Below are 56,174 nucleotides of genomic sequence, written 5' to 3'. Positions count from 1 at the left end.
AGGGGCCTGCGAGGCCCCTTTCGTTTGTGCCGGACGCAGTACGAAGTGGGACAGCCTCCGGGCGTTCTGTCCGTCGTCGGCAGCAGGCAATCATTCTTTAATGCGCGAAGCCGCCTGTATTCAGCGGCGGTTTCAGCCACGGTGCCATTCTCTGGATCGTCAGTTGGTTCCCACGACGAACTGTCCTATCGATGCCGGTAGTGACCGAGGGTCGCAGTCGTAGAATCGATCTGGCCGAGGTTAGGGTTGAGCGATTGAACCCGCCTCGTTCGCGTTGCAGCACATCGTCTGCCGAGTGATTCCAAGCGGCAGACGGGTGCGCCAGACGTGCGCTGAAAGGTCTGTTCCCTGGGAGGGGGCGTATCGGAAGAGCACACTTTTTTGACTTCAGTGACCTGCACCAGGAAACAAGAATGAACGTCCGCGAACTCCTGCAATCCAAGAAAGAAGCTGTCATCACCATCGATGCCGAAGACACGATCGGTGCCGCCGCCCACAAGATGAGCGCGAACAGGATCGCTGCGCTGGTGGTGATGAAGGACGATGCCCCGGTCGGCATCATTTCCGAGAAGGACATCGTGCGCACCCTGGCCGACGACGGCCCGCAGGCCGGCCGCCGGGTGATTTCCAGCCTGCCGTCCACCGGTCTGGAGGGCATTGCGCCGGACGCCACGCTGAAACAGGCCATGTCATTGATGACGTACTCGCGGCGCCGTCACCTGATGGTCACTGAAGGCACCCGCCTGGTCGGCATCCTCAGCCTGGGCGATATCGTGAAGAACCTGCTGGGCGAGCTGGAACTGGAAAAGGCCGTGCTGCAGGACATCTACATGGCCGCCCACTGAGGGCCGCAGCGCTGGAAGCAGAGAAGCCGGGCATTGCCCGGCTTCTTCATTCACGGCGCCGGTGATATCAGAAAGTGACCTTCACCGAATCGGCGCTGTAGTTCGCCGGCCCGTGATAGACCACTTCGATGTTGTTGCCATCGGGGTCGAGCACGAAGGCGCCGTAGTAGCCCGGGTGGTAGGGGCGTTCGCCTGGCGCGCCATTGTCGGTACCGCCGGCGGCGATCGCGGCAGTGTGGAAGGCATCAACAGTTGCGCTGTCGCGCGCCTGGAAGGCGAGATGGTGGCGGCCGGTCAACTGGCCGGCGGCGGCACGGCTGCTGGCGCTGGAAATGAACAGCTCGTCGGCCCAGAAGAAGTCTGGCCCTTCGCCGCCCAGTGGGATGCCGATCGTATCGAACACTGCCTGGTAGAAGCGGCGGCTGGCGGCCAGGTCACGCACCACCAGCTGGATGTGGTCGATCAGGCGGCCACGGTGCAGTTCCATCGTTTCCATACGAACCTCACAGAAAAAGGGGACGGAGGGGATTAAGTCGCTTCCAGCACAATAGTGCCAGAAACGGCTTAATCCCCTTCGTCCCCTTTTCGGGGTCAGACGTTGGCGATGATCTCGACCCAGTAGCCGTCCGGGTCCTTGATGAAGGCCAGGTTCTTCATGCGGCCGTCGGTCAGGCGCTTCTGGAAGGTTACCCCGAGGTCCTCGAAGCGCTGGCAGGCCGCCTCGATGTCCGGCACCGACACGCAGATGTGGCCGAAGCCGCGCGGGTCGCTGTTGCCGTCGTGGTAGACCGCGCCGTCCTGGCTCTCGGTGCCGTGGTTGTGGGTCAGTTCCAGCACGCCCGGCAGGCCGGCCATCCACAGGCGGCGCTGGCTGTCATCTTCCGGAACCGCCACGCCAGCTGGGACGTAGGCCAGGAAGTACAGGCTGAACTGGGCTTCGGGAAAGTCGCGCTTGTCGATCAGCTGGTAGCCGAGCACGCGGGTGTAGAAGTCCAGCGAGGCGGTGATGTCCTTCACCCGCAGCATGGTGTGGTTGAACACGAAGCCGGTGGTTTCGGCCGGGGCCTGGGCGGCGACGCCGGGGACATCGCGCAGGGCGGGAATGGTCATGGGGGAGGTCCTTCAGACAGGGCCGTTGCCGGCCGGATGGGGGCATTCTACCGGCCAGCACCTGACGGTACCGCGACGTACAATGGCCGGATCGCACCGTTCCGTCCTGACAACGATTGCCCGCCATGTCGCAGCGTGAATGGGTGGCCGCCGCCATCCGCAAGATTGAAGCCGATTTCAACCGCTCCGCCGATACCCACCTGATCCCGCTGGCGCTGCCCGGGTTCGAGGGCATCGATGTGTACCTGAAGGATGAGTCGAGCCATCCCACCGGCAGCCTCAAGCACCGGCTGGCGCGCTCGCTGTTCCTGTATGCGCTGGCCAATGGCTGGCTGCGCGAAGGGCGACCGGTGATCGAAGCGTCCAGCGGCTCGACGGCGGTGTCCGAAGCCTATTTCGCGCGCCTGCTGGGCCTGCCGTTCATTGCAGTGATCCCGGCCACCACCTCGCCTGAAAAGATCGCCGCGATCGAGTTCCAGGGCGGCCGCTGCCACCTGGTCGAACGTGCCTGCGACCTCAACTGTGATTCGGAAAAGCTGGCCCGTGAAACCGGTGGCCACTTCATGGACCAGTTCACCTACGCTGAGCGCGCGACCGACTGGCGTGCCAACAACAACATCGCCGAGTCCATCTTCAAGCAGATGGCCGAAGAGCCCAGCCCGGTTCCGGAATGGATCGTGTGCAGCCCCGGCACCGGCGGTACCGCCGCCACCCTGGGCCGCTATGTCAGCTACCGCCGCCACGATACCCGCATCCTGTGCGCGGACCCGGAAGTGTCGGTGTTCTTCGACGGCTACCGGGCCGCTGTGGCCGGTGGACAGGACTGGCGCGACCTGACCTGCAGTGGTGGTTCGCGCGTGGAGGGCATCGGCCGGCCACGGGTGGAGCCGAGCTTCATCCCGACCAGCGTCGATGCGATGGTCAAGGTACCCGACGCGCTGAGCCTGGCCGCGATGCGCCATGTCAGCCGCCAGCTCGGCCGCCGCGTCGGTGGCTCCACCGGCACCAACTTCATCGGCGTGCTGCAGGCCGCGCAATGGATGCGCGAGGCGGGCCACCAGGGCAGCATCGTCAGCATCCTGTGCGACAGCGGCGAACGCTACGCGCAGAGCTATTACGACCCGGCGTGGTACCTGCGCCAGGGCATCGATGTCGACGGCGCCGATGCACAGCTGGCCGCGGCGGTGGCCGGGCAGGGGTTGCCCGAGCTGCCGTGGTGCAGCCTGGAAGCGCTGTAGCATGGACGACGCTCTCGCCGGGCCATGCCGGCGATGCCAGGGGGGCACCGCAGAGGCGTGCGTCGATTGGTAGAGTCGACTGTTAGTCGACTGCTCTACGTTCAGGTCGCGAAAATCCCGCGCTGCGCGCGAAAGTCGACTCTACCCGGTCGCCGGGGCGTCTCAATATCCCGCCGCGGTGAAGGCGTCGAGCACCGCGTCGCGCAGTGCATCGGGCAACGCCTCGATGTCCATCGCACGGTCATCCAGGTGCAGGGTGGGATCCAGGATGCTGGCGCGGCCCTGGGCCAATGCCTGCAACCACAGCAACACGCAGATCACGAACTCGCGCTCATGGCCCAGCTGCAGCTGGCTGGCGCCGCGCTCGACTACTTCGAACGGGTACCACTCCTGGCTTTCATTGAACGTGCCGCCCTGCTGCAGCACCGCCTGCAACTGCTGCAGGTGGCGCGGGGCGTCGTCGCCGGCATCGCACAGCGCGGCGATCCAGGCCAGTTCGGCCGCGCTGGCAGACAGTGCCAGCGACCGCGCCGGTGAGGCGGATGCAACTGCAGCCAGACCTTCCATGTGGGGCCTCGTTCGGTACGTGCCGCTGCGGACTCCCCCGCACCCAGAGCTTCGGGGGGCGCGCGTAAGGCCGATGTGAATACCGTGCCCCCTTGTCAGCGATGCCTGGCAGCGCCATATCTACCGGGCTGCCCGCCTGCCGGGCCCGTACTCTGGAGACCTGCCGTGACCGTTGCCAACCCCCTGCTCGATTTTTCCGGCCTGCCGCGCTTCGAGGCGATCCGCCCCGAGCACGTGGCGCCGGCGCTGGATGTGCTGCTGGCCGAGGCCGAAGCCGCCGTCAGCGCAGCCGAGCAGGTGCAGCCGGTCACCTGGCAGACCTTCGTGACCCCGCTGGACGATGCCACCGAGCGCCTGTGGCGCGCCTGGGGCCTGGTCGGCCACCTGCAGGGCGTGGTCAACACCCCGGAGCTGCGCGAGGCCTACAACAGCAACCTGCCGCGGGTGACCCGCTTCGCCAGTGTGCTGGGGCAGAACCTGGCGCTTTACCGCCAGTACCAGGCGCTGGCCGCCAGCCCGGAGGCGGCGCATTTCGATGAAGCCCAGCGCAAGGTGCTGGACAACACCCTGCGCGACTTCCGCCTGGGCGGCGCCGAGCTGGCGCCCGAGGCGCAGCAGCGTTTTGCTGCGATCAAGGAAGAACTGTCGGCGCTGTCGGCGAAGTTCTCGCAGAACGTGCTCGACGCTACCGATGCCTGGTCGCTGATCATCGAAGACGAAGCGCGGCTGAAGGGCCTGCCGGAAGACGTGAAGGCCGCCGCGCATGCCGCAGCACAGAAGGACGGCAAGGCCGGCTGGAAACTGACCCTGCAGATGCCGTGCTACCTGCCGGTGCAGACCTGGGGCGAGGACCGCGACCTTCGCGAGATCCTGTACCGCGCCAGCGCCCAGCGTGCGTCCGAATTCGGCGATGACGCACTGGACAACAGCGGCAACATCGACCGCATCCTTGCCCTGCGCGCCGAACTGGCTGCGTTGCTCGGCTTCGATTCGTACGGCCATTACTCGGTGGCGACCAAGATGGCGCAGGACCCGGCCGAAGTGCTCGGTTTCCTGCGTGACCTGGCCGCGCGCGCCAAGCCGTTCGCCGCCAGGGACCGCGCCGAGCTGGAGCAGTTCGCGCGCGAACAGCTCGGCATCGACAGCCTGCAGGCCTGGGACCTGGCCTTCGCCGCCGACCGCCTGAAGCAGGCGCGTTACAGCTATTCCGAGCAGGAGGTGAAGCAGTATTTCACCGAGCCGAAGGTACTGGGCGGCCTGTTCTCGGTGATCGAGCAGCTGTACGGCCTGCGCGTGCAGGAGGACAGCGCGCCGGTGTGGCACGAGGATGTGCGCTTCTTCCGGTTGGTCGATGCGCAGGGTGCGCTGGTTGGCCAGTTCTACCTGGACCTGTACGCCCGCGAGGGCAAGCGCGGCGGGGCGTGGATGGATGATTGCCGCAACCGTCGCGTGCGCACCGACGGCAGCGTGCAGACGCCGCTGGTCTACCTGGTGTGCAACTTCGGCCGCGGTGCCAACGGCAAGCCGGCCACCTTCAGCCACAACGAAGTGACCACGCTGTTCCATGAGATGGGCCACGGCCTGCACCAGCTGCTGACCCGCATCGGCGAACTGGGCGTCGCCGGCATCAACGGCGTGGAATGGGATGCGGTGGAGCTGCCCAGCCAGTTCATGGAGAACTTCTGCTGGGAATGGGATCACTTGCAGGCGATGACCGCGCACGTGGACAGCGGCGAGCCGCTGCCGCGCGCGCTGTACGAGCGCATGCTGGCCGCGCGCAACTTCCACAGCGGCATGGCCACCGTCCGCCAGCTGGAGTTCGGCCTGTTCGACATGCTGCTGCACAGCCAGTTCGAACCAGCGCAGGACAGCGTGCTGGCACTGTTGGACCGCGTGCGCGCGGAAGTGGCGGTGAACCACCCGCCGGCCTGGAACCGCTTCCCGCACCAGTTCAGCCACATCTTTGCGGGCGGTTACGCCGCGGGTTACTACAGCTACAAGTGGGCCGAGGTACTCAGCGCCGACGCCTATGCCGCTTTCGAGGAAGCGCCGCAGGCACTGGCTGAAACCGGTGCACGCTTCCGTGATGAGATCCTGTCGCGCGGTGGCAGCCGCCCGGCGGCGGACAACTTCAAGGCCTTCCGCGGCCGTGCTCCGCAGATCGATGCGCTGCTGCGCCACTCGGGCATGGCGTAAGACGTCGGGTAGGTGCCAACCCCGGTTGGCACTTCACCGCCATCCACGCATGGCGTGGATCTACCGGAATGCCGGCCAGCGGCCGGCACTACCGGTGGCGGGTCATTCGGTGTAGATCATCTTCCGGGTCATGCCGCCGTCGACGATGAAATCCTGGCCGGTACTGAAACCGGACAGTGATGACAGCAGGTATACGGCCAACGCACCGATGTCCTCCGGCTGGCCGACGCGGCCGACCGGGTGTTGCGCATGGTCGGTGGCCGAATACTCCGGTGCGTGTCGCCGTGAGGGTGCCTGCCACTCGCAGGTGCCGATCCAGCCGGGACTGATGCTGTTCACCCGCACCGCCGGGCCGCTGCTGATCGCCAGCGCATGGGTGAAGCCCACCAGCCCGCCCTTGGCTGCGGCATAGGCTTCGCTGTGTGCTTCGGATTGCCAGGCGCGGGTCGAGGCGATGTTGATGATCGCACCGGCGGCGCTGGCGGTCAGCGCCGGCAACGCATGCTTGCTGCACAGGAACGCGCCGTGCAGCGAAGACAGCCGGCGCTGCCACTCGTCCCAGTCCATGTCCTGCAGCAGCGTGCCGTGCGGGCTGGCAATTCCCGCGTTGTTGACCAGCCCGTCGATGCGGCCGAAACGCTGCAGGGCCACGGCGATGAAGGCGCGCACGCTGGCTTCGTCGGTGATATCCAGGCGCTGGAACACGGCATCCTCACCACGCTGCCATTCCGCCAGGCACGCCTCGCCGGCCTCCATGTCGAGGTCGCCGATCAGCACGCGGCCACCGGCGCCGAGCACGGCCTGCGCGATGCCACGGCCGATGCCGTTGGCACCGCCGGTGACCAGCACCACCTTGCCCGACAGCGGCGCGGCCGGCCAAGCGGCAATCGGCGGTACCGTGCTCACGACAGGTCTTCGCCACGCAGGCGGCGATGCCAGCCGTCCACGCCGATGCGGTCCAGGGTCTGGATGTTGCGCTCGACGATCACATCCGGATCCGGATAGACGTCCACCGCGCGCGCCACGCTGTCTTCGCGCAGCAGGTGCAGGGTGGGGAAGGGCGCGCGGTTGGTGTAGTTGCTGGCGTCGTCGGCAGCCACGCCCTCGAACTGGTAATCCGGATGGAAGCTGGCCACCTGCAGGATGCCCTGCAGGTCCAGCGCCTCGATCGCCGCGTCGGCGTTGTCGAGGAAGTCGTTGTAGTCGAGGAAATCGGTCAGCACCTGCGGATGCACGATCAGCGTGGTATCGATCTGCTCGGCCGGCGTATCACGCAGCAGGACCAGTTCCTCGGCCAGCTGCTCAACCAGGGCTTCCGTCGTGGTCGCATCGCTGAGCACGATGCGGACCTGGTCCTTCACGTAGACCGCCTTGGCGAACGGGCACAGGTTCAGGCCGATGACGATGCGTTCCAGCCACAGGCGGGTGGCGGCGATCGGGTCCTCGGTGGGCAGTTGGGCGTCGGTCATGGCGGGCACGTCGGCTGGCGGGGCGGACATTGTAGGCTCGTCGCTTGCAACGCGCCGTCGTACCGCAGGTGCCGGCGCCGGGCCATGCCCGGCGGCCAGATCAATCGCGGAAATTGTTGAACTGCAGCGGCAACTCGAACTTGCCGGCCTTGAGCACGGCGATGGCGTCCTGCAGGTCGTCGCGCTTCTTGCCCTGCACGCGCAGCTTGTCGCCATTGATCTGGCTTTCAACCTTCAGCTTGGCTTCCTTCAGCGCAGCGGCGATCTTCTTGGCGATCTTCTGCTCGATGCCCTGCTTGACGGTGATCTTCTGCCGGGCCTGGGCCAGGTTGGTCTCGATGTCGCCGAACTCCAGGCTGAGCACATCGATGCCGCGCGCGGCCAGGCGTGCACGCAGGATGTCGTTCATCTGCTTGAGCTGGAATTCGGTCGGCGCGAACTGGTTGATCACATCGCCATCGCGTTCGAACTTGGCATCCACGCCCTTGAAATCGAAGCGGGTGGCCAGTTCGCGGTTGGCCTGGTCGATGGCGTTGGTCAGTTCGTGGGTGTCGACTTCGGACACGACGTCGAAGGAAGGCATGGGCGATGCTCCGCAGGATTCAGTGGCAGCCATTCTATCGCGAGGGCCCCATGCCCGCCGTTTGTAGAACCGAGCCCACGCTCGGCTGCTTTTTGAAGAGCGGCCGAGCTCTACAGAATGCGACGACCGGGCGATAATGGGCCATGAACGTGCAACGCTCCCCCTCTCGCGCGGTGGCCTGGATGGTCGCTGCGGTCGCCTGCTTCTCGCTGATGGATGCTGGCATGAAGCAGCTGTCGGCCAGCTACCCCACCCTGGAAGTAACCTTCCTGCGCGGCGCGGCCTCGTTGCCGTTCGTGCTGGTCTGGGTGCTGGCCAGCGCCGGGCCGCGTTCGCTGGTGCCGCGCCGCTGGGGGCTGCACCTGCTGCGTGGTGCGCTGGGCATGGCGATGATCGGCTGCTTCGTGTTCGCCCTGCGCGACCTGCCGTTGTCCACTGCCTACACCATCTATTTCGTGGCCCCGCTGCTGATCGCCGCATTGTCGGTGCCGCTGCTGGGCGAGCGGGTCGGGCCACGGCGCTGGGTCGCCATCGGGATTGGCCTGGTCGGCGTGCTGGTGGTGCTGCGGCCGGGCGTCGATGGCTTCATCTCGGTGCCGGGGCTGATGGTGCTGGCCGCGGCCACCGCCTATGCCATTGCGGCGATCACGGTCAGCCTGCTGACCCGCACCGATACCTCGCAGTCGATGGTGGTCTGGTTCCTGGTGATCATGGCCATCGGTGCCGGCCTGCTGGCCCTACCCGGCTGGGTGCCGCTGCAGCTGGCACATGCGCCGCTGATCGGTGGCATGGGCCTGGCCGGGGCGCTGGGCCAGATCGCCCTGACCAGGGCCTTCCAGCTGGGCGAGGCCTCGATGATCGCGCCGTTGGAGTACAGCGGGCTGGTCTGGGTGATCGGTTGGGACCTGGCCTTCTGGGGCCAGCTGCCCGATGGCTATACCTGGGTGGGCGCGGCGATCATCGTGGCTTCGGGGCTTTACCTGCTGCACCGCGAGCGGGTCAACCGGCAGGAACCACCGAAGCCGCTGGATCATCCCTGAACCGGTTTGGCCGGGAAGCGGGGTCAGAGCCCCTGCGGGGATCCGACCCCCTGCGGGGATCCGACCCCGGAACCCGCGCCGGAGCAGGTACGTTAGAACCAAAAGGAATAACATTCTGGCCCATGGCGCGGGCGCGCGACCGCCTGCGCTGGTAGGCTGCACGCCCCCTTCCGTCACCCAGCCGGTGAGCCACGCCCGTGATCGAGTTCCAGCGCCTGCACAAATCCTATGCCGTTGCCGGCCGCGAGATCAGCGCGCTGCAACCGTTGGACCTGACCATCGAGGCCGGTGAGGTTTTCGGCATCATCGGCCATTCCGGCGCCGGCAAGTCGACCCTGATCCGCATGATCAACCGCCTGGAAGAACCCAGCGGTGGCCGGCTGCTGATCGGTGGTGAGGATGTCACCGCGCTGGACGCGGACGGCCTGCGCGCGCTGCGTCGGCGCATCGGCATGATCTTCCAGCACTTCAACCTGCTGTCGTCGCGCACGGTGGCGGGCAATGTCGCCTTCCCGCTGGAACTGGCCGGCACGCCGAAGACGGAAATCGACGCGCGCGTGGCCGAGCTGCTGCAGACCGTGGGCCTGGAAGCGCATGCGCAGAAGTATCCGGCGCAGCTGTCCGGTGGCCAGAAGCAGCGCGTCGGTATCGCCCGCGCGCTGGCGACCCGTCCACAGATCCTGCTGTGCGACGAGGCCACCAGTGCGCTCGATCCGCAGACCACCGCTTCGGTGCTGTCGCTGCTGTCAAAGATCAATCGCGAGCTCGGCCTGACCATTGTGCTGATCACCCACGAGATGGACGTGATCCGCCGTGTCTGCGACCGCGTTGCGGTGCTCGATGCCGGCCAGATGGTCGAAACCGGTCCGGTCACCCGGGTGTTCCTGCACCCGCAGCATCCGACCACCCGCCGTTTCGTCAGTGAGTCGGAGCATGTGGACGAGGGGGCGCTGCACCGTGATTTCGATGCCGTTGGCGGCCGTATCGTGCGCCTGACCTTCCTCGGTGGCGACACCTACGAACCCCTGCTCGGCAGTGTCGCGCGGCAGACCGGGGTCGACTACAACATCCTGTCCGGCCGCATCGACCGGATCAAGGACACCCCGTATGGCCAGCTGGTGGTCGCCCTGGTGGGCGGCGACCAGTCCGCCGCGCAGGCCGCGTTCGTGGCCGCCGGCGTGCATGTTGAGGAACTGCGTCGATGATCATCGCTACTGCCGGAGGCTTCTTCCGCCACCTGGATGCGGGCAAGTGGGCCGACATCGGCCAGGCCACCATCGACACCCTGCTGATGCTGCTCGGTTCGCTGCCGCTGACCCTGGCCATCGGCCTGCCGCTGGGTGTGCTGCTGTACCTGTTCGGCGCACCGCAGATGAAGCGCCGGCCGTTCGCCTATGGCGTGCTGGCGCTGGTGGTGAACCTGCTGCGTTCAGTGCCTTTCATCATTCTGATGATCGTGCTGATTCCGGTCACCCTGTTCCTGATGGGGACGTCGCTGGGCGTGCGTGGTGCGATCGTGCCGCTGGTTATTGGTGCCGCACCGTTCTATGCGCGCCTGGTCGAGACCGCGTTGCGCGAGGTTGACCGCGGCGTGATCGAAGCTACCCAGGCAATGGGCGCCACTACCTGGCAGCTGGTTACCCGCGTGTTGCTGCCGGAAGCGCGCCCGGGCCTGATCGCCGGCGCGACGGTGACCACCGTCGCGCTGATCGGTTTCACCGCGATGGGCGGCGCCATCGGTTCCGGCGGCCTGGGCGATCTGGCGTTCCGCGACGGCTACCAGCGTTCGCACACCGACGTGGCCCTGGTCACCGTGGTCCTGCTGCTGGTCCTGGTGCAGCTGCTGCAGATGCTCGGCGACCGCCTGGTCGCGCATTACAGCCGCAAGTAACCGCTACGCCTGCTGGTAGCCGGCCAGCGGCCGGCTCTACCCCATTGCCTGGAAACGGTAGTGCCGGCCGCTGGCCGGCAATTCCACGTGCGGTCAACGCGCGTTCGGTACTTCGTAGCCCAGCTTGCCGACCTGTTCCGGATGCTGCGGCACGCGCTTGAGCTTGTCGGTGTTCACGCCGTACTCGTCGCGCAGGCGCTCGGCCAGCTCCTTGTACAGCGCTTTGTCCATGTCCGGCGTGCGCGAGAAGATCCAGGCCATCTCACGGCCCGGGTAGCCGATCAGTGCCCACGAATAATCCGGGGCGACGTCCAGCACCCGGGAGTGGGTCGGCACCACGCGGTAGAACCAGGTGCGCCAGCCGTGGTTGCCGCTGTCCGGGTCGACGCTGGCGCGTGCACGGATCTCCTGCAGGGGTTCGCCGAAGCCGTCGCGGTAGCGGTAGGTGATGCCGACCTTGTGCTCGTCGCGCAACTCGTACTCGTTGACGCTGGCGACGTGCCCGCGTTCGATGAAGTTCGGCACGCGGCCGATCACGTACCAGGTGCCCATGAAGCGCTTGAGGTCGATCGGGGCATCCGGATCGGCGCGCGGGACGCTGGCACGGGGTGATGGCGGCTCACCGACCGCCATGGCGGGGCCCGCCAGGGACAGGGCCAGCAACACGGCGCAGAGCGGGCGGATCGAAGTCATGCGGGAGCGGGCTCAGGAGGGCTTTGCCTGAGCATGGTCGACTGAGCGTGCGCGATCCGTCAATGGTGTCGCAATCTGTGAGAAGGGGCTTGCCCAAGCTGTGTTGCATTGTCTACCGGAGAAGGCCCATGAACACACGTTCCGTCCGTCGCCCTGCAACTGAACGCATCATCGAACGCGCCGACCCGCGCCTGCTGCGTGGCGTGCGGCAACTGGCGCTGGCCGGACTGGCGCTGGTACTGGTCTGGCCAGCGGCACGTGGCAGCAGCGCGTGGTTGGGCTGGCTGCCGATGTGGCTGATCGGCATGCCGCTCGCGGCCTGGTGGGCGCTGCTGCGCTTCCCGCTGCCGCGCCTGTCGGGGCTGCCGAAGGTGCGGCGTACCGGTGGACAGGCGCGTCGCCGGCGCGGCCCGGCGGCCACGGCCTGACCTTCGACACGGGGGAGGCCGCGGCATTCCGTGCTAGCGTTCCACGGCTTATGACTGCCTGGAGCTGCAATGTCACGACTCGCTTCCGCCTGCCTGTTGGCCGGCATGATGACCGCTGCCTCGGTGGGGACCGCCGTGGCCGCTGAGGATACAGACCGCTACGCCTGGCTGGAGGACGTCACCGGCGACAAGCCGCTGTCCTGGGTCAAGGAACAGAATGCCAAGTCCGAGGCGCGCCTGGCGCAGACCCCGGCCTTCAAGCAGATGGAGACCCGCATCCGCGAGGTGCTCGACTCCGATGCCAAGATTCCGGGCGTGCAGAAGATCGGCGACTACTACTACAACTTCTGGAAGGACCAGCAGCACGAGCGCGGCCTGTGGCGGCGCACCACCCTGGCCGAGTACCGCAAGGAGTCGCCGCAGTGGGAGACCGTGCTGGACCTGGATGCACTGAACAAGGCCGAGGGTGAGAACTGGGTCTGGCACGGTGCCGATTGCCTGCGCCCGGATTACAGCCGTTGCCTGATCGCGCTGTCGCGCGGCGGCGCCGACGCCGACGTCACCCGCGAGTTCGACCTGGCCAACAAGACCTGGATCAAGGACGGCTTCTTCCGCCCGGAGTCGAAGGGGGGCCTCAACTGGGTCGATCGCGACACCGTGTTCGTCTACACCGACTTCGGTGCCGGCACGATGACCACGTCCGGCTATCCGCGCGTGGCCAAGCTGTGGAAGCGCGGCACGCCGATGGCCTCGGCCACGACGGTGTACGAAGGCAAGCCGGAAGACATGTACATCGCGGCGATGCACGATGACACCCCGGGCTTCGAGCGCAACCTGGTCAGCCGCACGCTGGCGTTCTACAACAACGAGCTCTACCTGCGTGGCGACGACGGCACGCTGACCAAGATCGACGCGCCGAACTCGGCCGAGAAGGGCCTGCACAAGCAGTGGCTGACCCTGGAGCTGCGCGATCCGTGGACCGTGGGCGGCAAGACCTATGCGTCCGGTTCGCTGCTGGCGACGAAGCTGGACGACTTCCTGGCCGGCAAGCGCGACTTCGAGGTGCTGTTCACCCCGACCGCGACCACCTCGCTGGCCAGCGCCACCTGGACCAGGAGCCACCTGGTGCTGAACGTGCTGGACGACGTCAAGAACCGCCTGTCGGCGCTGACCCCGGGCGCCAACGGCTGGCAGACCAGCCGCTTCGTCGGCGCACCTGCCTTCGGCACGCTGGGCGTGGCTGCAGTGGACAGCAATGACAGCGACGCGGTGTGGCTGACCGCCACCGACTACCTGACCCCGACCACGCTGGCGCTGGCCGAGATCGGCCAGGCCCCGGAAACACTGAAGACCATGCCGGCCTTCTTCGACGCCAAGGGCAAGGTGATCGAGCAGCACTTCGCCACCAGCAAGGACGGCACCCGCGTGCCGTACTTCGTGGTGCACGACAGGGCGATGAAGCTCGATGGCTCCAATCCGACGCTGCTGTACGGCTACGGTGGCTTCGAGATCTCGCTGACCCCGAGCTATTCCGGTGGCATGGGGCGCGCCTGGCTGGAGAAGGGCGGCGTGTACGTGGTGGCCAACATCCGTGGTGGCGGCGAGTACGGCCCGCGCTGGCACCAGGCGGCGCTGAAGCAGAACCGCCACAAGGCCTACGAAGACATGGCCGCGGTGGCGCGGGACCTGGTCAAGCGCAAGATCACCAGCGCCAAGCACCTGGGCGTGCAGGGCGGCAGCAACGGTGGCCTGCTGACCGGCAACATGCTGACCCAGTACCCGGAGCTGTTCGGTGCGGTGGTGGTGCAGGTGCCGTTGCTGGACATGAAGCGCTACAGCCACCTGTTGGCGGGTGCCTCGTGGATGGCCGAGTACGGCAACCCGGATACCAGTGACTGGGAGTTCATCAAGACCTTCTCGCCGTACCACCTGTTCAACGCGAAGAAGAACTACCCGCCGGTGCTGTTCACCACCTCGACCCGCGACGACCGCGTGCACCCGGGCCATGCCCGCAAGATGGCGGCGAAGATGATCGACGCCGGCAAGGACGTGACCTACTACGAGAACATCGAAGGGGGTCACGGCGGCGCCGCCAACAACGCGCAGGCCGCGCACATGTCGGCACTGGCCTACAGCTTCCTGTGGGAGCGGTTGGGCGGCAAGTAAGCAGAACGGAAAACGCCGCCCCAGGGCGGCGTTTTTCCTTATCCGGTAGGGCCAGCGGCCGGCACTACCGTCAACGTGATCCCTGCCAACGCTTCAATCCGCGCGCAATCCGCGCCACCGCCTCCTGCAATCGCGGTACCTCCTGGGTATAGGCCAGGCGCACGTGCTGGTTGGCACGATGGAAGCCGAAATCCAGGCCCGGGGTGAACGCCACGTGCTCGGTTTCCAGGAAATGCGCGCAGAATGCCTGCGCGTCGTCGGTGAATGCACTGACGTCGGCGTACAGGTAGAACGCGCCCTGTGGCTCGACTTCGATACGGAAGCCCAGCTCACGCAGTGCCGGCAGCAGGAAGTCGCGACGCTGGCGGAACGCGTCGCGGCGCTGCTCGAAGATCGCCATGGATTCCTCGCTGAAGCAGGCGAGCGCGGCGTGCTGGGCGATGCTCGAGGCGCTGATGTACAGGTTCTGCGCCAGCTTCTCCAGATCCGGTACTGCGGACGGCGGCGCCACCAGCCAGCCCAGCCGCCAGCCGGTCATGCCAAAGTACTTGGAAAAGCTGTTCAGCACGAAAGCGCTGTCATCCACCTGCAGCACGCTGGGGGCATCCAGGCCATAAGTCAGGCCATGGTAGATCTCGTCCACCACCAGGTGGCCGCCGCGCGCATGCAGTGACGTCGACAACGCCGCCAGCTCGCCTGCGGACAGCACGGTGCCGGTGGGGTTGGCCGGTGAGGCAACCAGCGCACCGACGCTGTCGGCATTCCAGTGCCGTTCGACCAGTGATGGCGTCAGCTGGTAGGCGGTCCCCGGCCCGACCGGGACCAGTTGTGCGCCGCCTTCCACCAGGCGCAGGAAGTGGCGGTTGCAGGGATAGCCGGGGTCGGCCAGCAGCCAATGGCGGCCGGGATCGACCAGCAGGCTGCTGGCCAGCAGCAGTGCACCGGAACCGCCCGGGGTGACCAGGATGCGTTCGGGATCGATGTCCAGACCGTAGTGGCTGCGATAGAAGCCGCTGATCGCCTGCCGCAGCGCTGGCAGGCCGCGTGCGGCGGTGTAGCGGGTGTGGCCGGCGGCCAGCGCGGCCTGGCCGGCACGGACGACGGGCTCGGCGGTGGTGAAATCCGGTTCGCCGATTTCCAGGTGGATCACATCGTGGCCGGCCTGTTCCAGCGCCTGCGCGCGCGCCAGCAGGGACATCACGTGGAACGGGGCGATTTCATGGCTGCGCCGGCTGAAGCCCGGCGTGTGGGGCAGGGTACTCATGCCCGCATGGTACGCCGGTCGGCATGACCCATGACGATCCGCAGGGTTGCCGCATTGCAGGGATTGGGGTCAGATCCCTTTTCGGGAAAAGGGATCTGACCCCGCCGAAGACCATTGCATTGACGCGCCTGGAGCCTTACTTCATGAAATCCACCCTTTGCCTGTTGCTTGCCAGCCTGATGACCACGACTGCTACCGCTGCCACTCCGCCCGTTCCGCCGGATGCCGCCCGGCACCCGCATGTGGTCAAGGCGCCGTTTGGCGCGACCCGCAACGATGACTATTACTGGCTGCGCGACGACAAGCGCGAGAACAAGGACATGCTGGCCTACCTGCAGGCCGAGAACGCTTACGCCGACCAGTTGCTGGCGCCGCTGAAGCCGCTGGAAGACACCCTGTACAAGGAGATCGTCGGCCGCATCAAGCAGGACGATTCCAGCGTTCCGGCGCGTGAGCGCGGCTACTGGTACTACAGCCGCTTCGAGACCGGCCAGGACTACCCGATCCACGCCCGCCGCAAGGGCAGCATGGAGGCCGCCGAGGAAATCCTGCTCGACGTCAACGCGATGGCCGCCGGCAAGGGCTACTTCAACGTCGGCGCGATGGAAGTGAGCCAGGACAACCAGCTGCTGGCATGGGCCGAGGATGACGTCGGCCGCCGCCAGTACACCCTCCGTTTCAAGGACCTGCGGACCGGCCAGGTGCTGCCCGACGTCATCACCGGCAGCTCCGGCGACCTGGTCTGGGCCGATGACAACCGCACCGTGCTGTACGTCGAGAACGATCCGGAAACGCTGCTGACCGTGCGCGTGAAGAAGCACGTGCTGGGCACCCCGGCCAGCGCCGACACCGTCGTCTACGAAGAGAAGGACGACAGCTTCTACATGGGCATCGGCCGCACCCGTGACGATCGCTTCATCACCATCGGCGTGCACAGCACCGTGTCCTCCGAAGAGCGCTACGCGCCGGCCAGCGACCCCACCACCTTCGCCGTGCTGGCGCCGCGCCAGCGTGACGTCGAGTACGACGCCGACCACTACGATGGCCGCTGGGTGATCCGCACCAACGATGGCGCGAAGAACTTCAAGCTGGTCACCGCACCGACCGACGCCACCTCGCGCGCGCAGTGGAAGGACTGGATCGCGCACGACGAGGCGGTGTTCATCGAAGGCTTCGAGCTGTTCGAGGGTTATACCGCCATCGCCGAACGCTCCGAGGGCCTGGAGCGCATCCGCCTGCTGTTCAAGGACGGCCGCAGCGACTACGTGAAGGCCGATGAACCGGCCTACTCGATGGGCCTGGGTGACAACACCGAAGCCGAGACGCCGTGGCTGCGCTACGTGTACACCTCGATGACCACGCCGACCACGGTATTCGAGCTGAACACCGCCACCGGTGAGCGTCGCCAGCTGAAGGTGCAGCCGGTGATCGGCTATGACGCATCGAAGTATGAAACCGACCGCGTCTGGATCACCGCGCGCGATGGCGTGAAGGTGCCGGTGTCGCTGGTCTACCGCAAGGGCTACCAGAAGGATGGAAAGGGCGCACTGTTCCAGTACGCCTATGGCAGCTACGGGATGTCGATGGACCCGTACTTCAACCAGACCGCGGTGAGCCTGCTCGACCGCGGCGTGGTGTATGCCATTGCCCATATCCGCGGTGGCCAGGAAATGGGCCGCGACTGGTACGAGAACGGCAAGCTGCTGCACAAGCAGAACACCTTCAACGACTTCATCGACGTCACCCGCGGCCTGGTCGCACAGGGCTGGGCGGCGAAGGATCGCGTCGCTGCGTCCGGCGGCAGCGCCGGTGGCCTGCTGATGGGCGCGGTGGCCAACCAGGCGCCGCAGGATTACCGGGTGATGGTGGCGCAGGTCCCGTTCGTCGACGTGGTCACCACCATGCTCGACCCGACCATTCCGCTGACCACCAACGAATACGATGAGTGGGGCAACCCGGAGCAGAAGCCGTATTACGACTACATGCTGTCCTACTCGCCCTACGACAATGTGAAGCAGCAGGCGTACCCGGCGCTGTTCGTGGGTACCGGCCTGTGGGATTCGCAGGTGCAGTACTGGGAGCCGGCCAAGTGGGTGGCCAAGCTGCGTGATCACAACACCGGCCCCTACCCGATCCTGTTCCGCACCAACATGGAAGCCGGCCATGGCGGCAAGTCGGGGCGCTTCCAGCGCTACCGCGAGCTGTCCGAGTCGTACGCGTTCGTGCTGCAGCAGCTGGGCATCGCCCAGCCGTAACGGCGAAGGGGTGCCGGGCGTTGCCGGGCACCCCGAACCGTTATCCTTGCGGCCATGAGCCTGCCCGAGCCCTCCGCATCCCGCGATACCGCCACGCCACCGCGCGTGGTGCGTTTCCGCTGGGCGTGGTGGCTGCTGGCCTATGTCAGCCTGGGCACCGGCATCGTCGGCATCTTCGTGCCGGGCCTTCCGACCACCGTATTCATCCTGATCTCGGCGTGGGCTGCGTCACGTGGGTCCGAACGCCTGCACACCTGGCTGCTGCAGCACCCGCGCTTCGGCCCGGCCATCGCCAACTGGCAGGCACACGGGGCGGTCAGCCGCCATGGCAAGTGGATGGCCACGATCACCATGGCGGTGTGTGCCGCCATCATGCTGTGGTGCGTGCCGATCGCCTGGGTGAAGTGGTTCTCGATCGGCAGCATGACCGTGGTCGCAATCTGGCTGTGGACGCGGCCGTTGCCGCCACCGCCCACAGATTGAGCGCCGGCGGTAGTGCCGGCCGCTGGCCGGCAACCCGATTCCCTGCACCAACCGCTCAGCCGCCAATGGCTATACTCGGGGCATGAAGATCCCCCATCGAAACGCCATCCTGATTCCGCTGGCAGCGGCCTCGCTGCTGCTCCTCGCCGCCTGCGGCAACAAGGGCCCGCTGGTACTGCCGCAGAAGCCGGTGCCGGTGGAGGAAACCGTCGAACCCGCTGCCGAGCCCGCCACCGAGGCGACCCCGGCGGAGGCCCAGGGCGCCGTTGCCCCCACCACGACCGTCGACCCGGCTGCAACGACCACTCAGCCGGCACCCGCGCCAGCGAAGAAGGCGGGCGTCGGGAATGAGTAAGGCCGGTTCCAGGGCCTTGCGCTTCAGCAAGATGCATGGCGCGGGCAATGACTTCGTAGTGATCGACCTGCGTGACGGTACTGCGCCGCCCACGCCTGAACTGGCCGCGCGCCTGGCCGACCGCCACACCGGCGTCGGCTGCGATCAGATCCTGACCATCGAGGCGCCACGTGCGGAAGGCTCGGTGGCCTCGTACCGCATCTGGAACGCCGACGGTTCCAATTCCGAGCAGTGCGGCAATGGCGCGCGCTGCATCGCGGCCTGGCTGGTGCGCGAGGGCAGCGCGCAGGGCGATGCATTCGTCATCGACAGCCCGCTGGCCAGCCATGAGGTGAAGGTGCTGGGTGAAGGGCAGTTTGCGGTGACGATGGGCGTGCCTGCCTTCGAGCCGGCCAACGTGCCGCTGATGGGCTTCGCCCACCCGCGCGAGGAATACCTGCTGCCGCTGCAGGGCGAGAGCGTCCGCTTTGCTGCGGTGTCGATGGGCAACCCGCATGCGGTGATCGAAGTGGGCTTGATCGATGCCGCTCCGGTTGAACGCGTGGGTTCGCTGCTGCAGCAGCACGCGTCGTTCCCGCGCTCGGTGAACGTGGGCTTCGCCCAGGTGATGAGCCCGGCCCACGCCCGCCTGCGCGTGTTCGAGCGCGGTGTCGGCGAGACCCTGGCCTGCGGCAGTGGCGCCTGCGCCGCCGCCGTGACCCTGATGCAGCGCGGCCGCCTGCAGCGCGATGCGCGCATCAGCCTGCCCGGAGGTGACCTGCGCATCCAGTGGCCGGGCGATGGCCAGCCGGTGGTGATGGCGGGCCCGACCGCATTCGTCTTCGAAGGGGAGTGGATGGCATGACCGAAACCGTCGACAAGCTCGGGGCCCATGAAGTCGCTGCCTGGTTGCGGCGACATCCCGGCTTCCTCAAGCAGTTTCCGGACCTGGCCCTGACCCTGGTGGTGCCGCGCGATGACGGCCCGACCGCATCGCTGGCCAGCTACCAGCTGGAAGTGCTGCGCGAGAAGAACCGCGAGCTGGCACGACGGTTGGCCGATCTGGGCGCCACCGCCCAGGTCAATGAACGCCTTGCGGTGCGCACGCACCAGCTGACCCTGGCACTGATGAAGCAGGACAACGCGGCCGATACCCTGCGCGCGATGGCCGCATCGCTGCAGGAAGACTTCGCCGGCGACCTGGTGCGGCTGGTGGTGCATGCGCCGGTGGCCGGGCTGGAACAGGCCGACTGGCTGCAGGTGATTGCTGCCGATGATCCGCAACTGGGCCCGTTCCGCGATTGCCTGAACGACGGCGAGCCGATCTGCGGCCGCCTGCAGCCGGAAAAGAATGCCGTCCTGTACGGCGTGCGCAGCGAGGAAGTGCAGACCACCGCGCTGCTGCCGTTGCCGGGCGTCGGCCTGATCGCAGTCGGCAGCCACGACCCGAACCGCTTCTACCCGGGCATGGGCACGCTGTTCCTGCGCATGATGGGCGACGCCCTGGCCACTGGCCTGAAGCGCTTCCACGACTAAGCAGGACCGGACGACGATGAGCGCGGTACAGGCCTTCCTGCAGCATCTGCAGGTGGAGCGGCGGATGTCGGCGCATACGCTTGACGCCTACCGCCGCGACCTGGACGCGCTAGCGGTCTGGGCCGAACCGCGTGGCGTAGCGGTGGAGGCGCTCGATGCCGATGCGTTGCGCCAGTTCGTCGCCGACGAGCATCGCCGCGGCCTGTCGGCCAAGAGCCTGCAACGCCGCCTGTCGGCCTGCCGCAGCTTCTATGCCTGGCTGCTCAAGCACGCGCACATCGAGGTCAGTCCGGCAGCGACGCTGAAGGCACCGCGCGCGCCACGCCGGTTGCCACAGGTCCTCGACGCCGATGAGGCGGTGCAGCTGGTCGAGCTGGAGCCGGAAGGTGAGCTCGGCCGCCGTGACCGCGCGCTGCTGGAACTGTTCTATTCCTCCGGCCTGCGTCTGAGCGAAGTCTGTGCGCTGACCTGGCGCGACCTGGATTTCGACAGCGGGCTGGTCAACGTGCTGGGCAAGGGCAACCGCCAGCGCCGCGTGCCGTTCGGGCGGCCGGCACGCGAAGCGCTGCAGGCGTGGCGCGCGGAAAGTGGCGGTGGTCCGGCATCGCCGGTGTTCCCCGGTCGCAACGGGCCAATCAGCCAGCGTGCGGTGCAGATCCGCATCCGCCAGCTGGCGCAGCGCCAGGGCCTGTTCAAGCAGGTGCACCCGCACATGCTGCGGCACAGTTTCGCCAGCCACATCCTGGAATCGTCCGGCGACCTGCGTGGTGTGCAGGAGCTGCTGGGCCATGCCGACATCGCCACCACGCAGATCTATACCCACCTCGATTTCCAGCACCTGGCCAAGGTCTATGACGCCGCGCATCCGCGCGCGAAGCGTCGACGCAGCACCGAGGGCAGCGGAGAAAGCTGAACGTTGGCCCTGCGTCAGCCGGTCGCGGGTGGCTTGAAGGGCGCAGCGCAGTCCCCACCTCTGGTTCTGTCACCCCGGAGGCATCATGGACCCCAGTCAGAACCCCAACGTTTTCCACGCCACCACCATCGTCTGCGTCCGTCGCGGCGAGCACGTGGCCATTGCCGGCGACGGCCAGGTCACGCTGGGCCACACCGTGATGAAGGGCAACGCGCGCAAGGTGCGCCGCCTTGGCCGCGACGGCCAGGTGCTGGCCGGCTTCGCCGGTGCCGCTGCCGATGCCTTCACCCTGTTCGAGCTGTTCGAGGCCAAGCTGGAAAAGCACGGCCAGCTGCAGCGCGCCGCGGTCGAGCTGGCCAAGGATTGGCGCACCGAGCGCCGCCTGGGCAAGCTCGAAGCCCTGCTGGCAGTGGCTGACAAGGAAACCTCGCTGATCATCAGCGGCACCGGTGATGTGATCGAGCCGGAGGACGGCATCATCGCCATCGGCTCCGGTGGTTCGTACGCCCTTTCGGCTGCGCGGGCGCTGATGGCGCACACCGAGCTGGATGCACGCACCATCGCCAGTGAAGCGATCGGCATTGCCGGCGACATCTGCATCTACACCAACCGCAACGTGGTGGTCGAGGAGCTGTGAGGGTCGTGCCGGCTGCTGGCCGGCAACCTCATGTCCCCCGCACGCGTGCCTGGTTGCCGGCCAGCGGCCGGCACTACCGACAATGAATCCGTGAGCACAACCATGTCGAAGATCGAAGTTTCCTCCGCCACCATGACCCCGCGCGAGATCGTGCAGGAACTGGACAGGCACATCGTGGGCCAGCACGACGCCAAGCGCGCGGTGGCCATCGCCCTGCGCAACCGCTGGCGTCGCATGCAGCTGCCGGCGGAGCTGCGCAATGAAGTGATGCCGAAGAACATCCTGATGATCGGCCCGACCGGTGTCGGCAAGACCGAGATCGCGCGCCGCCTGGCCACGCTGGCCAACGCACCGTTCGTGAAGGTCGAAGCCACCCGCTTCACCGAAGTGGGCTACGTCGGCAAGGACGTCGAGCAGATCATCCGTGACCTGGCCGACACCGCGGTCAAGCTCTATCGCGAACAGGCCAAGGTGCGCGTGCGTACCCAGGCCGAAGAACGCGCCGAAGACCGCATCCTCGATGCGCTGCTGCCGCGTCGTAGCGGCGGCATCGGTTTCGATCCTGAAGTCGCCCGCAACGAACCGTCGGCGCAGGACAACGAGACCCGCATCAAGTTCCGCAAGATGCTGCGCAACGGTGAGCTGGACGAGCGTGAGATCGAGCTCGACCTGGCGGCCAATGTCAGCATGGACATCATGACCCCGCCGGGCATGGAGGAAATGGGCCAGCAGCTGAAGTCGATGTTCGCCAACCTCGGCGGCGGCGCGAAGGCGCACAAGCGCACGCTGACCATCAAGGCCGCGCGCCCGCTGCTGATCGAGGAAGAAGCGGGCAAGCTGGTCAACGAGGATGACATCCGTACCGCCGCAATCGAGGCGTGCGAGCAGCACGGCATCGTCTTCATCGATGAGATCGACAAGGTCGCCAAGCGTGGTGACAACGTGGGCGGTGGCGACGTGTCCCGCGAAGGCGTGCAACGCGACCTGCTGCCGCTGGTGGAAGGCTCCAATGTGTCCACCAAGTACGGCACGATCAAGACGGACCACATCCTGTTCATCGCGTCGGGCGCGTTCCACCTGGCCAAGCCCAGCGACCTGATTCCGGAGCTGCAGGGCCGTTTCCCGATCCGCGTGGAACTGGGTGCGCTGAGCAAGAATGACTTCGTGCGCATCCTGACCGAGCCGAAGGCCGCGCTGACCAAGCAGTACGAAGCGCTGCTGGCCACTGAAGGTGTCAAGGTCAGCTTCACCGCCGATGCCATCGACCGCCTGGCCGAAATCGCCTTCCAGGTGAACGAGCGCCAGGAGAACATCGGTGCCCGACGCCTGCATACAGTGCTGGAACGCCTGCTGGATTCGCTCAGCTACGAGGCACCGGACCGCGATGGCGAAACCCTGGCCATCGACAGCGCCTACGTCGATGCACACCTGGGTGAGCTGGTGCAGGACCCGGACCTGAGCCGCTACATCCTGTAACGCCCGATCCGGTCGGATCCCTCGCCACGGCGAGGGCCCTGACGCCATCCGCTGCAACAGAAAAGGCCGCCGAAAGGCGGCCTTTTGCGTTGGCGGTCAGCGCGATTGCCGCGTGCGGTAGGCCTGCAGTACCTGATCGATCACCGCACTGGTGCGGGCGGCGCTGATGCCGTCCGAGGGCGAGTGCCCGTTGCCGCGCAGTTCATCCACGAGAGAGGCAATCAACGGTTGCTGGATCGACGACGGGTTGGGAATGTCGAAGGCCTGCACACCGGCTCCGGTCTCCAGCACCACCGGAACATCCTCGAAGGTCGCAAAGCGCAGCTGGCCGCGGTCGCCGGTGATCTCGATCTCATCCTGGCGGCGGAACGCGCAGAAGCTCCATTGCGCGATGCCGTGCGCGCCCGCTCCAGTGCGGAAGCACATCGAAACGCTGTCCTCGGCGGCATAAGCGCCGGTCAACGAACTGGCCAGGCCGCGCACATCGCTCAGCGGCCCCAGTAGATGATCGAGCAGGTCCAGGGTGTGCGAGCCCAGATCGACGAACAGCCCGCCGCCGGAGATTGCGGGATTGGTCCGCCAGAAGTCCGGCGATGCGGCGTTCACCGAATGCGGCCGATGCAGGGTGGCGCGAACGCTGCGCGGTGTACCGATCGCGCCGCTGTCCAGCAGCTGCTTCACCTGCGCGAATCGGGGCAGGGCGCGGCGGTAGTAGGCGACGAACACGGGCACGCCACGGCGTGCACTGGCTTCCAGGATGCGCTCGCATTCGGCGAGGTCCAGGGCCATGGGTTTCTCGATATAGACCGGCTTGCCCGCCGCAATCGCCTGCAATGCGTACTGCATGTGCGTGGAGGGCGGTGTTGCAACGTACACCGCGTTCACGTCCGGATCGCCGATCAGCGCGTCGGCATCCGTGTACCAGCGTGGCACCGCGTGGCGCCGCGCATAGTCTTCGGCCAATGCGGCATTGCGGCGCATGACCGCCGCCACCCGTGAGCCGGGTGTGCTGGCCAGGGCGGGGCCGCTCTTCTTCTCGGTGACGCTGCCGCAGCCGATGAAGCCCCACACCACGTTGTCCAGGATCATGGGTCTGTCCTCACAGTGGGGCTGCGGTGGCGGCAGTGAACCCGCTCATGCCTCGGGCAGCGGCTCGGGCACGGTGCCGGGAACGAACACGCCGTCCTTTACGTAGGCGGCCAGGGTCATGTCCAGTGCGAGCATGCCATCGCGCTTGAGGTCCATCAGTTCCGGTTCGACCATCGCACCGTGCAGTACGCCCAGCACGGTGGCGTGCAGCATGCGTGCGGCGATCTTCGGGTCTGCACCCTCGCGCAGCTGGCCCAGGTCCTTTGCCCGGCGCAGGGCACGTTCCATCCGGTCCAGTCCATCGCGGAAACCGGCCTGCTGCAGTTCGGTCAGCACCCGGGTATCAGCCGACGCATCGCTGCGCAGCATGATCTCCATGGTCTTGCGCAAGCGCTCGTCCTCGGACAGTTCGATGAACGAGTGGATCATCACCGCGCGCAGGTCGTGCACCGGCGTGTTGCGCTGGTCGGTCGAGGTGCGCTCCAGCTCCTGCATGAAAGGCAGATGCACGCGCTCGACGATCGCGGCCAGCACCTCGCTCTTGTTCTTGAAGTGCCAGTAGACCGCACCGCGGGTATAGCCGGCGCGGGCACCGATCATCTCCAGCGTGGTACGGGCCACGCCGTGTTCATGGAAGCAGGCTTCGGCGGCGTCAAGGATGCCTTCCCGGGTTGCCTGGGTGTCCTCTTTGGTCTTGCGGGCCATGGATGGGTACGAGTGCGGGTGAAACGTGGCTGAATTGTACCGGTTTACAAACAAACAATCATGTATGTATATTTCGCTCCCATCATTCCCGTCGTGTGCGTGGCAGGCCGGTCCGGTTACCACTCCCCGCTGGTGAGCGTTGCCTGCTGGCGCTTTCGGCCTGTATCAGCGCGATTTGAGATTCCTTCCCCTAAGAGCCTTTCCGTCATGTTGCTGAGCCGAATCCGACCCTTTGCACTGTCGCTGGCGATCGCCGCGACCGTGGCTGCCTGCGGCGGCCAACCCCAGGCCCCCGAGCAGGGCCCGGGTGACGTCACTGTGGTCACGCTGAAGTCCGAGACCGTGGGCCTGACCCGCGAACTGCCGGGCCGTACCAACGCCTACCTGGTCGCCGAAGTGCGCCCGCAGGTCAATGGCATCGTTGCCAAGCGCCTGTTCACCGAAGGTGGCATGGTCAAGGCCGGCGAGCCGCTGTACCAGATCGAGGACGCCAGCTACCGCGCCCAGGCCAACAGTGCCCGCGCCCAGCTGGCCCGCGCCGAGGCCACCGCCAACGCCGCCCGGCTGAGCGCCAAGCGCATCACCGAGCTGGCCAAGGTCGATGCGGTCAGCCAGCAGGACCTGGAAAATGCCGTGGCCGCGCAGAAGCAGGCCGAGGCGGATGTCGGTGCCGCGAAGGCATCGCTGGACGCAGCCAACGTCACCCTGGGCTACGCCCGCATCACCGCGCCGATCAGCGGCCGCATCGGCAAGTCCAGCGTCACCCAGGGTGCGCTGGTCAGTGCCGGCCAGGCCAATGCACTGGCTACCGTGCAGCAGCTGGACCCGATCTATGTCGACCTGACCCAGTCTTCGGCCGAGCTGCTGCAGCTGCGCCGCGAACTGGCCGCCGGCCGCCTGCAGGACAACCAGACCCTGCCGGTCAGCATCCTGATGGAAGACGGCAGCACCTTCGAGCACAAGGGTACGCTGGAGTTCTCCGAAGTCAGCGTCGATCCGACCACCGGCAGCTTCGGCCTGCGCGTGAAGGTGGACAACCCGGACGGCCTGCTGATGCCGGGCATGTACGTGCGTGCGGTGATCGGCGGCGGCGTGCGCAGTGATGCAGTGCTGGTGCCGATGCAGGGCATCGCCCGCGATCCGAAGGGCGACACCACGGCGATGGTGGTCGGCAAGGACAACAAGGTCGAAGTGCGCCCGGTCAAGGTCAGTCGCACGGTCGGCGACAAGTGGCTGGTCGAGGACGGCCTGAAGGCCGGTGACAAGGTCATCGTCGAAGGCCTGCAGAAGATCGGCCCCGGCATGCCGGTCAAGGCCACCGAAAAGGGCGACGCACCGGCCAAGCCGGCCGCCGCCGCCCAGCCTGCCGCCCCGGCCGGCGACGCGAAGTAAGCGGAGAACCCCATGGCACGCTTTTTCATCGATCGACCCATCTTCGCGTGGGTGATCGCCATCATCATCATGCTCGCCGGCGGCCTGGCCCTGTTCAAGCTGCCGGTCTCGATGTACCCCAACGTCGCACCGCCGGCGGTGGAAATCAGCGCCACTTACCCGGGTGCATCGGCCAAGGTGGTCGAAGACTCGGTGACGCAGATCATCGAGCAGAACATGAAGGGCCTTGATGGCCTGATCTACTTCTCCTCCAACAGCTCGTCCAACGGCCAAGCCACCATCACCCTGACCTTCGAGAGCGGCACCAACCCGGACATCGCCCAGGTGCAGGTGCAGAACAAGCTGCAGCTGGCCATGCCGCTGCTGCCGCAGGAAGTGCAGCGGCAGGGCATCAACGTGGCCAAGTCCAGCTCGGGCTTCCTGAACGTCATCGCGTTCGTGTCCGAGAACGGCAGCATGGACGCCAACGACATCGCCGACTACGTCGGTTCCAATGTCGTCGACCGCCTCAGCCGCGTGCCGGGCGTGGGCAACATCCAGGTATTCGGTGGCAAGTACGCCATGCGCATCTGGCTGGACCCGAACAAGCTGCATACCTATGGCCTGTCCGTCGCGGAAGTGACTGCGGCGATCAAGGCGCAGAATGCCCAGGTGGCGATCGGCCAGCTCGGCGGTGCGCCGTCGGTGAAGGGCCAGCAGCTCAACGCCACCATCAACGCGCAGTCGCGCCTGCAGACCCCGGAACAGTTCCGCAACATCATCGTGCGCGGCGCGCAGGACGGTGCCGAGCTGCGCCTGGGTGATGTCGCCCGCGTCGAACTGGGTGCCGAGTCCTACGACTTCGTCACCCGCTACAACGGCCAGCCGGCCAGCGGCCTGGCGGTCACACTGGCCACCGGCGCCAATGCGCTGGATACCGCTGCCGGCGTGGATGCTGCGCTGGACGACATGAAGAGCTTCTTCCCGGCCGGATTGAAGGCCGAGATCCCGTACGACACCACCCCCTTCGTGCGCGTGTCGATCAAGGGCGTGGTGCAGACCCTGCTCGAAGCGATCGTGCTGGTGTTCGTGGTGATGTACCTGTTCCTGCAGAACTTCCGCGCCACCCTGATCCCGACCATCGCCGTGCCGGTGGTGCTGCTGGGTACCTTCGGCGTGCTGGCGATGCTGGGCTTTTCGGTGAACATGCTGACCATGTTCGCGATGGTGCTGGCGATCGGCCTGCTGGTGGACGACGCCATCGTGGTGGTGGAGAACGTCGAGCGCATCATGTCCGAGGAAGGACTGTCGCCGCTTGAAGCGACCCGCAAGTCGATGGGCCAGATCACCGGTGCGCTGGTGGGTATCGGCCTGGTGCTGTCGGCGGTGTTCGTGCCGATGGCCTTCATGAGCGGATCCACCGGCGTGATCTACCGGCAGTTCTCGGCCACGATTGTCTCTGCAATGGCGTTGTCGGTACTGGTGGCGATCGTGCTGACCCCGGCACTGTGCGCGACCATGCTCAAGCCGTTGAAGAAGGGCGAGCATCATGTTGCCCACCGCGGCCTGGCCGGTCGCTTCTTCAACGGTTTCAACCGTGGCTTCGACCGCACCAGTGAAAGTTACCAGCGTGGTGTGCGCGGCATCATCCATCGTCCGTGGCGCTTCATGGGCATCGTGGCGGCACTGTTCGTGCTGATGGGCGTGCTGTTCGTGCGCCTGCCCAGCTCGTTCCTGCCCAACGAAGACCAGGGCGTGCTGATGGCGCTGGTGCAGGCCCCGGTCGGCGCCACCCAGGAGCGCACGCTGGAATCGATCGCGGCATTGGAGAACCACTTCCTGCAGAACGAGAAGGATGCGGTGGATTCGGTGTTCTCCGTGCAGGGCTTCAGCTTCGCCGGCATGGGCCAGAACGCCGGCATGGCGTTCGTCAAGCTGAAGGACTGGAGCGAGCGTGACGCCAACAATGGCGTGATGCCGATCACCGGTCGTGCGATGGCAGCCCTGGGACAGATCAAGGATGCATTCATCTTCGCCTTCCCGCCGCCGGCCATTCCGGAACTGGGTACCGCCTCGGGCTACACCTTCTTCCTCAAGGACAACAGTGGCCAGGGCCACGAGGCACTGGTGGCCGCGCGCAACCAGCTGCTCGGCCTGGCCGCCGGCAGCAAGAAGCTGGCCAACGTGCGCCCGAACGGCCAGGAAGACACGCCGCAGTTCCGCATCGACATCGACGCGGCCAAGGCGACCTCGCTGGGGCTGTCGATCGACCAGATCAACGGCACGCTGGCCGCTGCCTGGGGCAGCTCGTACATCGACGATTTCGTCGATCGTGGCCGCGTCAAGCGCGTGTTCGTGCAGGCCGACCAGCCGTTCCGCATGATCCCGGAGGACTTCGACCTCTGGTCCGTGAAGAACGACAAGGGCGAGATGGTGCCGTTCAGCGCGTTCGCCACCAAGCACTGGGATTACGGTTCGCCGCGCCTGGAGCGCTACAACGGTGTGTCGGCGATGGAAATCCAGGGCGAACCGGCCCCGGGTGTTGCCTCCGGCGATGCCATGGCCGAGATCGAGCAACTGGCCAAGCAGCTGCCCGCGGGCTTCGGCATCGAGTGGACGGCGATGTCCTACCAGGAACGCCAGGCGGGCTCGCAGACGCCGTTGCTGTACACGCTGTCGCTGATGATCGTGTTCCTGTGCCTGGCCGCGATGTACGAAAGCTGGAGCGTGCCGACGGCGGTGCTGCTGGCGGCCCCGCTGGGTATCCTCGGCGCAGTGCTGGCCAATACCTTCAAGGGCCTGGAGCGCGACATCTATTTCCAGGTGGCGATGCTGACCACGGTAGGCCTGACCAGCAAGAACGCGATCCTGATCGTCGAGTTCGCCAAGGAAAACCTGGAGAAGGGCGCGGGCCTGATCGAGGCGATCATGCATGCGGTGCGCGACCGCCTGCGCCCGATCGTGATGACCTCGCTGGCCTTCGGCATGGGCGTGGTACCGCTGGCGATCTCCACCGGTGCCGGCTCCGGCGCCAAGCAGGCGATCGGCACCGGCGTGCTCGGCGGCATGATCGTCGGCACCGTGCTCGGCGTGTTCTTCGTACCGCTGTTCTTCGTAGTGGTGCAGCGCGTGTTCAAGCGCAAATCCACGACGTGATCGAAACGGTAGTGCCGGCCGCTGGCCGGCACTACCTCCTGCCATCCGGCAGTACCGATGGAAGTCATTCCCATGAAAAGTGCATCCCTGTTCCTTTCCATTGCCGCCGCGCTCGCGCTGCCCGGCTGCTCCACTCTGGTGCCGAAGAACACCGCCGTCGCTCCGGCAATTCCGGCGCAGTGGCCGGCCGAGGCTGTACAGGGCCAGGCGGCCGATGTCGCCGCCGTAGGCTGGCGCGACTTCTTCACCGATGCGCGCCTGCAGCAGGTGATCGAGCAGTCGCTGCAGAACAACCGCGACCTGCGCGTGGCCGTGCTCAACGTTGAACGCGCGCGCGGCCAGTACCGCGTACAGCGCGCCGACCGCGTGCCCGGTGTGGCCGTCACCGGCCAGATGCAGCGCCAAGGCACCGACGCCGGCGTCACCGAGCAGTTCACCGCCGGTGTCGGCGTGGCCGAGTTCGAGCTGGACCTGTTCGGCCGCGTGCGCAACCTCAGCGAAGCGGCACTGCAGCAGTACTTTGCCGTAGCTGCCAATCGTCGCAACGCGCAGCTGAGCCTGGTGGCCGAGACAGCGACGGCGTGGCTGACCTACGGTGCCGATGCCCAGCGTCTGAAGATCGCCGATGCCACGCTGAAGACCTACGAGGATTCGTTGCGCCTGGCCGAGGCCCGCCACGAGCGTGGTGGTAGCTCGGCGCTGGAGCTGACCCAGACCCGCACGCTGGTGGAAACCGCGCGTACCGACGCCGCGCGCCTGCGTGGCCAGCTGGCCCAGGACCGCAACGCGCTGGCCCTGCTGGCCGGTGGCCAGTTGGATCCGGCGCTGCTGCCGGACGGCATCGAACCGCAGTTGCTGGCACTGGCGCCTCCGCCGGCCGGCCTGCCCAGCGATGTGCTGCTGCAGCGCCCGGACATCATGGCCGCCGAACACCAGCTGCTGGCCGCCAATGCCAACATCGGCGCGGCACGTGCCGCGTTCTTCCCGAGCATCTCGCTGACCGGCAGCATTGGCAGTGGCTCCAGCGAATTGTCCAGCCTGTTCGACAGCGGCACCCGCGTATGGAGTTTCCTGCCGAAGATCACCCTGCCGATCTTCCAGGGCGGCAAGCTGCGCGCCAACCTGGCCGTCGCCAACGCTGATCGTGATATCGCACTGGCGCAGTACGAGAAGTCGATCCAGGTGGGCTTCCGCGAAACCGCCGATGCGCTGGCGTTGAATGTCAGCCTGGATGAACAGGTGAGTTCACAGCAGCGCCTGGTGGAAGCGGCCGAACAGGCCAACCGCCTGTCGCAGGCACGTTACGACGCCGGCCTGGACAGCTTCGTGACCCTGCTGGACGCACGACGTACTGCCTACAACGCGCAGCAGACCCAGTTGCAGGCGCAGTTGGCCCAGCAGGCCAACCGCATCACCCTGTACAAGGTGCTGGGCGGCGGCTGGCACGAGCGCGGATGAAAGAAAGCCGGCCGGCGGCCGGCTCTACCTGGATGATCGATGGTAGTGCCGGCCGCTGGCCGGCATTGTCATTCCGGGGCCTGCTACACCGCTTCATCGTCGCGCCGCGCCGCATGGCAGGCACGGACGCGCGCCAGCGCATCGCCTGCTTCGCGGGCCATCTGCTCGTACTCGGCACGGATCTCTTCCAGGCGCGCTTCGTCCAGTTCTTCCAGATCCAGCAGTTCATTGTTGGCTTCGGCCGTCGCCCGGATCAGCTCGTCCAGCTTGATCTGCATCGCGGCAGTGTCGGCGTTCTGCGTGTGCTGGATCAGGAACACCATCAGGAAGGTGATGATGGTGGTGCCGGTATTGATCACCAGCTGCCAGGTGTCGTTGAAACCGAACACCGGGCCGGTGATGCCCCAGATCACCACGATCGCTACTGCAGCCAGGAAGGTCCACGGTGAGCCGGTGGCTGTCGCGGCCTTCTTGGCGATCGTATTGAACAGGTTGCGTGCTTTCATCGTCGTCGTGTGCCCACTCAGGTGACGAGGATGATCGGCAGTGACCCGTGCAGGTGCCGTGCAGCGCCGGTCAGGCGCGCATGCGCTGCAGTCGTGGCGCCTGCAGGCTGCGCACCGGGCTGCTCTGGTAGACGTGCTGCCAGCAACGGTCGACGAACTCACGGGCCTGGGCTTCGCTCAGCCGCGGCATGATCTGCAGGGCGTACTGGGTCTGGAACATCTCGTCACGTTCGGCCTCGCTGGCGCGCGGCTGGGTGATCAGCGAATCGCAGGCGAACTTGATCCACGGCACGTACGAGCCGAACGAGTTGTGCGGCAGTGCGCCTTCGGCATGCTGGCGGCGCCAGTGGTCAAGCTCGGCGTCTACGTTGATGACCGGAGGAATGGTGGGGACTTCAGCGTGCATGACAATCCAGTTCGGTTGAGTGGAAAGGGAGTGGGGGTTCATCGGAGTGTGGCGTATGTGGCGGTGCATGCCGCGTCAGCGGGATGTGGAGCCGGCGTGGCGATTGCCGATCAATTGCGCATGCTCGACCGCACCGAGGTCCTCGGCCATGTCGGCCATCGCATTGCACAGGCGCTCCTGGTCGAGCGGGTGGCGGCGGACCAGCTCCAGTTGCATGTGCTGATAGGCAGTCCAGAACAGCGCGCCGCGCCGGTGCAGTGCATATTGCTGCTGCAGGCGCTCGCGGATGGCATCGAGGATCGGGTCGGGCGGGGGACGTACGGCGTGCGCGCACATGGCTGGCTCCGCCGGGGAAAGGGACCCCGGTAACCCCACCCTAGGCGCCTCGGCCGGGTGGGGTGTTACCGCAGTGTATGCACGCAGCGCAGCTGACTGTGCACGGGTTCACGGCATCGGCCGCAAACGCTGCGGGCACTAGAACGTGCCCGCGCTGAAGCGTTCATTAAACGGGTTCAACGACACGTTGCACGGTGCTTATTCACCGATGTCTTCATTCCAGATCTCCGGATGCTGCGCAATGAAGCCACCCAGCAGGTCAACGCATTCCTGGCTGTCGAGGTCGATCACGTTGACACCGTTCTCGCGCAGCCAGTCGATGCCGCCCTGGAACGTGCGCGATTCGCCCACCACCACGGTGCCGATGTTGAACTGGCGCACCAGACCCGAGCAGTACCAGCACGGCGCCAGGGTGGTGACCATGATGGTGTCCTGGTAGCGGCGCTGGCGGCCGGCCTTGCGGAAGGCGTCGGTTTCGCCGTGCACCGATGGGTCGCCTTCCTGCACGCGGCGGTTGTGGCCGCAGCCGAGCAGGCGGCCGTCGTTGTGGTACAGCGCCGCGCCGATCGGCACGCCGCCCTCGGCCAGGCCCTGGCGGGCTTCGGCGATGGCGGTCTGCAGCAGGGCCTGGTAGTCGGGCGTGGTGATCATGCGGGGGCTCCGGTCAGTCGTGGCCCGCCATGATACGGGCAGGGGGTGCCGCTGGCCCCCGGCGGTGCGATAATCGGGGCCATGAGCGAATCCCCCTACAAAGCCGGTACCACCCATTTCGGGTTCCGCGACGTCGCCGCCAAGGACAAGCAGAAGCTGGTCGGCCAGGTGTTCACCTCGGTCGCGCGCAACTACGACCTGATGAACGACCTGATGAGCCTGGGCGTGCACCGGGCGTGGAAGCGCTACTACGTGGCGACCGCGCAGGTGAAGCCGGGCGACCGCGTGCTCGATCTGGCCGGCGGCACCGGCGACATCGCCGCCCTGCTGAAGGAACGCGTCGGCGCCGAGGGCTCGGTGGTGCTGGGCGACATCAACGCCGGCATGCTGTCGGTCGGCCGCGACCGCCTGACCAACCGCGGCCTGGTGCTTGGCCTGGACTACGTGCAGTGCAACGCCGAAGCCCTGCCGTTCCCGGACAACAGCTTCGACCTGGTCACCATTGCCTTCGGCCTGCGCAACGTGACCGACAAGGACGCCGGCCTGCGCGAGATGTACCGCGTGCTGAAGGTGGGCGGCCAGGCCCGCGTGCTGGAGTTCTCCGAAGTCACTGCCGACTGGTTCAAGCCGATCTACGACTTCCACTCGTTCAAGATCCTGCCCAGGCTGGGCAAGTTGTTCGCCAACGATTCGGACAGCTACCAGTACCTGGCCGAGAGCATCCGCAAGCATCCGCCGCAGGACGAACTGAAGGCGATGATGGGGCAGGCCGGCTTCGAGCGCTGCCACTACAAGAACCTGACCGGCGGCATCGTCTCGATCCACTCCGGCTACAAGCTGTAGGCCCGGTGTTCCGGTAGTGCCGGCGCTGTGCCCGCCATTACCCCGCACCGCGCAACGCCTGCCGGGCCCGAGGGAGGTACCATTGGGGTTTGATCCCCGTAACGGTCCCGATTCATGCGTAATCCGCTGATGCTCCTTCCGCTGGCCGTGGCCCTGGCCGCCGGCTGCTCCCAGGAGGCGGCCGCGCCCGCCGCCGCCCCGACTGCCGCAAAGGCCCCTGCCGCCCCCGTGAACGCCGAGAACCGCAGCCACGACGAGAGCTCGTACGCCGAGCCGGACAAGGTCGTCATCAAGGACATCGCGCTGGATCTGAAGCTGGACTTCGACCAGAAGCAGATCGGCGGTACCGCCACCTACACCCTGGAATGGAAACAGAAGGACGCCAGGCAGCTGGTGCTCGACACCCGCGAGCTGACCGTGTCCAAGGTCGAGGCCGTTGCCGCCGACGGCGCGCGCAGCCCGCTGAAGTTCGAACTGGCCCCGGCCGACAAGGTGTTCGGCAGCAAGCTGACCATCGAGGCTGCGGAGCAGCCGGCCAAGGTGGAAGTGACCTACCACACCGCACCGACCGCCTCGGGCCTGCAGTGGCTGGCGCCGTCGATGACCGAGGGCAAGAAGCTGCCCTTCATGTTCAGCCAGTCGCAGGCCATCCATGCCCGTTCCTGGGTGCCGCTGCAGGATACCCCGAGCGTGCGCTTCACCTACAGCGCGCACGTGGTCTCGCGCCCGGACGTGATGGTGCTGATGAGCGCCGACAACGATCCGAAGGCCGCGCGTGATGGTGACTACACCTTCAAGATGCCGCAGCCGATTCCGTCCTACCTGCTGGCCATCGCCGCCGGCGACCTGGTGTTCGAGCCGATCTCCGGCCGCTCCGGCGTCTGGGCCGAGCCGACCATGGTCAACAAGGCCGCCAAGGAATTCGAAGACACCGAGAAGATGATCGGTGCCGCCGAGAAGCTGTACGGCGAATACCGCTGGGGCCGCTACGACATGCTGGTGCTGCCGCCGTCGTTCCCATTCGGTGGAATGGAGAACCCGCGCCTGACCTTCGCCACCCCGACCGTGATCGTCGGCGACAAGTCGCTGGTCTCGCTGGTCGCCCACGAACTGGCGCACAGCTGGTCGGGCAACCTGGTGACCAACGCCAGCTGGAAGGACATCTGGCTCAATGAAGGCTTCACCACCTACGTCCAGGGCCGCATCACCGAAGCTCTGTACGGCAAGGAAATGGCCGAGATGGAGAAGCAGATCGACCAGACCGACCTGCTGGCCGAAGTGAAGGACATGAGCCCGGCCGACCAGGCGCTGGCGCTGCCGCCGCTGAACGAGCGTGATCCCGACGAAGCCCTCAGCCAGGTGGCCTACGTCAAGGGTTCGTGGTTCCTGGAGTTCCTGGAACAGCGCTTCGGCCGCGAGACCTTCGATCCGTTCCTGCGTGGCTGGTTCGATGACCATGCCTTCCAGAGCGCGAACACCGACCAGTTCGTCGATTACATGAAGAAGAACCTGCTGCCGAAGAATCCGTCGGCCGTGACCGAGGCCGAACTGAAGGCATGGCTGGACGAGCCGGGTATCCCGGCGTTCGCGGCCAAGGCGCAGTCGCGCAACTTCAGCAGCGTCGATACCGCGCGCATCGCCTTCGCCAGCGCCGGCACCGTGCCGAGCAGCCAGGTCATCGCCGACTGGAGCACGCAGGAATGGGTGCGCTTCATCGATGGCCTGGGCGCGACCCAGCCGCTGGACAAGCTGGCCACGCTGGACAAGGCCTTCCACTTCACCGGCACCCCGAATGGCGAGATCGCCATGCGCTGGTACCCGCTGGCGATCCGCAGCGGCTACGAGCAGGCCAATGAAGGCGCGGCGGCATTCATCGAGCGCGTCGGCCGTCGCAAGCTGATCCTGCCGATCTACGCTGAACTGGTGAAGACCCCGAAGGGGCTGGAGCTGGCCAAGCAGGCCTTCGAAAAAGCCAAGCCGGGCTACCACCCGATCACCACCGCCTCGGTCCAGGACATGCTGGCCAAGGCTGAAGCCAAGTAAGCAGAAGCGCCGGGCATCCCCCGGCGCTTTTTTTTGTAGAGTCGAGCCATGCTCGACTGGCTTTTCAACAGCAGTCGAGCATGGCTCGACTCTACAGAAAAGCGAAAACACCAAGGACCTCCGCCATGAAACGACTGATCCTGCTCACCGCCTGCACCCTGGCGCTGGCCGCCTGCAGCAACCCCGAGGAAGAACGCAAGGCGCAGGAAGCCGCCGCAGCCGCCGTGCAGGCGCAGAAGGAGGCCAAGGCCGAAGACGTGGCCAAGCAGTACGACATGGCCGTGGCCGCGCAGGACTGGGAACGCGCGCGCCTGCACGGCGCCTCGCTGCTGGACCAGTACAAGGACACCGCCGCCGCCGAGCGCATCGCCGCGGGCTTCGACGAGGTCAAGGCCAAGGGCGATGCCGCGCGCGACCTGCGGCGCATGCAGGCGCTGTGGCAGTACAACCAGATCCCGGTGGGCAGCAAGGGCAACCAGGTTTCGGCGCAGATCTACAGCAAGGAACGGGTGGACGTGGATGGCAGCGGCGCCAAGCCGGTGCAGCTGGTGTTCCGCGATCATCCGGAGTGGAAGCGGCATGCCTACCTGGTGCTGCAGGCCGGCGATTTCCGTTGCCCGCAGTGCACGGTGAAAGTGACCGTGGACGACGGCAAGCCGGTGTCGATGGCCGCGTGGCGCCCGAAGACCGATGAAGCCATCGCCCTGTTCATCACCGATCAGAAAGCGCTGTGGAAACTGGCGCGCAAGGGCAAGTCGATCAGCATCGAGTTCCCGGTCAAGGCCGGAGGCACCCGTACGGCGGTGTTCGAGACCGGCGGCGTCGACGCCAGCCGCATGCCGCAGTGGTGGCAGTGATGGTCGCGACGGGCAGCGCGGTGCACGCGTTGTCCGCGATCCGGCACTGGGTGTTCGACATGGACGGCACGCTGACTGTGGCCGTGCATGATTTCGCCGCGATCCGCCGCGCACTGGAGATCGCCGCCGAGGAAGACATCCTCGACCATATCGCGGCGTTGCCGGATGCACCGGCGCAGGCCAAGCGTGAGTGGTTGCTGGATCACGAGCGCGCGCTGGCCGAGGACGCGCTGCCGGCGCCGGGTGCGGTGAAGCTGCTGCGCGCGCTGGCGGCGGCTGGCTGCCGGCTGGGCATCCTGACCCGCAATGATCATGCGCTGGCGAAGCTGACGCTGGAGGCGATCGGGGTCGGGGCGTTGTTCGACGATGCCGACATCATTGGTCGCGATGAAGCGGTGCCCAAGCCCTCGCCGGAGGGCCTGCAGCAGCATCTGCGGCGATGGGGCATCGGGCCTGCGCAGGCGGTGATGGTGGGTGACCACGCCTACGACCTGGAGTGCGGCCGTGCGGCCGGCACGCATACCGTGCTGGTCAACCTGCCAGAGAACCCTTGGCCGGGCCGCGCCGACTGGCATTTCGCCGATTGCCGCGCGCTGCTGGCCGCCTGGCAGGCCGCATGACCGGCGCGCGCAAGCCGAGCATGGGCTCGGCTCTACAGAGAGCAGGCAACGTGTCGGTCGGAAGTTCCGGTAGTGCCGGCCGCTGGCCGGCAGTGTCGACCAAGGTCGACACCTACCCACAGCATTGCCAGTAGTGCATCGGGTGGAAAGCCCCCTTGTTGTTCAAGGGGGCGCGCTGAAGGCGCGGGGATAAGGTGGAATGCGCGAGCAATTTGGTTACGCGCCAAGCGCGTAGCCAAATTGCTGCTTGAACTGCTCGTTGAACTCATCGAAGGTGAAACGCTGGTTCTGCGTGCCCGGATGCTCGACCTTCAGTGCGCCCATCAGGTTGCCCATGCGGCCGATGGTCAGCCAGTCGTAGCCCTTCTGGATGCCGTAGATCAGGCCTGCGCGGAAGGCGTCGCCACAGCCGGTCGGGTCGACCACGCGGCGCTCGTGCGCCGGCGGGATGTCGTAGCTCTTTTCCGGAGTGTGGATGACCGCGCCCTTCGGGCCACGGGTGGTGATGTAGGCCTTGACCCGGCTGACGATCTCCTTCTCGTCCCAGCCGGTGCGCTCCTGCAGCAGGTTCGACTCGTAGTCGTTCACCACCACGTAGTCGGCCTGCTCGATGAAGGCGCGCAGTTCCGGGCCGTTGAACAGCGGCATGGCCTGGCCCGGGTCGAAGATGAACGGGATGCCGTCTTCGTGGAATTCCTGCGCGTTCTGGATCATGCCTTCGCGGCCGTCCGGGCCGACCAGGCCCAGGGTGACGCCCGGCACCCCACGCACGTGGTTCTCGTAGGAACGCATCATCGCGCCCGGGTGGAAGGCGGTGATCTGGTTGTTGTCGTGGTCGGTGGTGATGAATGCCTGCGGGGTGAACAGCTCATCGATCACGCGCACGCGCGACAGGTCGATGCCCAGGCCTTCGAAGTATTCGCGGTACGGGCCGAAGTCCGAGCCCACGGTGCCCATCGGGATCGGCTGGCCGCCCAGCAGGTGCAGGTTGTAGGCGATGTTGCCTGCGCAGCCGCCGAACTCGCGGCGCATGCGCGGCACCAGGAAGGACACGTTCAGGATGTGCACCTTGTCCGGCAGGATGTGATTCTTGAACTGGTCCGGGAACACCATGATGGTGTCGAAGGCAAGAGAACCACAGATCAGAGCGGACATCGATGTAAGCCTATGCGGTGAATTTTGGGGTGGGCCGGCCCGGTTCAGCGGGCAAGCAAACGGCGCCCTTGGGCGCCCGACGGCGCAAAGGTTACCCGCTGGTGCCGCTCAGGGCCAGAACCGGGTGAGACCCGATCAGGCCGAAAGCCTGTGAAGACGCGGGTTCAGCTAGTTTTTTCCTTGCTCGGCGGCAGGCGGGTTGCTAGGCTTGTCGGCCTCGATTTCTGCCCATTTTTTCGCCATCCCGCGGCGGGCACGACACCCCTCAGGACTCCTTCCTCAGATGTTCAAGAAACTCCGTGGCATGTTCTCCAACGACCTGTCCATCGACCTGGGCACGGCCAACACCCTCATCTACGTGCGCGGGCAGGGGATCGTGCTGAACGAGCCGTCGGTCGTGGCCGTGCGCCAGGACCGTGCCATCGGTGGCACCCGCTCGGTGGCAGCCGTCGGCGCCGAAGCCAAGCAGATGCTGGGCCGTACCCCGGGCCACATCACCACCATCCGCCCGATGAAGGACGGCGTCATCGCCGACTTCACCTATACCGAGGCGATGCTCAAGCACTTCATCAAGAAGGTGCACAAGTCGCGCGTGCTGCGCCCGAGCCCGCGCGTCCTGGTCTGCGTGCCGGCCGGCTCGACCCAGGTCGAGCGCCGCGCGATCAAGGAATCGGCCGAGGAAGCCGGTGCCCGTGACGTGTTCCTGATCGAAGAACCGATGGCCGCCGCGATCGGCGCCGGCATGCCGGTCACCGAAGCCCGTGGCTCGATGGTCATCGACATCGGCGGTGGCACCACCGAAGTGGCGGTCATCTCGCTCAACGGCATCGTCTATTCGGCCTCGGTCCGCATCGGCGGCGACCGCTTCGACGAGTCCATCACCAACTACGTGCGCCGCAACCACGGCATGCTGATCGGTGAAGCCACCGCCGAGCGCATCAAGGTCGAGCTGGGCTGCGCCTACCCGCAGGCGGAAGTGATCGAGATGGAAATCTCCGGCCGCAACCTCGCCGAGGGCGTGCCGAAGATGATCAAGATCAGCTCCAACGAAGTGCTCGAGGCCCTGCACGAACCGCTGTCGGGCATCGTCAGCGCGGTCAAGCTGGCGCTGGAGCAGACCCCCCCGGAACTGTGCGCCGACGTCGCCGAGCGCGGCATCGTGCTGACCGGTGGTGGCGCCCTGCTGCGCGACCTGGACCGCCTGATCTCCGAGGAGACCGGCCTGCACGTGCAGGTGGCCGACGACCCGCTGACCTGCGTGGCGCGCGGTGGCGGTCGTGCGCTGGAGCTGGTGGACATGCACGGCAACGAGTTCTTTGCGCCGGAATAAGCCGTCCCGGCCGTTCCTGCCCGCCGCGCCCTTCCGGGGTGCGGCCCGCCGTGATGGCGGGCCGGCACCGGCGGGGCGCCCGCGTGTTTCCCTTCCGCCTTCTGCCAGTTGAATCGTTGCCGTGCCGCCCTACGCCGGTCCTCCCGTCGCCTCCCGATCCGGTGATGCCGCCAGCCCCCTGCGGTTGCTGGCCTATCTCGCGTTGGCCATCACCCTGATCGTGCTCGATGACCAGGCTGGCTGGCTGGCACGCCTGCGCGAGCAGGCCAACAGCCTGGTACAGCCGGTGTGGGCACTGGCTGGCCTGCCCGGCAAGCTCGGCAACCAGGTCAAGGATTCCGCCGCCAGCCATACCCAGCTGGTCACCGAAAACCGTGAACTGCGCAACCAGCTGCTGCTGGCCAACGCGCGCCTGACTCGCCTGCAGACCGCCGCGCTGGACAACGCCCAGCTGCGCGAACTGCTGAACGTGGCCGAGCGCAGTGGCCTGGACGTGCAGCTGGCGCCGATCCTGGACATCGACCTGGACCCGGTGAAGCAGCGCCTGGTGCTCGACGCAGGCAGCCGCGAGGGCGTGCACGTCGGCCAGGCGGTGATCGACGCCGGCGGCTTGATGGGGCAGGTGATCAGCGTCACCGGTGGCACCTCCACCGTGCTGCTGCTGACCGATCCCGACCACGCGGTGCCGGTCACCGTGGCCCGCAACGGCGTGCGCCTGATCGTCTATGGCCGCGGCGACACGCTGGAACTGCGCGACATCCCGCTCAGCGCCGGCGTGGAAGTGGGCGATGAGATCGTCACCTCCGGCCTCGGCGGGCGCTTCCCGGCCGGCTTCCCGGTCGGCACCATCACCGGCCTGCGCCCGGACGACACCCACGCCTTCCTGGTCGGCGAACTGAAGCCGGCGGCCCAGCTCGACCGCGGCCGCGACGTGCTGCTGCTGCGCCCGGGCGCGGCGATCCGCATTCCGCCGGAGCTGCGCCTGCAGCTGGAAGAAACCGCCCCGGGGGGCCCGGCCACCGGCGCCAGCGTGTCTGCGGGAGCCGCGCCAGCGGCAACGACGCCAGCTCCGGTCAGCTCCCCGGTAGCGCCGGTCGCTGGCCGGCAACAGCCCTCGTCGCAGACGAGGACTGTTGCCCCCGCATCCTCCCTTAACCCCGCGCCTCAACAAGAGGGGGGCTCTCCCCCAGCTGGATCCACGGTAGTGCCGGCCGCTGGTCGGCAACCGACCACGCCGGAGGCCCAGCGATGAGCCGCCTGCGCGACAACCCGTGGGTGCTGCCGGCCAGCCTGGTGGTGGCGCTGCTGCTGGGCCTGCTGCCGCTGCCGGCGCTGCTGCAGCCGCTGCGCCCGTACTGGCTGGCGCTGGTGCTGGCGTACTGGGTGATCGAAGCTCCTGAGCGCGTCGGCCTGGGCATCGCCTTTGCCAGCGGCGTGGTGGCCGACCTGCTGTACGGCGGCGTGCTGGGCGAACAGGCACTGCGGCTGGTAATGCTGGCCTTCATCCTGCAGCGCTTCCGTGCCCGCATCCGCTTCTTCCCGATGTCCCAGCAGATGCTGGCCATCGGCGGCCTGCTGTTCAACGATCGCATCGTCAGCGCGCTGGTCCACATCGTGGTGGATGAGCCGACCCTGCCCTGGTCGTACTGGTGGGCGCCTCTGCTGGGCATGGGCCTGTGGCCGCTGGTGTTCGTGCTGCTGGACGCGGTGCGCTTCGGCAAGCGCGGGCGCTGAGCCATGATCCCGCGCCGCCAGGTCAAGAACCCGCACGCCGAAGCCGAACAGTTCCGCCGCCGTGCGGCGCTGGGTTTCCTGGGCGTGCTGGTCTGCCTGCTGGGCCTGGGCGGCTGGTACTTCAAGCTGCAGGTGCTGGACCACGACGTGTACGCCACGCGCTCGGAAGCCAACCGCATCAAGCCGCGGCCGGTGGTGCCAGGGCGCGGCATGATCTACGACCGCAACGGTCGCCTGCTGGCCGAAAACGTGCCGGCCTTCCGCCTGGACGTCACTCCGGACAAGGTCAAGGACATGGATGCCACCCTGGAAGGGCTGGCGAAGATCATCAGCATCAGCCCGGAAGAGCTGGAAGCATTCAACAGGTCGCGCAAGGCGCGCCGCAAGTTCCTGCCGGTCACGCTGAAGCTGCGCATGAGCGACGAGGAGATGGCGCGCTTTGCCGTCGACCGCTGGCGTTTCCCGGGGGTCGAGCTGGAACCCTACCTGACCCGGCGCTATCCCTATGGCGATCTGTTCGCGCACATCATCGGCTACGTCGGCCGCGTTGATGACAAGGATCTGGAGATCCTCGGCGAAGGCAATGCCGCGCTGACCCACATCGGCAAGTCCGGCCTGGAACGCTATTACGAGCAGCAGCTGCGCGGCAAGGTCGGCTACGAGCAGGTCGAGACCAACGTGCAGGGTCGCGCGATCCGCACCATCGGCCGCGTCGCCGCGCAGTCCGGTGCCGACCTGCGGCTGTCGATCGACGCCGACCTGCAGCGCGCGATGGTGGCCGCGTTCGGCGACCAGGAGGGTTCGGCGGTGGCGATGGATCCGCGCACTGGCGAAGTGCTGGCGATGGTCAGCCTGCCGTCCTACGACCCCAACCTGTTCGTCAACGGCATTTCCCATGCCGACTTCAAGGCCTTGAACGAAAACCCGTCGCGGCCACAGTTCAACCGCCTGGTGCTCGGTGGCGTCGCTCCCGGTTCCACGCTGAAGCCGCTGATCGGCCTGGCGGGACTGGACTCCGGCGTGCGCCGCCCGGAAGACAAGGTGCTCTCCACCGGCATGTTCTACCTGCCGGGCACCTCGCGCGGCTGGGGTGACGCCCACCGTGGCGGCCACGGCTGGACTGATCTGCGCAAGTCCATCGCCGAGTCGGTCAACACCTATTACTACAAGCTGGCGCTGGACCTGGGCATCGAGCGCTTCGACCATTACATGGAGTACTACGGCTTCGGCCAGCCGACCGGCATCGACCTCACCGGCGAGATCGGCGGCATCCTGCCGTCGCCCGCCTACAAGCGGAAGAGCCGCAAGGAAGCCTGGTATCCCGGCGATACGGTCAACATCAGCATCGGCCAGGGTGACTGGAAGGTCACCCCGCTGCAGCTGGCGCGCGGCGTCAGCGGCCTGGCCGACGGCCAGCTGCGCACCCCGCACCTGGTGATCCAGCAGCGCGAAGGCTTCGACAGCGACTGGACGGCGATGCCGCCCGGCGAGAGCAAGCCGGTCAGCCCCAATCCCAACAACGTGCAGGCCGTGCGCGAGGGCATGATGGCAACCATGCGGCCCGGCGGCAGCGGCTGGCGCGTGGCCGTCGGTGCGCCGTACGTGATGGCCGGCAAGACCGGTACCGCACAGGTCATCAGCCGCAAGGGCACCGCCGCCGTGAATCCGAAGAGCCTGCCGATGCATCTGCGTCACCGCGCACTGTTCGTCGGCTTTGCGCCGGCGGACAGCCCGGTCATCGCAATTGCGGTGGCAGTGGAAGGTGGTGGCTATGGTGGTTCGGCCGCGGCACCGATCGCACGCAAGGTGTTCGACGCTTACCTGTTGGGCAAGATGCCCGAAGGCATGCAGCCGCTGGACAGCGAGCGCGGCACCACCGCCATCGGCGCCACCGCGTTCGACAACGAAGACGCGGGCGCGCGCCAGGCCGGTGACCTCGCCGCTGCACAGGTGGGAGAGCATCCGGTGCTGATTGGTGCACCCGCACCCGAGCCGGCGCCTGCGCCGCAGCCGGGTGCGCCGGCCGCCGCGCTGCCAGCCACGCCGCGCCCGGCCCCTGCGGAGCCTGCACGATGAGAGTGTTCCTGCGCTGGGCCGGCGACATGCTGCGCCGCTTTTTCAGCACGCTGGACTGGGTGCTGTGCCTGGCCCTGGGCGCGCTGATGGTGATTGGCCTGGCGACCCTGAAGAGCGCTGGTGGCGACAGCCTGGTGATGGCGCAGGGCGCGCGTTTCGCGGTGGGCATGGCCGCACTGTGGGGCATCTCGCGGGTGCCGATCCTGCGCATCCGCTCGGCCACGCCGATGATCTACGCGATCTCGATGATCCCGCTGCTGGCGGTGTTCGTGCTGGGCACCGGTAAATATGGCCGGCAGTGGCTGGACCTGAAATTCTTCTACCTGCAGCCGGCCGAGCTGCTGAAGGTGAGCCTGCCGATGATGGTGGCGTGGTACCTGCACAAGATGCCGCTGCCGCCGCGCTTCAGTACCGTGCTCGTGGCCTTGATCATCATCGGCGTACCCACCGGCCTGGTGATGCTGCAGCCGGACTTCGGTACTGGCGTGCTGATCGCCGCCAGCGGCGTGTTCGTGCTGCTGCTGGCGGGCCTGCCGTGGTGGTGGGTTGGGCTGGGCGTGGGCGGTGTGGCTGCGGTCGCGCCGGTGGCCTGGTTCTGGTTGCTGCGGCCGTACCAGAAGGACCGCATCATGATGTTCCTGGACCCGGAGATGGACGCGCTTGGCGCCGGCTGGAACATCATCCAGTCGAAGATCGCCATCGGTTCCGGCGGCTTCGATGGCAAGGGCTGGGGCGAAGGCTCGCAGTCGCACCTGAACTTCATTCCCGAGCAGACCACCGACTTCGCGTTCTCGGTGCTGAGCGAGGAATTCGGCTGGATCGGCGTGGCCACCGTGCTGGCGCTGTACCTGGTGGTGATCGGGCGTTGCCTGTGGATCGCCAGCCAGTCACGCGATTCCTATTCGCGCCTGCTGGCGGGTGCCACCGGCCTGGCGTTCTTCGTCTACGTGCTGGTGAATGGCGGGATGATTTCCGGCCTGCTGCCGGTGGTAGGCGTGCCGATGCCGCTGATCAGCTACGGTGGTACTTCGGCGGTGTCGCTGCTGGCCGGTTTCGGGCTGGTGATGGCGGTGCGCAGCCACAATCCAGTGCACGGCGGCTACGGTTGAGTCCGGCGTCGGGGTCAGATCCCTTTTTCCACAGGAAAAAGGGATCTGACCCCGCAGCTCGGCTACGGAGAGCAGGAGCACCCTGACAGCTTCACGCAAGCCCCCGTTGCTACCGTGCCCGCGTGAAATGGAAACGACTGCCTGGCGGCTGCCGTGAGGCGCTGCGCACGATCGATCTGCCGTTGCTGGGCGCGTTGTTGATCCTGATGGGCGCCGGCCTGGCGGTGCTGCACAGCGTGTCCGGCCCGGTGGCCGGGCAGGCGGCACGCTTTGCCGGTGGCCTGTTGGCGATGTGGCTGCTGTCGCGTGTTTCGCTGCTGCGATTGCGTGCGTGGACCCCTGCGATCTACGCGCTGTCGATGCTGCCGCTGATGGCGGTGTACGTCATCGGCACCGGCAAGTACGGGCAGCGCTGGCTGAACCTCGGCGTGTTCTACCTGCAGCCGTCCGAGCTGCTCAAGCTCAGCCTGCCGCTGATGATGGCGTGGTACCTGCATCGGCAACCACTGCCGCCCTCGCCGCGCACGGTATTGACCGCCGCGCTGCTGATCGGCGTGCCGGCGGTGTTGATCCTCATGCAGCCCAACCTCGGCACCGCCACGTTGGTCACTGCCAGTGGCGTGTTCGCGTTGTTGCTGGCTGGCTTGCACTGGGGCTGGTTGGCGACCGGGGCGGCAGGGCTGGCAGTGGCTGCACCCCTGGCGTGGTTCGGCTTGCTGCGGCAATACCAGAAGGATCGTGTGCTGACCTTCCTCGACCCGGCGGCCGACCCGCTTGGTACCGGCTGGAACATCCTGCAATCGCGCATCGCGATCGGTTCCGGGGGCTGGCAAGGACGTGGCTGGGGGCAGGGCACACAGGCCACGCTCGATTTCCTGCCCGAGTACACCACCGACTTTGCGTTCTCGGTGCTGGCCGAAGAGTTTGGCTGGATCGGCGTGGCGACGCTGTTCGCGCTGTACCTGTTCGTGGTGGGGCGTTGCCTGTGGATTGCGGTGCACGCGCGCGACACGCACGCGCGATTGCTGGCCGGTAGCCTGGGGCTGGCGTTCTTCGTCTACGTGCTGGTGAACGGCGGAATGATTTCCGGCCTGCTGCCGGTGGTGGGCATTCCGATGCCGCTGATCAGTTATGGCGGGACCTCGGCGGTTTCGCTGTTGGCCGGCATCGGGCTGGTGATGGCGGTACGCGGGCATCGGCCCGTGCACGGGGGATAGCGTTTCCAGCCAACGGCGCAGCCCCCTCGTGGGTGGTGTCTGGGGGGTCGCGGAAAGCAGAAGCGGCGGGTGGGCCGGTCGGGTTGGGTACGCGGGGGACGCCGTGAATCCGTCCCTGGAGGCTTGGCAGCCGCATCCATGCGGCTGACACCCCCGCGTACCCAACCCGACCGCCCTCTGACAGATTTTGGCGGTCTGCCACCCACGGAGAAGCAAGAGAAAATCAAAAGCGGGTCACGGCGCTGCGCTTGCTCGTGAGCCGAGCATGGCTCGGCTCCGCACAAGGCAATGAAGCGACCCGCCAAACCGCTTTTGCTTTTGATCTTCTCTTTTCTTCTCCGTGGGTGAACGCGCCCGAAAACTGTCAGCGGCCGGGTGGGTGGGCAGTGCGGGGTGTCCGCGGCATGGATGCCGCGGCCAAGCCCCCATGGATGGGTTCACGGCGTCCCCGCACTGCCCACCCACCCGGTCAGCTCTCAGCAATCCGGCTTTCTGCGACCACCCAGACACCACCCACGAGGGGCTGCGCCGTTGGCCGGAGACTTCCTGGCGCTGCGCAATGCCCGTTGTGGAAGCGTTCTCACAACAATGCGACGCAACACGCTCTCCGACCAAAGTCCGCGAAAAACGTTATCTGGTTCACATTTTTACACTGCGTTGATCTTGATCAATGGACTTGTCGTAATCGGCCTGCACAATGGCGGCCCGTTCGGCACGGCGCGCCGTCAATCGATGCAGCGCGAGGGGGCGTCGGGCGGGAGCAGTACTGATCCAACGGGTACAGGGAGCGCGGGGAACTGCCACTGGGGAGCGGCAGCCGCGCAGGTACCGACCGGATCCGGTCGCCGGTTGCGTCTGCGGGGATGGGGACGCAACCGGCCACCTCTATCTGAATGGGGAAGCTCGATCACGACGTCTTCACATTTCCCGCTGAACGCGGGCAAATCGTTGTGATTCATGGTGTTAGGGGTTTTAATTCATCCATGACCTGCTAACCTGCGACGATGATTCGAAGCACTCTGGCCTGCATGCTCACCCTCGGCCTGGTCGCCTGCGCGACCCAGCCGAAGTCCCCACCGTCTTCGCCCCAGGCCAGCAGTACGCCGCGCCAGCCCGCCACCAAGGCCCACGGCCCGGCCGAAGCCGCTCCCGAAGCGGCCGCTGCTACAGCGCCGCCGGTCGATCTCACTCCGGTGCCGTTCGAGGTCGCACGGGCCCGCTTTGTTGCCGATACGGCCAAGCGCTATGGGCTGAAGCCGGAGCAGATCAGCAGCGTGCTCGATCAGGCGCAGGTGCGCCAGCCGATCATCGCCGCCATGTCGCGCCCGGCCGAACGGGTCAAACCGTGGAACGAATACCGGCCGATGTTCATCAGCAAGGCACGCATTGATGGCGGCCGCGCGTTCCTGGCCCAGCATCGTGCCGAACTGGATCGCGTGCAGCAGCGCACCGGCGTGCCGGCCGAAGTGATCGTGGCGATCATCGGCGTGGAGACCAGTTACGGGAAAAATGCCGGCAATCACCGCGTGCTCGATGCGCTGTACACGCTGGCGTTCTACTACCCGCGCAGTGGCGACCCGGCCAAGCTGGAACGCGAAGTGCGCCGCGAGCTGTTCTTCCGCGATGAGCTGGCCAAGCTGTTCGAGCTGGGCCGTGAGGAAAAGCTGGACATCACCACGCTCAAGGGCAGCTATGCCGGTGCGATGGGCATGGGCCAGTTCATGCCGTCCAGCTATCTCGATTACGCCGTGGACGGTAATGGCGATGGCCGTCGCGACCTGTTCACCAGCTACGACGATGTGTTCTCGTCCATCGCCAATTATTTCGTGAAGAAGGGCGGCTGGGTCCGTGGTGGCCAGGTGGCCGTACCGGCCACGCTGGCGCCGGGTCGCGAGGAGTTCAACCCGACCGAATGGATGCCGACCTGGTCGCTGGCCGACCTGGCGCAGCGCGGCTACCAGCCCAGCGCTGCGGTGCAGCCGGGCGCCACCGCAACGCCGATCACGCTTGAGGGCAGCACCGGCAAGCAGTACTGGCTGGGCTTCCAGAATTACTACGCGATCACCCGCTACAACCTCTCGAAGATGTACGCGATGGCCGTGTTCCAGTTGTCGCAGGCCATCGCCGGACAGGAGCTGCCCCCGGCATGAACATCAGATGGCTGGTCCCGAGCTTGATCGTCCTCGCGCTGGCTGCCTGCAGCAGTGCGCCGAAGAAGCCGGCCACGACCGGCCACGGTGGCAAGCCCAGCGGCACGGTGGTGCAGGGTCGCGGCTCGCGCCCGGCGCATTGCCCGGAGGGCTCGCCCTATGCTGCGGCCAAGGAAGACCCGAACACGCGCGGCAACTACACCGCCGGGGGGCTGTACAAGCCAGGCGTGCGTGACAGCACCCCGGACTACATTCCCAACGTCGCCTGCATTCCCGAGCCGGAAGTGACCGCCGAAGAGCGTTCGGCCATCGGCAACAAGTCGCCGTACGTGGTGCTGGGCAAGTCGTACAAGGTGCTCGACGACACCCGCAACTATGTCGAGCGCGGTACGGCCTCGTACTACGGCGCCAAGTTCCACGGCCGCCTGACCTCCAACCGCGAGGTCTACGACATGTACCAGTTCACCGCCGCGCACAAGACGCTGCCGCTGCCCAGCTTCGCCCGCGTCACCAACCTGGACAACGGCGAGTCGGTGATCGTGCGCGTCAACGACCGTGGCCCGTTCCATGATGGCCGCGTGGTCGACCTCAGTTATGCCGCCGCGGTGCGGCTGGGCATCACCCAGCGCGGTACCGGCAACGTGGAAGTGCGTGCGCTGCAACCGGGCGAGAGCAACCTGCTGGCCCAAAAGCCGTCGCGCCGCGAGCGCCGTGCCGCCGAAACGGCTGTCGCGGCGGCCAGTACGCGCCTGGTAACGGCTGCGCGTGCCACCGCCGACAGCGACATTGATCGCCTGGTCAAGCGCCTGCCGGCCGACGCCATGCCTGCGCGTGGCCAGCCGGCCACCACCCAGGGCGTGGCCAGCGCCGTGCCGGACGTGGCGGTCAGCAGCCTGCCGCCGAGCGTACCGCCGGCGCGCAGCGCCCCTGTGGCACCGGTTGCCGTCGCCAGCGCCGCGCCGCGCGCGGTCACGCCGGCGCCGGCGCGTACAACGCCGGCCACACCGACCGCCCCCAGCCTGTCGCAGCAGGTAGTGGGCGCGGTGATGGTGCAGGTCGCCAGCTTCTCCAGCCGCGACAATGCCAACCGCGCAATGGGCCAGCTCAACGCCGCCGGCATCGTCGGCGCGACCATCAGCGACATCGCCGCCGGTGGCCGCACCCTGTTCCGCCTGCGCGTTCCCGCCAGCGACCATGCCAGTGCCGCGGAACTTGTCGGCCGCATTGCCGGTCTGGGCCTGGGTTCGCCGCAGATCGTCAAGGATTGACCCACCCGGGCCGGTGCTGCCGGCCCATGCTGCCCCGGCCTTACAATGGCCACTACGTTCCACCCTCCATTCCTGGCCGTCCCCTGGAGCCTGCTGTCCAATGAATTTCCGTTCCGCCGCCACCGCCCTGGCCGCCACCCTGGTGGTGGGCCTGGCTTCCGCCCAGACCCCGCTGCCGACCCCGGCCACGCCGGCGCCCGCCGCCGCTGCCGCCCCGGTCACCGTTGCCACCCCGCCGGCGCCGGTGCCGAGCGTATCCAAGGCCTGGGTGCTGATGGACTACGCCACCGGCCAGGTGCTGGCCGGCGAGAACATCCACGAGCAGCTGGCCCCGGCCAGCATCACCAAGGTGATGACGTCCTACGTGATCGCCGCCGAGGTCAAGAACGGCAAGGTCCGTGCGGATGACCAGGTGATGATGAGCGAACGCGCCTGGCGCGAAGGCGGCGCGGGTACCGACGGCAGCTACAGCGGCTTCCCGGTCAACCAGACCGCACGCCTGGAAGACATGGAAAAGGGCATGGCGATCCAGTCCGGCAATGATGCCGCGATCGCCCTGGCCGAGCACGTGGCCGGCAGCGAAGAAGCCTTTGCGTCGCTGATGAACAGCTACGCCGCCAAGATCGGCATGAAGAACTCCCACTTCGTCAACGCCCACGGCCTGACCGCCGAAGGCCACCACAGCACCGCCTACGACCTGGCGCTGCTGGGCCGCGCGATGGTGCGTGATTACCCGGAAACCTACGCGTACAACAAGATCAAGGAATTCCAGGTCGGCAACATCAAGCAACCGAACCGCAACCTGCTGTTGTGGCGCGACGGCAGCGTGGACGGCATCAAGACCGGCCACACCTCCGAAGCCGGGTACTGCCTGATGAGTTCGGCGCAGCGTGGCGACCAGCGCCTGATCGCCGTGGTATTGGGGGGGGAGTCGGAAAAGCAGCGTGCCGATGACAGCCTGGCGCTGCTGAACTGGGGCTTCCGCTTCTTCGAGACCCACCGTCTGTATGAACCGGGCAAGGCCGTGGCCGAGCACAAGGTCTGGAAGGGCACCACCGACAAGGTGCAGCTGGGGGTGGCCCAGCCGATGCTGGTGAGCGTGCCGCGCGGCCGCTACAACGACCTGAAGCCGAGCATCGATGTGCCCAAGACCCTGGAAGCACCGTTCACCGCCGGCCAGAAGATCGGCACCGTGAAGGTCACCCTGGATGGCAAGGTCGTCGCCGAAGCGCCGCTGGTGGCCGTGGCCGCCGTTGAGCAGGCCGGCTTCTTCAAGCGCCTGTGGGACAGCTTCTGGATGTGGTGGGAATCGGAATGATCCACGCCCCGGCGTGGTGAACGAAAAGGCCGGCGAATGCCGGCCTTTTTCTTTGCCTGTATCGACGCTGTCGGGCCGGGTCCGGCGCGTGGAATTGGTACACGTCCGATGGGTTTGCCGGCGTGTCAGGTCGAGCATGTACGCAACAGGACTGCCGGGCACTGCGGCTTTCCGTCCCATTCCACAGGAGTACATGCCAATGACCATTCGCACGCTGATATCCGTGATTTCTCCAAAGACGCGTTGCACTGCGCGCCGCACCCCGCTGGCATTGGCGTTGGCAGGTGCCTTGATGCTGCCAGCAGCTCTGGCTGCAGCAGCGGACAGGGGGGACTGCGCCAATGAAGCAACCGATGCGGAGCGAGAGCGCTGCACCAGTGACCAGGGGGTGACGTGGTCGAGTGTGCTTGCCACCAAGGTTGAACTGGGCGATGACGCCGTAGCGGGGGGCGCGCGCGACATTGCCATCGGCAATTCAGCAAGGACGGACAGCTTACTTTCGCCGGGCACTGATTCGCCGGACTACTCGATTGCGATCGGACCCGGTGCGCAGGTCGTGGGTGGAGGATCGCTGGCTATGGGCGGGGGCGCGAGCGTGCTCGGGGCCCCAACCACCAAGATGAAGGCAGTAGCCCTGGGCAATGCCAGTACTGTTTCGGCCGAAGGTGGCGTAGCGGTGGGCTACGATGCGACCGCCAGCCACAGTAACAGCGTCGCCTTGGGAGCCGGGGCGACCACCAATGCGGCCAACACGGTATCGGTGGGCAATGGCGTTGACAACCGCCGCATCACCAACATGGCTGACGGTGTGATCGCTGCAGGCAGTGCCGATGCCATCACCGGTGCGCAGCTGTTCTCGACCAATGAGCGCGTTGGGCGGGTGGAGAGTGACATCGACACGATCAAGGACGATGCCTCGAAGCTGGGTGCCCAGGTGGGTTCGCTGGAGAGCGACGTTGGCGGATTGCAGACGCGCATGTCCGGCGCAGAAGGCTCGCTGAAGACGCTGAGTGATGACGTCGCGGGCCTTGCTGACGGCTCCTCCGGCATCGTCACCCATGATTCCGGTACGGGCGTGGTGAGCGTGGCTGCCGGCAAGGGCGGTACTGTGGTGGATTTCGCAGGCGGGGATGGCTACCGGCGCCTGAGCGGCGTGGCCAACGGCGTCAACGAAGATGACGTGGTGACCATCGCGCAGCTGCGGGCGGCTGGCGCGATTGATCCCGTCAGTGGTGAGACGCTGAGCGTGCTCACTTACGACGATGCAAGTCTGTCCCGGGCCTCGCTCGGCGGAACGGGTGGCACGGTGCTGGACAAGGTCGCCGCCGGCCAGATTGGCCAGTTCAGCATGGAAGCCGTCAATGGCAGCCAGCTGTGGCAGATGAATGCCAACTGGGAAGCCCAATGGCGACAGATGGACGACCGGCTGGGTTCGATCGAGCGTGGGATCGAGGATGGTTCCATTGGTGGCCCGGGGACCGGAAATCCCGGCACGGGCAATCCGGGTGTCTCCCCCGGTACCGGTGAGGGATCGGTGGCCATTGGCGAAGGGAGCGATGCTTCCGGCAAGGGCGCGATCGGCCTTGGCAATGGAAGCGCGGCGTCCGGCGTGGGCGCAGTGGCCGTGGGCGAGGGTAGTGTGGCCTCGGGTACGGGCTCGGTGGCCATGGGCGAAGGCGCCAGTGCGACGGGCAACAATTCGGTTGCTGTCGGTGCCGGATCTACGGCTGACCGCGACAGTGAGTTCTCGGTGGGCTCCCAAGGCAATGAGCGCGTCGTCAGCAATGTCGCGGCCGGCGTACGCCCGACCGATGCGGTGAACGTGCAGCAGATGGATGATCGTTTCAAGGCCGAGCGTGAGTACACCGATGGCCGCTTCAACGCGATGGACACGCGGCTTGACCGCATGGGGGCGATCAGCGCGGCCTATGCGGGCATGGCAATCAACACCGCCGGTTTGAGCGGCGACAACCGCGTGGGTGCGGGTGTCGGTTCGCAGAACGGGCGTTCGGCGTTGGCCGTGGGTTACCAGCGGATACTGGGCGAGAAGAAGAACGTCTCGGTGTCCTTGGGTGGCGCCTTCAGTGGTAGTGACCAGAGCGTTTCTGCCGGCGCGGGTTTCAGCTGGTAGGCACGCGAGGTGTCCGCCGGGCAACACCCGGCGGAACCGAGGCTGGGCCTACAGCGCACGACTGATGGTGAAGCTGCCGAACACCGGCGCCTCGCGCTGGCCGTTGAATTCGCGCGTGCTGTGGTAGCGCGCGGCAGCGAACTTCCAGCGGCCGTACATCACCGCCACGCCGTACCCGCCGTAGGCCACCACATGACGCTTGTCCACGCTGTGACTGTTGCGGAAGGTGTTGCCATCCAGGGTGATATCGCGGATCACCCAGGCAGCGTCCGAGGTCGCGAACAGGTGCCAGGACCACCCACCGGGGCGGCCGCTGCGGGTCGGCGCCGTGTTCTCACCGGCCGGGCGCAACGGCGTGCTGCCGAAGTCGTCCGGCAGCTTCCAGCCAAAGCGCACTTCACCGCCGAAATTGGCCTTGGTTTCCAGGTTGCCGATCGACCCGCCGTAGTGGCTGATCGCGTCCCAACCCCAACCGTCGGCATTGACGCTGGCATCGCCCGGCCAGCGGCGCATGCGCTCATGGGTCAGCATGAACAGTGGTTCGTTGTGCAGCTGGTTGTCCCAACCCTTGAATTTTTCGTCGCCCAGCACGTCGTGCACGGCATTCTGCACCTGCTTGCCCTGTGCCCAGGGGCCGACCACGCCCAGTGTCAGCTGGGTGGTCTGCAGGCGGTCGCCGCTGCGCGCATTGAAACCGAAGTTCGCGATCAGCACGCCGGCGTAAGGGCGGTCGTCCTCGATCAGGTCCCTGCGAGTGAAATCGGTCGGGGTGAAGATCCCCTGGCCGATGCTGAAGATCATGTTCTGCTGTTCGAACTTGCCCGGATGCAGCCCTTCCAGGTACCGGTTCACCCAGCGCGCCATGCGCGGCAGGCAGGGGTCGTCGGTGTAATCGACCAGATTGGGGGAGACCAGGGTCAACAGCGCACCGTTGGTATAGCCCTGATCCTGGTGGCGGCCGCCGAACAGGTCGTTGTCGACGCGGAAATTGACCTGCGGCGGGTGGTCGCGCATGGCGTCCGGGCCACATTGTTCGGCCGCCTGGGCGGCAAGGGGGAGGGCAGAGGCCAGCAGGCCGGCGAGCCCGAGAGCTGCGACACTACGCATGGATGGAATGCTCATGGGGAAGGGGGCGGTTTTCAGTCGTTTTCTGCAACGCTACGGTACTCGTGCCCGCGCGTCGGAACGAGCACGTCCGGATCACTTGTCTGTTCCGAAAACAACATTGTCCGGCGGGCACAATTTGTTACCCGCGTACGCGCCGCAGGCCGGGCGTGAAGGCGGTCGCGGGCCGCCCGTACGATGTTCGCGCTGGTGATGGTCAGGAGATTGCAGTCAGCTGCCGTTGGGCCTCAGGCCCGTCCCTTTGGGCCGCCTGCAACGCAGCAGACCGCCGGTGCGGTCCTGGCGTTGATGAATACTCTTGGGTTTGTTGCCCTGCGGCCCGATAATGGGGCCATGGAAATCAAGTCCGACAACCCCGACCACGGCTTCCAGTTCCCCGGCCAGTTCGAGCTCAGCGCCATGGGCCCGGCCAACCGCGGCCTGGAGCATGAGCTTCCCCGCCTGTTGCTGGCCGCCGGCATCGATGTGGTGAACGAACGCATCAGCTGGAAGCACTCCTCCAACGGCAAGTACGTGTCCGTCCGCATCGTGTTCAAGGCCGAGAGCCGCGAACAGTACGACCTGGCGCACCAGGCGCTGCGTGACCACCCGGAAGTGAAGTGGACGCTGTAGCCGACTCCTGCCCGGCCGAAGCCGCCCCGGAGGACCGTGCGCCGCGTCCGGCGCTGGTCCGTGACCTCGGCCGACAGCTGTATGAACCGGTGTGGCGCGCCATGCAGCGCTTCACCGACCAGCGCAGCGACGCCGATGCCGACGAGCTGTGGGTGGTCGAGCACGATCCGGTGTTCACCCTGGGCCAGGCCGGCAAGGACGAGCATGTGCTGGCGCCGGGCGACATCCCCGTGCTGCACGTGGACCGCGGCGGCCAGGTGACCTATCACGGTCCCGGCCAGATCGTGATCTATCCGTTGCTGCGCCTGCCACGGCTGGGTATCGGTGTGCGCGACTACGTGTGTCGCATCGAGCAGGCGCTCATCGATACCCTGGCCGAGTGGAACATCGGCGCCGAACGCCGCGAGGGCGCCCCAGGCGTCTACGTCGGTGGTGCCAAGATTGCCGCACTCGGCATCCGTGTGCGCCGCGGCTGCACCTTCCATGGGCTGGCCTTCAACGTGGCCATGGACCTGGAACCCTTCCACCGCATCAATCCCTGTGGCTATCAGGGGTTGCAGGTGACCTCGGTGCTGGACTTGGGCGGCCCCTCCGGGATGGAGGCCGTCAAGCCAGTGCTGCTGGACCACCTGGCCCGCCAGTTTGGCCTGCTGCTGCAGCACACGCCCGAACTGCCCGATCTTTCTGCGGCCGCCTGACCGCCCCCCGGAACTGCCATGACTGAAACCACCGCCCGTTCCATTCCCCTGCAGATCGTGCAGGGCGATTCTCCGTCCACCGCGCCGTTGCAGGCCGGGGTCAAGCAGCTGGGCGGTGACAAGATCAACCGTTCGCCGGTGCAGTTCGCCGATGCGCCGGTACTGCGCAAGCCGTCCTGGATCCGCGTGCGCATTCCTTCGGGCAATGCCGTGCAGAACCTGAAGGCCAAGCTGCGCGAGAACCGCCTGGTGACGGTCTGCGAGGAAGCCAGCTGCCCGAACATCCATGAGTGCTTCGGCCACGGCACCGCCACCTTCATGATCCTCGGCGAGGTCTGCACCCGGCGCTGCTCGTTCTGCGACGTCGCCCACGGCCGCCCGAAGCCGCCGGATGCCAACGAACCGGCCAGCCTCGGCCAGACCGTGGCCGACATGGGCCTGAAGTACGTGGTGGTGACCAGCGTCGACCGCGATGACCTGCGCGACGGCGGTGCCCAGCACTTCGTCGACTGCATCACCGCCATCCGCGAAAAGTCGCCGGGTACCCGCATCGAAGTGCTGACCCCGGACTTCCGCGGCAAGGGCCGCATGGAACGTGCGCTGGAGATCCTGGCGCAGAACCCGCCGGATGTGTTCAACCACAACATCGAGACCGTGCCGGACCTGTACCGCAACGTGCGCCCGGGTGCGGACTACCAGTGGTCGCTGAACCTGCTGAAGAACTTCAAGGCGCAGCACCCGGACGTGCCAACCAAGAGCGGCATCATGCTGGGCCTGGGCGAGGACTTCGAACAGATCAAGGCCACGATGCGTGACCTGCGCGCGCACGATGTGGACATGATCACCATCGGACAGTACCTGCAGCCGACCGCGCACCATCACCCGGTGCTGAAGTACTGGACCCCCGACGACTACAAGGCACTGGAAGACTACGGTTACGAGCTGGGCTTCAGCCACGTGGCGTCCGGCCCGATGGTGCGCTCGTCGTACCACGCCGACGTTCAGGCCAAGGGCGCAGGGGTTTCCTGACACCCTCCCGGTGGGTGGGAGCTGCTTCTCCTGTGGGTGCGGACCGTTGGTCCGCAC

Annotated in this window: 53 protein-coding genes; 36 read left to right on the top strand and 17 right to left on the bottom strand. The window is 66.7% G+C overall.

Translation table 11 applies throughout. The features are described 5' to 3' along the window. Positions 1–413: 413 nt before the first annotated feature. Entirely contained in the window at positions 414–845 is a 432-nt protein-coding gene (locus ACM0O9_RS11920) for a CBS domain-containing protein (RefSeq protein ID WP_033834978.1), read from the top strand. A gap of 67 nt (positions 846–912) precedes the next feature. Here ACM0O9_RS11920 and ACM0O9_RS11915 read toward each other — a convergent pair whose 3' ends face one another. Both ACM0O9_RS11915 and gloA read right to left on the bottom strand, forming a co-directional pair. Then, on the bottom strand, positions 913–1,341 hold the full coding sequence (locus ACM0O9_RS11915; RefSeq protein WP_019660719.1) for a VOC family protein: 429 nt from the start codon (positions 1,339–1,341) through the stop codon (positions 913–915). Between the two features lie 95 nt (positions 1,342–1,436). After that, a complete protein-coding gene (gene gloA / locus ACM0O9_RS11910; RefSeq protein WP_033834977.1) occupies positions 1,437–1,955 on the bottom strand; it encodes a lactoylglutathione lyase in 519 nt (172 codons plus the stop codon). Between the two features lie 125 nt (positions 1,956–2,080). On the opposite strand from gloA, the gene ACM0O9_RS11905 reads away from it, so the two are divergent. After that, a complete protein-coding gene (locus tag ACM0O9_RS11905; protein ID WP_005419477.1) occupies positions 2,081–3,193 on the top strand; it encodes a PLP-dependent cysteine synthase family protein in 1,113 nt (370 codons plus the stop codon). Between the two features lie 162 nt (positions 3,194–3,355). Here ACM0O9_RS11905 and ACM0O9_RS11900 read toward each other — a convergent pair whose 3' ends face one another. Next, positions 3,356–3,760: a hypothetical protein gene (locus ACM0O9_RS11900; protein WP_005419475.1), complete on the bottom strand. Its 405-nt coding sequence runs from the start codon at positions 3,758–3,760 to the stop codon at positions 3,356–3,358. A 165-nt stretch (positions 3,761–3,925) separates the two neighbouring features. Between ACM0O9_RS11900 and ACM0O9_RS11895 the strand changes: the two genes are divergently transcribed. After that, a complete protein-coding gene (locus tag ACM0O9_RS11895; RefSeq protein WP_033835682.1) occupies positions 3,926–5,956 on the top strand; it encodes a M3 family metallopeptidase in 2,031 nt (676 codons plus the stop codon). 102 nt (positions 5,957–6,058) lie between these two features. Here the strand turns inward: ACM0O9_RS11895 and ACM0O9_RS11890 are convergent, their stop codons facing one another. The 3 genes from ACM0O9_RS11890 to ACM0O9_RS11880 all read right to left on the bottom strand — a co-directional run bounded on the left by ACM0O9_RS11890 (position 6,059) and on the right by ACM0O9_RS11880 (position 8,008). Beyond that, on the bottom strand, positions 6,059–6,862 hold the full coding sequence (locus ACM0O9_RS11890; RefSeq protein ID WP_414603821.1) for an SDR family oxidoreductase: 804 nt from the start codon (positions 6,860–6,862) through the stop codon (positions 6,059–6,061). Further along, positions 6,859–7,425 carry a DUF1415 domain-containing protein gene (locus ACM0O9_RS11885; protein WP_033834530.1) on the bottom strand — a complete coding sequence of 189 codons (567 nt, stop codon included), beginning with the start codon at positions 7,423–7,425 and terminating at the stop codon, positions 6,859–6,861. Before ACM0O9_RS11885 ends, ACM0O9_RS11890 begins: the two co-directional genes overlap by 4 nt. Positions 7,426–7,525: 100 nt before the next feature. Then, a complete protein-coding gene (locus ACM0O9_RS11880) occupies positions 7,526–8,008 on the bottom strand; it encodes a YajQ family cyclic di-GMP-binding protein (RefSeq protein WP_005419468.1) in 483 nt (160 codons plus the stop codon). Positions 8,009–8,151: 143 nt separating this feature from the next. On the opposite strand from ACM0O9_RS11880, the gene ACM0O9_RS11875 reads away from it, so the two are divergent. From ACM0O9_RS11875 to ACM0O9_RS11865, 3 genes are all read left to right on the top strand, one after another. After that, positions 8,152–9,048: a DMT family transporter gene (locus ACM0O9_RS11875; RefSeq protein WP_005419466.1), complete on the top strand. Its 897-nt coding sequence runs from the start codon at positions 8,152–8,154 to the stop codon at positions 9,046–9,048. A 197-nt stretch (positions 9,049–9,245) separates the two neighbouring features. Continuing rightward, positions 9,246–10,253 (top strand): methionine ABC transporter ATP-binding protein, encoded by a 1,008-nt coding sequence (locus tag ACM0O9_RS11870; protein WP_033834529.1) that lies wholly within the window; start codon positions 9,246–9,248, stop codon positions 10,251–10,253. Then, positions 10,250–10,939, top strand: coding sequence for a methionine ABC transporter permease (locus ACM0O9_RS11865; protein WP_014038544.1), 690 nt, complete (start codon positions 10,250–10,252; stop codon positions 10,937–10,939). The genes ACM0O9_RS11870 and ACM0O9_RS11865 overlap by 4 nt, the downstream gene beginning before the upstream one ends. A 93-nt stretch (positions 10,940–11,032) precedes the next feature. Here the strand turns inward: ACM0O9_RS11865 and ACM0O9_RS11860 are convergent, their stop codons facing one another. Continuing rightward, positions 11,033–11,632, bottom strand: a complete 600-nt coding sequence (locus ACM0O9_RS11860) for a lipocalin family protein (protein ID WP_005419460.1) — start codon at positions 11,630–11,632, stop codon at positions 11,033–11,035. Between the two features lie 128 nt (positions 11,633–11,760). Between ACM0O9_RS11860 and ACM0O9_RS11855 the strand changes: the two genes are divergently transcribed. Together ACM0O9_RS11855 and ACM0O9_RS11850 are read left to right on the top strand one after the other, a co-directional pair. Beyond that, entirely contained in the window at positions 11,761–12,060 is a 300-nt protein-coding gene (locus tag ACM0O9_RS11855; RefSeq protein WP_065178019.1) for a hypothetical protein, read from the top strand. 69 nt (positions 12,061–12,129) lie between these two features. Further along, positions 12,130–14,226: a prolyl oligopeptidase family serine peptidase gene (locus tag ACM0O9_RS11850; protein WP_414603820.1), complete on the top strand. Its 2,097-nt coding sequence runs from the start codon at positions 12,130–12,132 to the stop codon at positions 14,224–14,226. A gap of 70 nt (positions 14,227–14,296) precedes the next feature. Here ACM0O9_RS11850 and ACM0O9_RS11845 read toward each other — a convergent pair whose 3' ends face one another. Together ACM0O9_RS11845 and ACM0O9_RS11840 are read right to left on the bottom strand one after the other, a co-directional pair. Continuing rightward, positions 14,297–15,490 (bottom strand): pyridoxal phosphate-dependent aminotransferase, encoded by a 1,194-nt coding sequence (locus tag ACM0O9_RS11845; RefSeq protein WP_164093223.1) that lies wholly within the window; start codon positions 15,488–15,490, stop codon positions 14,297–14,299. A 136-nt stretch (positions 15,491–15,626) separates the two neighbouring features. After that, positions 15,627–15,695: a hypothetical protein gene (locus ACM0O9_RS11840; RefSeq protein ID WP_353088925.1), complete on the bottom strand. Its 69-nt coding sequence runs from the start codon at positions 15,693–15,695 to the stop codon at positions 15,627–15,629. Here ACM0O9_RS11840 and ACM0O9_RS11835 point away from each other — a divergent pair. From ACM0O9_RS11835 to hslU, 8 genes are all read left to right on the top strand, one after another. Continuing rightward, positions 15,670–17,745, top strand: coding sequence for a S9 family peptidase (locus ACM0O9_RS11835; protein ID WP_414603819.1), 2,076 nt, complete (start codon positions 15,670–15,672; stop codon positions 17,743–17,745). The genes ACM0O9_RS11840 and ACM0O9_RS11835 overlap by 26 nt on opposite strands. Before the next feature lie 54 nt (positions 17,746–17,799). After that, positions 17,800–18,228 (top strand): YbaN family protein, encoded by a 429-nt coding sequence (locus ACM0O9_RS11830; RefSeq protein ID WP_065186219.1) that lies wholly within the window; start codon positions 17,800–17,802, stop codon positions 18,226–18,228. An 82-nt stretch (positions 18,229–18,310) separates the two neighbouring features. Then, positions 18,311–18,583, top strand: a complete 273-nt coding sequence (gene lptM / locus ACM0O9_RS11825; protein WP_065186220.1) for an LPS translocon maturation chaperone LptM — start codon at positions 18,311–18,313, stop codon at positions 18,581–18,583. Then, positions 18,576–19,427, top strand: a complete 852-nt coding sequence (gene dapF / locus ACM0O9_RS11820) for a diaminopimelate epimerase (protein WP_032954541.1) — start codon at positions 18,576–18,578, stop codon at positions 19,425–19,427. Before lptM ends, dapF begins: the two co-directional genes overlap by 8 nt. Continuing rightward, positions 19,424–20,098 (top strand): DUF484 family protein, encoded by a 675-nt coding sequence (locus ACM0O9_RS11815; protein WP_005419445.1) that lies wholly within the window; start codon positions 19,424–19,426, stop codon positions 20,096–20,098. The genes dapF and ACM0O9_RS11815 overlap by 4 nt, the downstream gene beginning before the upstream one ends. A 16-nt stretch (positions 20,099–20,114) precedes the next feature. Then, positions 20,115–21,011: a tyrosine recombinase XerC gene (gene xerC / locus ACM0O9_RS11810; RefSeq protein WP_005419436.1), complete on the top strand. Its 897-nt coding sequence runs from the start codon at positions 20,115–20,117 to the stop codon at positions 21,009–21,011. A gap of 85 nt (positions 21,012–21,096) precedes the next feature. Beyond that, positions 21,097–21,648, top strand: a complete 552-nt coding sequence (gene hslV, locus ACM0O9_RS11805; RefSeq protein ID WP_005411093.1) for an ATP-dependent protease subunit HslV — start codon at positions 21,097–21,099, stop codon at positions 21,646–21,648. 102 nt (positions 21,649–21,750) lie between these two features. Beyond that, a complete protein-coding gene (gene hslU, locus ACM0O9_RS11800; protein ID WP_065178024.1) occupies positions 21,751–23,124 on the top strand; it encodes an ATP-dependent protease ATPase subunit HslU in 1,374 nt (457 codons plus the stop codon). A gap of 96 nt (positions 23,125–23,220) precedes the next feature. Here hslU and ACM0O9_RS11795 read toward each other — a convergent pair whose 3' ends face one another. Both ACM0O9_RS11795 and smeT read right to left on the bottom strand, forming a co-directional pair. Beyond that, on the bottom strand, positions 23,221–24,213 hold the full coding sequence (locus ACM0O9_RS11795) for a Gfo/Idh/MocA family protein (RefSeq protein WP_065186221.1): 993 nt from the start codon (positions 24,211–24,213) through the stop codon (positions 23,221–23,223). Between the two features lie 45 nt (positions 24,214–24,258). After that, the gene (gene smeT / locus ACM0O9_RS11790) at positions 24,259–24,918 is read right to left on the bottom strand and encodes an efflux transporter SmeDEF transcriptional repressor SmeT (RefSeq protein ID WP_065186222.1); all 660 of its coding nucleotides are present in this window, start codon (positions 24,916–24,918) and stop codon (positions 24,259–24,261) included. 207 nt (positions 24,919–25,125) lie between these two features. Between smeT and smeD the strand changes: the two genes are divergently transcribed. From smeD to smeF, 3 genes are read left to right on the top strand one after another with little or no spacing between them, the layout of a single operon-like run. Further along, complete coding sequence (smeD, locus tag ACM0O9_RS11785; RefSeq protein ID WP_414603818.1) at positions 25,126–26,310, top strand: multidrug efflux RND transporter periplasmic adaptor subunit SmeD; 1,185 nt, start codon at positions 25,126–25,128, stop codon at positions 26,308–26,310. A 12-nt stretch (positions 26,311–26,322) separates the two neighbouring features. Continuing rightward, positions 26,323–29,445 carry a multidrug efflux RND transporter permease subunit SmeE gene (gene smeE, locus ACM0O9_RS11780; protein WP_065186223.1) on the top strand — a complete coding sequence of 1,041 codons (3,123 nt, stop codon included), beginning with the start codon at positions 26,323–26,325 and terminating at the stop codon, positions 29,443–29,445. A 57-nt stretch (positions 29,446–29,502) separates the two neighbouring features. Beyond that, positions 29,503–30,903 carry a multidrug efflux RND transporter outer membrane subunit SmeF gene (gene smeF / locus ACM0O9_RS11775; protein ID WP_139727684.1) on the top strand — a complete coding sequence of 467 codons (1,401 nt, stop codon included), beginning with the start codon at positions 29,503–29,505 and terminating at the stop codon, positions 30,901–30,903. A gap of 83 nt (positions 30,904–30,986) precedes the next feature. Here smeF and ACM0O9_RS11770 read toward each other — a convergent pair whose 3' ends face one another. The 4 genes from ACM0O9_RS11770 to ACM0O9_RS11755 all read right to left on the bottom strand — a co-directional run bounded on the left by ACM0O9_RS11770 (position 30,987) and on the right by ACM0O9_RS11755 (position 32,802). After that, positions 30,987–31,409 carry a low affinity iron permease family protein gene (locus ACM0O9_RS11770; RefSeq protein ID WP_065186225.1) on the bottom strand — a complete coding sequence of 141 codons (423 nt, stop codon included), beginning with the start codon at positions 31,407–31,409 and terminating at the stop codon, positions 30,987–30,989. A 70-nt stretch (positions 31,410–31,479) separates the two neighbouring features. Beyond that, the gene (locus ACM0O9_RS11765; protein WP_005411085.1) at positions 31,480–31,815 is read right to left on the bottom strand and encodes a hypothetical protein; all 336 of its coding nucleotides are present in this window, start codon (positions 31,813–31,815) and stop codon (positions 31,480–31,482) included. A gap of 75 nt (positions 31,816–31,890) precedes the next feature. After that, positions 31,891–32,151 carry a hypothetical protein gene (locus tag ACM0O9_RS11760; RefSeq protein ID WP_065186226.1) on the bottom strand — a complete coding sequence of 87 codons (261 nt, stop codon included), beginning with the start codon at positions 32,149–32,151 and terminating at the stop codon, positions 31,891–31,893. 198 nt (positions 32,152–32,349) lie between these two features. After that, entirely contained in the window at positions 32,350–32,802 is a 453-nt protein-coding gene (locus ACM0O9_RS11755) for a nucleoside deaminase (protein WP_005411083.1), read from the bottom strand. An 81-nt stretch (positions 32,803–32,883) separates the two neighbouring features. Between ACM0O9_RS11755 and ubiE the strand changes: the two genes are divergently transcribed. From ubiE to ACM0O9_RS11735, 4 genes are all read left to right on the top strand, one after another. Then, on the top strand, positions 32,884–33,645 hold the full coding sequence (gene ubiE / locus ACM0O9_RS11750; RefSeq protein ID WP_005419407.1) for a bifunctional demethylmenaquinone methyltransferase/2-methoxy-6-polyprenyl-1,4-benzoquinol methylase UbiE: 762 nt from the start codon (positions 32,884–32,886) through the stop codon (positions 33,643–33,645). Positions 33,646–33,759: 114 nt separating this feature from the next. Next, positions 33,760–35,688, top strand: a complete 1,929-nt coding sequence (locus ACM0O9_RS11745) for a M1 family metallopeptidase (protein ID WP_065178031.1) — start codon at positions 33,760–33,762, stop codon at positions 35,686–35,688. Between the two features lie 125 nt (positions 35,689–35,813). Continuing rightward, the gene (locus ACM0O9_RS11740) at positions 35,814–36,545 is read left to right on the top strand and encodes a hypothetical protein (protein WP_005419405.1); all 732 of its coding nucleotides are present in this window, start codon (positions 35,814–35,816) and stop codon (positions 36,543–36,545) included. Then, the gene (locus ACM0O9_RS11735) at positions 36,545–37,165 is read left to right on the top strand and encodes an HAD family hydrolase (RefSeq protein WP_005419404.1); all 621 of its coding nucleotides are present in this window, start codon (positions 36,545–36,547) and stop codon (positions 37,163–37,165) included. Before ACM0O9_RS11740 ends, ACM0O9_RS11735 begins: the two co-directional genes overlap by 1 nt. A 216-nt stretch (positions 37,166–37,381) precedes the next feature. Here ACM0O9_RS11735 and ACM0O9_RS11730 read toward each other — a convergent pair whose 3' ends face one another. Beyond that, complete coding sequence (locus ACM0O9_RS11730; protein WP_005419403.1) at positions 37,382–38,320, bottom strand: carbohydrate kinase family protein; 939 nt, start codon at positions 38,318–38,320, stop codon at positions 37,382–37,384. 283 nt (positions 38,321–38,603) lie between these two features. Here ACM0O9_RS11730 and ACM0O9_RS11725 point away from each other — a divergent pair, with 283 nt between their 5' ends. The 10 genes from ACM0O9_RS11725 (at position 38,604) to ACM0O9_RS11680 (ending at position 52,653) form a co-directional block, all read left to right on the top strand. Continuing rightward, entirely contained in the window at positions 38,604–39,650 is a 1,047-nt protein-coding gene (locus tag ACM0O9_RS11725) for a rod shape-determining protein (RefSeq protein ID WP_005419402.1), read from the top strand. A 121-nt stretch (positions 39,651–39,771) separates the two neighbouring features. Next, positions 39,772–40,902 carry a rod shape-determining protein MreC gene (gene mreC, locus ACM0O9_RS11720; RefSeq protein ID WP_065178033.1) on the top strand — a complete coding sequence of 377 codons (1,131 nt, stop codon included), beginning with the start codon at positions 39,772–39,774 and terminating at the stop codon, positions 40,900–40,902. Beyond that, complete coding sequence (gene mreD / locus ACM0O9_RS11715) at positions 40,899–41,384, top strand: rod shape-determining protein MreD (protein WP_005419400.1); 486 nt, start codon at positions 40,899–40,901, stop codon at positions 41,382–41,384. The genes mreC and mreD overlap by 4 nt, the downstream gene beginning before the upstream one ends. 3 nt (positions 41,385–41,387) lie before the next feature. After that, positions 41,388–43,460, top strand: coding sequence for a penicillin-binding protein 2 (mrdA, locus tag ACM0O9_RS11710; protein WP_065196487.1), 2,073 nt, complete (start codon positions 41,388–41,390; stop codon positions 43,458–43,460). Beyond that, on the top strand, positions 43,457–44,569 hold the full coding sequence (rodA, locus tag ACM0O9_RS11705) for a rod shape-determining protein RodA (protein ID WP_139727682.1): 1,113 nt from the start codon (positions 43,457–43,459) through the stop codon (positions 44,567–44,569). Before mrdA ends, rodA (ACM0O9_RS11705) begins: the two co-directional genes overlap by 4 nt. A gap of 122 nt (positions 44,570–44,691) precedes the next feature. After that, complete coding sequence (gene rodA / locus ACM0O9_RS11700) at positions 44,692–45,786, top strand: rod shape-determining protein RodA (RefSeq protein WP_065178035.1); 1,095 nt, start codon at positions 44,692–44,694, stop codon at positions 45,784–45,786. A gap of 1,004 nt (positions 45,787–46,790) precedes the next feature. Continuing rightward, positions 46,791–47,936 carry a lytic murein transglycosylase B gene (gene mltB, locus ACM0O9_RS11695; RefSeq protein ID WP_414603817.1) on the top strand — a complete coding sequence of 382 codons (1,146 nt, stop codon included), beginning with the start codon at positions 46,791–46,793 and terminating at the stop codon, positions 47,934–47,936. Beyond that, positions 47,933–49,204, top strand: coding sequence for a septal ring lytic transglycosylase RlpA family protein (locus tag ACM0O9_RS11690; protein WP_414603816.1), 1,272 nt, complete (start codon positions 47,933–47,935; stop codon positions 49,202–49,204). Before mltB ends, ACM0O9_RS11690 begins: the two co-directional genes overlap by 4 nt. A 100-nt stretch (positions 49,205–49,304) precedes the next feature. Continuing rightward, positions 49,305–50,522 (top strand): D-alanyl-D-alanine carboxypeptidase family protein, encoded by a 1,218-nt coding sequence (locus ACM0O9_RS11685; protein ID WP_065186230.1) that lies wholly within the window; start codon positions 49,305–49,307, stop codon positions 50,520–50,522. A 13-nt stretch (positions 50,523–50,535) separates the two neighbouring features. After that, positions 50,536–52,653 (top strand): YadA family autotransporter adhesin, encoded by a 2,118-nt coding sequence (locus tag ACM0O9_RS11680; RefSeq protein ID WP_196769392.1) that lies wholly within the window; start codon positions 50,536–50,538, stop codon positions 52,651–52,653. Positions 52,654–52,701: 48 nt separating this feature from the next. Here the strand turns inward: ACM0O9_RS11680 and ACM0O9_RS11675 are convergent, their stop codons facing one another. Beyond that, on the bottom strand, positions 52,702–53,760 hold the full coding sequence (locus tag ACM0O9_RS11675; protein WP_080375075.1) for a lipid A deacylase LpxR family protein: 1,059 nt from the start codon (positions 53,758–53,760) through the stop codon (positions 52,702–52,704). A gap of 351 nt (positions 53,761–54,111) precedes the next feature. On the opposite strand from ACM0O9_RS11675, the gene ACM0O9_RS11670 reads away from it, so the two are divergent. From ACM0O9_RS11670 to lipA, 3 genes are read left to right on the top strand one after another with little or no spacing between them, the layout of a single operon-like run. Next, entirely contained in the window at positions 54,112–54,390 is a 279-nt protein-coding gene (locus ACM0O9_RS11670; RefSeq protein ID WP_005411067.1) for a YbeD family protein, read from the top strand. After that, positions 54,378–55,088 (top strand): lipoyl(octanoyl) transferase LipB, encoded by a 711-nt coding sequence (gene lipB / locus ACM0O9_RS11665; protein ID WP_134955846.1) that lies wholly within the window; start codon positions 54,378–54,380, stop codon positions 55,086–55,088. Before ACM0O9_RS11670 ends, lipB begins: the two co-directional genes overlap by 13 nt. Positions 55,089–55,106: 18 nt before the next feature. After that, on the top strand, positions 55,107–56,117 hold the full coding sequence (lipA, locus tag ACM0O9_RS11660) for a lipoyl synthase (protein ID WP_005419370.1): 1,011 nt from the start codon (positions 55,107–55,109) through the stop codon (positions 56,115–56,117). Positions 56,118–56,174 lie beyond the last annotated feature (57 nt).

It is taken from the genome of Stenotrophomonas sp. FR012, from assembly GCF_047520565.2.
In the GTDB taxonomy this organism is placed as follows: domain Bacteria; phylum Pseudomonadota; class Gammaproteobacteria; order Xanthomonadales; family Xanthomonadaceae; genus Stenotrophomonas; species Stenotrophomonas sepilia.
This window is presented reverse-complemented; position numbering and strand designations above follow the sequence as displayed.

Coding starts and splice junctions, on each gene's coding strand:
- ACM0O9_RS11760 (WP_065186226.1), bottom strand. CDS start 32,151: ATGTGCGCGCACGCCGTACGTCCCCCGCCCGACCCGATCCTCGATGCC.
- ACM0O9_RS11765 (WP_005411085.1), bottom strand. CDS start 31,815: ATGCACGCTGAAGTCCCCACCATTCCTCCGGTCATCAACGTAGACGCC.
- mltB (WP_414603817.1), top strand. CDS start 46,791: ATGATTCGAAGCACTCTGGCCTGCATGCTCACCCTCGGCCTGGTCGCC.
- hslV (WP_005411093.1), top strand. CDS start 21,097: ATGGACCCCAGTCAGAACCCCAACGTTTTCCACGCCACCACCATCGTC.
- ACM0O9_RS11915 (WP_019660719.1), bottom strand. CDS start 1,341: ATGGAAACGATGGAACTGCACCGTGGCCGCCTGATCGACCACATCCAG.
- ACM0O9_RS11865 (WP_014038544.1), top strand. CDS start 10,250: ATGATCATCGCTACTGCCGGAGGCTTCTTCCGCCACCTGGATGCGGGC.
- ACM0O9_RS11735 (WP_005419404.1), top strand. CDS start 36,545: ATGGTCGCGACGGGCAGCGCGGTGCACGCGTTGTCCGCGATCCGGCAC.
- ACM0O9_RS11725 (WP_005419402.1), top strand. CDS start 38,604: ATGTTCAAGAAACTCCGTGGCATGTTCTCCAACGACCTGTCCATCGAC.
- ACM0O9_RS11860 (WP_005419460.1), bottom strand. CDS start 11,632: ATGACTTCGATCCGCCCGCTCTGCGCCGTGTTGCTGGCCCTGTCCCTG.
- ACM0O9_RS11730 (WP_005419403.1), bottom strand. CDS start 38,320: ATGTCCGCTCTGATCTGTGGTTCTCTTGCCTTCGACACCATCATGGTG.
- ACM0O9_RS11905 (WP_005419477.1), top strand. CDS start 2,081: ATGTCGCAGCGTGAATGGGTGGCCGCCGCCATCCGCAAGATTGAAGCC.
- hslU (WP_065178024.1), top strand. CDS start 21,751: ATGTCGAAGATCGAAGTTTCCTCCGCCACCATGACCCCGCGCGAGATC.
- ACM0O9_RS11670 (WP_005411067.1), top strand. CDS start 54,112: ATGGAAATCAAGTCCGACAACCCCGACCACGGCTTCCAGTTCCCCGGC.
- ACM0O9_RS11755 (WP_005411083.1), bottom strand. CDS start 32,802: ATGATCACCACGCCCGACTACCAGGCCCTGCTGCAGACCGCCATCGCC.
- smeE (WP_065186223.1), top strand. CDS start 26,323: ATGGCACGCTTTTTCATCGATCGACCCATCTTCGCGTGGGTGATCGCC.
- smeF (WP_139727684.1), top strand. CDS start 29,503: ATGGAAGTCATTCCCATGAAAAGTGCATCCCTGTTCCTTTCCATTGCC.
- dapF (WP_032954541.1), top strand. CDS start 18,576: ATGAGTAAGGCCGGTTCCAGGGCCTTGCGCTTCAGCAAGATGCATGGC.
- ACM0O9_RS11850 (WP_414603820.1), top strand. CDS start 12,130: ATGTCACGACTCGCTTCCGCCTGCCTGTTGGCCGGCATGATGACCGCT.
- lipA (WP_005419370.1), top strand. CDS start 55,107: ATGACTGAAACCACCGCCCGTTCCATTCCCCTGCAGATCGTGCAGGGC.
- smeD (WP_414603818.1), top strand. CDS start 25,126: ATGTTGCTGAGCCGAATCCGACCCTTTGCACTGTCGCTGGCGATCGCC.
- ACM0O9_RS11880 (WP_005419468.1), bottom strand. CDS start 8,008: ATGCCTTCCTTCGACGTCGTGTCCGAAGTCGACACCCACGAACTGACC.
- rodA (WP_139727682.1), top strand. CDS start 43,457: ATGAGAGTGTTCCTGCGCTGGGCCGGCGACATGCTGCGCCGCTTTTTC.
- ACM0O9_RS11815 (WP_005419445.1), top strand. CDS start 19,424: ATGACCGAAACCGTCGACAAGCTCGGGGCCCATGAAGTCGCTGCCTGG.
- gloA (WP_033834977.1), bottom strand. CDS start 1,955: ATGACCATTCCCGCCCTGCGCGATGTCCCCGGCGTCGCCGCCCAGGCC.
- mreD (WP_005419400.1), top strand. CDS start 40,899: ATGAGCCGCCTGCGCGACAACCCGTGGGTGCTGCCGGCCAGCCTGGTG.
- ACM0O9_RS11795 (WP_065186221.1), bottom strand. CDS start 24,213: ATGATCCTGGACAACGTGGTGTGGGGCTTCATCGGCTGCGGCAGCGTC.
- xerC (WP_005419436.1), top strand. CDS start 20,115: ATGAGCGCGGTACAGGCCTTCCTGCAGCATCTGCAGGTGGAGCGGCGG.
- ACM0O9_RS11900 (WP_005419475.1), bottom strand. CDS start 3,760: ATGGAAGGTCTGGCTGCAGTTGCATCCGCCTCACCGGCGCGGTCGCTG.
- ACM0O9_RS11920 (WP_033834978.1), top strand. CDS start 414: ATGAACGTCCGCGAACTCCTGCAATCCAAGAAAGAAGCTGTCATCACC.
- ACM0O9_RS11770 (WP_065186225.1), bottom strand. CDS start 31,409: ATGAAAGCACGCAACCTGTTCAATACGATCGCCAAGAAGGCCGCGACA.
- ACM0O9_RS11830 (WP_065186219.1), top strand. CDS start 17,800: ATGAGCCTGCCCGAGCCCTCCGCATCCCGCGATACCGCCACGCCACCG.
- ACM0O9_RS11685 (WP_065186230.1), top strand. CDS start 49,305: ATGAATTTCCGTTCCGCCGCCACCGCCCTGGCCGCCACCCTGGTGGTG.
- ACM0O9_RS11835 (WP_414603819.1), top strand. CDS start 15,670: ATGACCACGACTGCTACCGCTGCCACTCCGCCCGTTCCGCCGGATGCC.
- ACM0O9_RS11875 (WP_005419466.1), top strand. CDS start 8,152: ATGAACGTGCAACGCTCCCCCTCTCGCGCGGTGGCCTGGATGGTCGCT.
- ACM0O9_RS11690 (WP_414603816.1), top strand. CDS start 47,933: ATGAACATCAGATGGCTGGTCCCGAGCTTGATCGTCCTCGCGCTGGCT.
- ACM0O9_RS11675 (WP_080375075.1), bottom strand. CDS start 53,760: ATGCGTAGTGTCGCAGCTCTCGGGCTCGCCGGCCTGCTGGCCTCTGCC.
- ubiE (WP_005419407.1), top strand. CDS start 32,884: ATGAGCGAATCCCCCTACAAAGCCGGTACCACCCATTTCGGGTTCCGC.
- ACM0O9_RS11855 (WP_065178019.1), top strand. CDS start 11,761: ATGAACACACGTTCCGTCCGTCGCCCTGCAACTGAACGCATCATCGAA.
- smeT (WP_065186222.1), bottom strand. CDS start 24,918: ATGGCCCGCAAGACCAAAGAGGACACCCAGGCAACCCGGGAAGGCATC.
- mrdA (WP_065196487.1), top strand. CDS start 41,388: ATGATCCCGCGCCGCCAGGTCAAGAACCCGCACGCCGAAGCCGAACAG.
- ACM0O9_RS11845 (WP_164093223.1), bottom strand. CDS start 15,490: ATGAGTACCCTGCCCCACACGCCGGGCTTCAGCCGGCGCAGCCATGAA.
- ACM0O9_RS11745 (WP_065178031.1), top strand. CDS start 33,760: ATGCGTAATCCGCTGATGCTCCTTCCGCTGGCCGTGGCCCTGGCCGCC.
- ACM0O9_RS11885 (WP_033834530.1), bottom strand. CDS start 7,425: ATGACCGACGCCCAACTGCCCACCGAGGACCCGATCGCCGCCACCCGC.
- ACM0O9_RS11740 (WP_005419405.1), top strand. CDS start 35,814: ATGAAACGACTGATCCTGCTCACCGCCTGCACCCTGGCGCTGGCCGCC.
- lptM (WP_065186220.1), top strand. CDS start 18,311: ATGAAGATCCCCCATCGAAACGCCATCCTGATTCCGCTGGCAGCGGCC.